38 protein-coding genes and 1 pseudogene are annotated in these 44,155 nt (G+C 58.9%); 12 read left to right on the top strand and 27 right to left on the bottom strand.

Annotated elements, in window-relative coordinates; all coding sequences use genetic code 11:
• The 5 genes from BLR80_RS11405 to BLR80_RS12790 all read left to right on the top strand — a co-directional run.
• The coding region (locus BLR80_RS11405; RefSeq protein ID WP_143012156.1) for a transposase at positions 1–324 on the top strand (324 nt) is incomplete at its 5' end.
• Between the two features lie 249 nt (positions 325–573).
• Positions 574–1,056 (top strand): hypothetical protein, encoded by a 483-nt coding sequence (locus tag BLR80_RS11400; protein WP_092080251.1) that lies wholly within the window; start codon positions 574–576, stop codon positions 1,054–1,056.
• 219 nt (positions 1,057–1,275) lie between these two features.
• The gene (locus BLR80_RS12795) at positions 1,276–2,103 is read left to right on the top strand and encodes a hypothetical protein (protein ID WP_143012155.1); all 828 of its coding nucleotides are present in this window, start codon (positions 1,276–1,278) and stop codon (positions 2,101–2,103) included.
• Positions 2,093–2,383, top strand: a complete 291-nt coding sequence (locus tag BLR80_RS11395; RefSeq protein WP_143012154.1) for a hypothetical protein — start codon at positions 2,093–2,095, stop codon at positions 2,381–2,383. The genes BLR80_RS12795 and BLR80_RS11395 overlap by 11 nt, the downstream gene beginning before the upstream one ends.
• Before the next feature lie 9 nt (positions 2,384–2,392).
• Positions 2,393–2,986: a hypothetical protein gene (locus tag BLR80_RS12790; RefSeq protein WP_143012153.1), complete on the top strand. Its 594-nt coding sequence runs from the start codon at positions 2,393–2,395 to the stop codon at positions 2,984–2,986.
• Here the strand turns inward: BLR80_RS12790 and BLR80_RS13470 are convergent.
• Positions 2,983–3,144: pseudogene (locus tag BLR80_RS13470) on the bottom strand (helix-turn-helix domain-containing protein); the annotation flags it as partial. The gene BLR80_RS12790 and the pseudogene BLR80_RS13470 sit on opposite strands and share 4 nt — an antisense overlap.
• A gap of 420 nt (positions 3,145–3,564) precedes the next feature.
• Here BLR80_RS13470 and BLR80_RS13465 point away from each other — a divergent pair.
• Positions 3,565–3,708 carry a transposase gene (locus BLR80_RS13465; protein ID WP_143012152.1) on the top strand — a complete coding sequence of 48 codons (144 nt, stop codon included), beginning with the start codon at positions 3,565–3,567 and terminating at the stop codon, positions 3,706–3,708.
• A 608-nt stretch (positions 3,709–4,316) separates the two neighbouring features.
• Here the strand turns inward: BLR80_RS13465 and BLR80_RS11380 are convergent.
• The 12 genes from BLR80_RS11380 to pyrR form a co-directional block, all read right to left on the bottom strand.
• Complete coding sequence (locus tag BLR80_RS11380) at positions 4,317–4,583, bottom strand: hypothetical protein (protein ID WP_092080240.1); 267 nt, start codon at positions 4,581–4,583, stop codon at positions 4,317–4,319.
• A gap of 618 nt (positions 4,584–5,201) precedes the next feature.
• Positions 5,202–6,275 carry a replication initiation factor domain-containing protein gene (locus BLR80_RS11375; RefSeq protein ID WP_092080237.1) on the bottom strand — a complete coding sequence of 358 codons (1,074 nt, stop codon included), beginning with the start codon at positions 6,273–6,275 and terminating at the stop codon, positions 5,202–5,204.
• Positions 6,272–6,697, bottom strand: a complete 426-nt coding sequence (locus BLR80_RS11370) for a hypothetical protein (protein WP_092080234.1) — start codon at positions 6,695–6,697, stop codon at positions 6,272–6,274. The genes BLR80_RS11375 and BLR80_RS11370 overlap by 4 nt, the downstream gene beginning before the upstream one ends.
• Before the next feature lie 111 nt (positions 6,698–6,808).
• On the bottom strand, positions 6,809–8,044 hold the full coding sequence (locus BLR80_RS11365) for a Zn-dependent hydrolase (RefSeq protein ID WP_092080231.1): 1,236 nt from the start codon (positions 8,042–8,044) through the stop codon (positions 6,809–6,811).
• A 37-nt stretch (positions 8,045–8,081) separates the two neighbouring features.
• Positions 8,082–10,151, bottom strand: a complete 2,070-nt coding sequence (gene recG / locus BLR80_RS11360) for an ATP-dependent DNA helicase RecG (RefSeq protein WP_245691505.1) — start codon at positions 10,149–10,151, stop codon at positions 8,082–8,084.
• A 52-nt stretch (positions 10,152–10,203) separates the two neighbouring features.
• Positions 10,204–10,413, bottom strand: coding sequence for a DUF1858 domain-containing protein (locus BLR80_RS11355; RefSeq protein WP_092080225.1), 210 nt, complete (start codon positions 10,411–10,413; stop codon positions 10,204–10,206).
• A gap of 25 nt (positions 10,414–10,438) precedes the next feature.
• Positions 10,439–10,915: a transcription elongation factor GreA gene (gene greA, locus BLR80_RS11350; RefSeq protein WP_092080222.1), complete on the bottom strand. Its 477-nt coding sequence runs from the start codon at positions 10,913–10,915 to the stop codon at positions 10,439–10,441.
• Positions 10,916–11,026: 111 nt separating this feature from the next.
• Positions 11,027–14,278 (bottom strand): carbamoyl-phosphate synthase large subunit, encoded by a 3,252-nt coding sequence (gene carB / locus BLR80_RS11345; protein WP_092080219.1) that lies wholly within the window; start codon positions 14,276–14,278, stop codon positions 11,027–11,029.
• Positions 14,271–15,419, bottom strand: coding sequence for a glutamine-hydrolyzing carbamoyl-phosphate synthase small subunit (gene carA / locus BLR80_RS11340; RefSeq protein ID WP_092080216.1), 1,149 nt, complete (start codon positions 15,417–15,419; stop codon positions 14,271–14,273). The genes carB and carA overlap by 8 nt, the downstream gene beginning before the upstream one ends.
• 75 nt (positions 15,420–15,494) lie before the next feature.
• Complete coding sequence (locus tag BLR80_RS11335; RefSeq protein ID WP_092080213.1) at positions 15,495–16,775, bottom strand: dihydroorotase; 1,281 nt, start codon at positions 16,773–16,775, stop codon at positions 15,495–15,497.
• A gap of 53 nt (positions 16,776–16,828) precedes the next feature.
• On the bottom strand, positions 16,829–17,767 hold the full coding sequence (locus tag BLR80_RS11330; protein WP_092080210.1) for an aspartate carbamoyltransferase catalytic subunit: 939 nt from the start codon (positions 17,765–17,767) through the stop codon (positions 16,829–16,831).
• A 25-nt stretch (positions 17,768–17,792) separates the two neighbouring features.
• On the bottom strand, positions 17,793–18,329 hold the full coding sequence (pyrR, locus tag BLR80_RS11325) for a bifunctional pyr operon transcriptional regulator/uracil phosphoribosyltransferase PyrR (protein ID WP_092080207.1): 537 nt from the start codon (positions 18,327–18,329) through the stop codon (positions 17,793–17,795).
• Between the two features lie 325 nt (positions 18,330–18,654).
• Here pyrR and BLR80_RS11320 point away from each other — a divergent pair, with 325 nt between their 5' ends.
• Both BLR80_RS11320 and BLR80_RS13345 read left to right on the top strand, forming a co-directional pair.
• The gene (locus tag BLR80_RS11320) at positions 18,655–19,233 is read left to right on the top strand and encodes a hypothetical protein (protein WP_092080204.1); all 579 of its coding nucleotides are present in this window, start codon (positions 18,655–18,657) and stop codon (positions 19,231–19,233) included.
• Positions 19,230–19,703 (top strand): type IV pilin protein, encoded by a 474-nt coding sequence (locus BLR80_RS13345; protein ID WP_092080201.1) that lies wholly within the window; start codon positions 19,230–19,232, stop codon positions 19,701–19,703. The genes BLR80_RS11320 and BLR80_RS13345 overlap by 4 nt, the downstream gene beginning before the upstream one ends.
• Here the strand turns inward: BLR80_RS13345 and BLR80_RS11310 are convergent.
• The 11 genes from BLR80_RS11310 to lepA all read right to left on the bottom strand — a co-directional run bounded on the left by BLR80_RS11310 (position 19,657) and on the right by lepA (position 34,045).
• The gene (locus tag BLR80_RS11310; RefSeq protein WP_092080199.1) at positions 19,657–20,094 is read right to left on the bottom strand and encodes an acyl-CoA thioesterase; all 438 of its coding nucleotides are present in this window, start codon (positions 20,092–20,094) and stop codon (positions 19,657–19,659) included. The two genes, BLR80_RS13345 and BLR80_RS11310, sit on opposite strands and share 47 nt — an antisense overlap.
• Positions 20,095–20,105: 11 nt before the next feature.
• Complete coding sequence (mutM, locus tag BLR80_RS11305; protein WP_092080196.1) at positions 20,106–20,936, bottom strand: bifunctional DNA-formamidopyrimidine glycosylase/DNA-(apurinic or apyrimidinic site) lyase; 831 nt, start codon at positions 20,934–20,936, stop codon at positions 20,106–20,108.
• 24 nt (positions 20,937–20,960) lie between these two features.
• A complete protein-coding gene (locus BLR80_RS11300) occupies positions 20,961–21,386 on the bottom strand; it encodes a hypothetical protein (protein ID WP_092080193.1) in 426 nt (141 codons plus the stop codon).
• Between the two features lie 117 nt (positions 21,387–21,503).
• Positions 21,504–22,349, bottom strand: coding sequence for an ABC transporter permease (locus BLR80_RS11295; RefSeq protein WP_092080190.1), 846 nt, complete (start codon positions 22,347–22,349; stop codon positions 21,504–21,506).
• A 20-nt stretch (positions 22,350–22,369) separates the two neighbouring features.
• The gene (locus BLR80_RS11290; protein WP_092080187.1) at positions 22,370–23,563 is read right to left on the bottom strand and encodes a cofactor-independent phosphoglycerate mutase; all 1,194 of its coding nucleotides are present in this window, start codon (positions 23,561–23,563) and stop codon (positions 22,370–22,372) included.
• A gap of 22 nt (positions 23,564–23,585) precedes the next feature.
• The gene (gene xerD / locus BLR80_RS11285) at positions 23,586–24,488 is read right to left on the bottom strand and encodes a site-specific tyrosine recombinase XerD (RefSeq protein ID WP_092080185.1); all 903 of its coding nucleotides are present in this window, start codon (positions 24,486–24,488) and stop codon (positions 23,586–23,588) included.
• The gene (glnD, locus tag BLR80_RS11280) at positions 24,485–27,172 is read right to left on the bottom strand and encodes a [protein-PII] uridylyltransferase (RefSeq protein ID WP_092080182.1); all 2,688 of its coding nucleotides are present in this window, start codon (positions 27,170–27,172) and stop codon (positions 24,485–24,487) included. Before glnD ends, xerD begins: the two co-directional genes overlap by 4 nt.
• 9 nt (positions 27,173–27,181) lie before the next feature.
• Entirely contained in the window at positions 27,182–28,939 is a 1,758-nt protein-coding gene (locus tag BLR80_RS11275) for an N-acetylmuramoyl-L-alanine amidase (protein ID WP_092080179.1), read from the bottom strand.
• Positions 28,911–31,511 (bottom strand): DNA mismatch repair protein MutS, encoded by a 2,601-nt coding sequence (mutS, locus tag BLR80_RS11270; protein WP_092080176.1) that lies wholly within the window; start codon positions 31,509–31,511, stop codon positions 28,911–28,913. The genes BLR80_RS11275 and mutS overlap by 29 nt, the downstream gene beginning before the upstream one ends.
• 58 nt (positions 31,512–31,569) lie before the next feature.
• Positions 31,570–32,241 (bottom strand): signal peptidase I, encoded by a 672-nt coding sequence (lepB, locus tag BLR80_RS11265; RefSeq protein ID WP_092080171.1) that lies wholly within the window; start codon positions 32,239–32,241, stop codon positions 31,570–31,572.
• Positions 32,242–32,245: 4 nt separating this feature from the next.
• Entirely contained in the window at positions 32,246–34,045 is a 1,800-nt protein-coding gene (gene lepA, locus BLR80_RS11260) for a translation elongation factor 4 (protein ID WP_092080169.1), read from the bottom strand.
• Positions 34,046–34,372: 327 nt separating this feature from the next.
• Between lepA and BLR80_RS11255 the strand changes: the two genes are divergently transcribed.
• Together BLR80_RS11255 and BLR80_RS11250 are read left to right on the top strand one after the other, a co-directional pair.
• Positions 34,373–34,615 (top strand): hypothetical protein, encoded by a 243-nt coding sequence (locus BLR80_RS11255; RefSeq protein ID WP_092080166.1) that lies wholly within the window; start codon positions 34,373–34,375, stop codon positions 34,613–34,615.
• A gap of 213 nt (positions 34,616–34,828) precedes the next feature.
• On the top strand, positions 34,829–35,254 hold the full coding sequence (locus BLR80_RS11250; protein ID WP_171906437.1) for a protein-export chaperone SecB: 426 nt from the start codon (positions 34,829–34,831) through the stop codon (positions 35,252–35,254).
• A 242-nt stretch (positions 35,255–35,496) separates the two neighbouring features.
• Here BLR80_RS11250 and BLR80_RS11245 read toward each other — a convergent pair whose 3' ends face one another.
• From BLR80_RS11245 to BLR80_RS11235, 3 genes are all read right to left on the bottom strand, one after another.
• Entirely contained in the window at positions 35,497–36,501 is a 1,005-nt protein-coding gene (locus BLR80_RS11245) for a DUF262 domain-containing protein (protein WP_092080161.1), read from the bottom strand.
• Complete coding sequence (locus BLR80_RS11240) at positions 36,501–37,055, bottom strand: hypothetical protein (protein WP_092080254.1); 555 nt, start codon at positions 37,053–37,055, stop codon at positions 36,501–36,503. The genes BLR80_RS11245 and BLR80_RS11240 overlap by 1 nt, the downstream gene beginning before the upstream one ends.
• Before the next feature lie 79 nt (positions 37,056–37,134).
• Positions 37,135–38,427: a hypothetical protein gene (locus BLR80_RS11235; RefSeq protein ID WP_092080158.1), complete on the bottom strand. Its 1,293-nt coding sequence runs from the start codon at positions 38,425–38,427 to the stop codon at positions 37,135–37,137.
• A 573-nt stretch (positions 38,428–39,000) separates the two neighbouring features.
• Here BLR80_RS11235 and BLR80_RS11230 point away from each other — a divergent pair.
• Both BLR80_RS11230 and BLR80_RS11225 read left to right on the top strand, forming a co-directional pair.
• Complete coding sequence (locus BLR80_RS11230) at positions 39,001–40,647, top strand: PfaD family polyunsaturated fatty acid/polyketide biosynthesis protein (RefSeq protein ID WP_092080156.1); 1,647 nt, start codon at positions 39,001–39,003, stop codon at positions 40,645–40,647.
• Positions 40,644–44,155 (top strand): type I polyketide synthase (locus BLR80_RS11225; RefSeq protein WP_171906436.1); only part of this gene is annotated, 3,512 nt, incomplete at its 3' end. The genes BLR80_RS11230 and BLR80_RS11225, both read left to right, overlap by 4 nt.

Here is a 44,155-nt window from a genome sequence, read left to right as displayed (position 1 = left end):
GAGGATTTCCAGCGGTTCTGGGACTATCAACGCCCCGACTTCGCGGGAAAGTTCCTCGACAACTGGGTGACCCGGGCACTTCAAACCGACTTGGAGCCGATGAAGAAAGTAGCCCGGATGCTGCGCAGCCACAAGCCGCTGATCCTCAACTGGTTCAAGGCCAAAGGGCGGCTTTCCAGTGGCGCGGTGGAGGGTATGAACCTCAAGGCGAAACTCACCATGAGAAAAGCCTTCGGTTTTAAAACCCTGAAATGCCTGCAAATCGCCTTATATCATGAACTTGGCAAGTTGCCGGAACCTGAATATCTCCACAGATTCTGCTGACGAGCCTGAAGAAATCGCTAAAACTGTACTATTAAAAAAGGCCGGTAGGCCTATTGAGACAAGGCGTTGTCCAGATCGATACTAGTACTTGATTCCCCGCCTATAGGTGGGGACCGGATTCCCGTACAGGGGACTTGCACCCCATAAGATCACGCCCATGCCGGGCGTACACAAAACGATTCAGGCGGACGCATAAAACCGCGCGGCTGATTGAGGCGTTAGGCGAGTAATAGTAAGGAATTTTCCACAATGACAGTAAACGAGATCTCATGCTGGATTGATTCCCATCAGCTACTGGTGGTTTCAATAATCATCCCGCTAGTTAGTGCTGCTGTTGCGTTTTTGTCCTCATGGTATTCGACACGCCGAGCGCTTAAGACTGAGAGAGAAAAGCTCGATTTCCAGGCAAAAATCAAAGTGGCAGAATTTCGTCAAAATTGGATTAATCAGCTAAGAGATTCCATGTCTGAGTTTCAAAGCTACGGAGTTCTTCCAAACGCCGATCCAAGCCAAGAGAGAGATTTTTATCGCTTGGGGACAAAAATAGAACTACTTATGAATCCTAATGATCCTGATTACGGAAAGATCCAACAGTGTTTATATGCATTTCTTCATGCAGCAAATGGAAATATGGTAGAAAAATACGGAGTGAATTCGGAGTTCATTTCCACATGTCAAGGCATTCTCAAGAGAGAATGGGAAAGATTAAAGGCAGATCTGAAGCAACAGTGAAAATTCGCCTAATCGGGTAGCCGGGGGTTAAAAACCCCCGGCTACCACACCACCCGGCATGCGGGTCCGCTACCCACGCGGTACGGCAGGTCCGCAGCCGTTCCAGCTCTTACGAGCTATTGAGAGCTGATTTCAAGATATATTTAGGCGTCTGATTGCTTGTTTTGCCACTAGGTGATACCCTCTGAAGAAAGTCGCATCGTATACTGAATACCGTTTATGCCTGAGCGATACCCTGCTGCCAGGGAAAATGCACTTCGCGAGACTATTCACACAGGACCAATAATGAAGTTTTCAGATCCCCAATTTGTAAGCAGTAAGATTTTTTTGATTTATGAGCGCCATGTCATGGTTAGGAAGTCATTGTTTACCTTGGAAGAAAAGTTTGAGGGCGCGTTCCTCGCGCCGGAAATATTGCCTATTCCAGATGAGGCACCAGCAGAGATACCTCGTGGAATCTTCAGGTCTAAGCATGGATATTCTAATTTAAGCATATCCCAGATAAGGTCAGAGCTCACAACGAACTATGATTCATCATTCAATAAGGATTTTAATAAATGCTTTGATTATATGATTAAAAAATCTAATCTTTTTGATCGTTTTTTAAGCGTTGTCGCCGTTAGCCAGGTTGGACTGGGTTGTTCTATCAACTTTCGATTGCCTAGTCTTGATGACGATGAAAAAGTTTTAGCAGAGAAGTTAGAGAGAAAATTACTATCAGGCTTAATGTGTGAAGGTGGGTTGTATGACCTGAGGCTAAGCCTAGCAAGGGTTGTTAGGGACAAGTTGTTCTTAAATACGAACTTAAATAATTATAGAAAATATAGTTCTTCTAAGCCGATAATTTCACAAAACCCTAGACTTTGTGATCTAACACTTGATGAGTTCGGCTTAGAGTTCTCTATTGAATTAAATGATAAGTATGGATATAATAAAGGCGATAAAAGTTGTAGTATTTCTGATCTCGAAGATTTTATAAATACAATAAAATCTGAGATAGAAAAGGTAAAAGGAAAAATACTTGGAGGGATAAGTGGTGATAAATAATAAAACTATCATTGTATCAGCAGCTATAGCGCTTGCTTCACTATCTCCACCATCAAATGATCATATTGATGGTGGAGATAGTTCTAGTTCTTCCTTGGTTTATGAGCATCTTTCTACACCATTTTTTGGTGGACTTTCGACTCTTGGAGAGACTTTCGACTATATTGAAGATAAAACATCACTTAGGGAATTGGCTCTTATATTGTCAGAAGATAGCCGTAGATTTACTGATGATGAAGCAAAATCATATAGTAATTTTATCGATGATTTTTTTGTCTAATAAGAAGAAATGGAAGATCTAACTTTTTTTAAAGACCTTTTTGAGGAATCATTTCCTGTAGCTAGACCTGAGCTTAGATCCAAATTCCGCTCTTTTTTGGCTAGTGATAGACTTGATTATAAGTGGCTTTTTTCTTCAGCCACAAGATCAGTTATCACTCAGGGAGACATAGTAAGCAGTTGGCCATCCTTCTTTTTCGATGGTGAAAAAATCAGGGCAACTCGTGTGCCAGTTCCAGTAATCATGCTTGAACATACATGCGATATGTCTATAGATAATGGTGTAGTTCGAAATCAACATTATAGCTTCGCCCCACTGTTTCCTTTTTCAGTTGTGGGTAATCACTTTAGCGATTCGACCTCGTTAAAACGGAATCAAATTACAAATAAAATTTATGTTGGCCATATCGCTGATCTGGATGATGAATATGTAGCTGATTTAGATATGGTTGGTTGTGTCAAAGCTAGCTGGCTCCACTCTGCAATGGAATCCGGTAAAATCATTAGGATTTGCTCTTTGAGTGATGCTGGTTATTTTTTTATTTTGGCGAAGCTAACGGCGCATTTTCTTAGGGCCGATACCTCTTTTTTCCCTCCTGTTTAAGGCGTTATGCCCCAGCATCCACCATGCACCCATCGCTCCAGCTCTTGCCGTGGTATGCGTAGCGCTTTCAGCTGGCCAAAGCGGTAGGCGCTGATTCCTCCATCTCCCGGTTCCTGGTCAATCAAATTGTAGACATGTTGGCGACTGACACCCAGCCCCTTGGAAAACTCTTGCCCACCTTCCTGCCCGCCCGGTTACCTTCTCTCTTTGTCTTTTTTTGTCTTTCTCAATTCAGCAACCAAACCCCGCTGGAGGACGGCGGGATTTTTGTTTATCGATTCCCATAAACGCCGCAGGGGACTCCGCGAAACACTTTATTTGTTGATCTGCCGCTGTCCGTGCAACTCACGTGCAGCCTTTTTCCAAGTATTTGATTTTACTGCACAAAATACCATAGGACGCGGGTTCGATTCCCGCCACCTCCACCATTTAGAAAAGACAAACCCGTCTACTAACCGCGTCCGGTTGTTGGATGGATTTTGTTTTTCTGTGTATTGTCAGCTACTTACATCGCTTTCTGAGCTATCTTCACTTTAACGGACACACCAATTACCCTAACGGGAACAGGAGGTGTGTTTATGAGCAATCGGCGTTACGATCCAGATTTCAAACGCGAAGCCGTTCGCATGGTTGTTGAAGAAGGTCTGGGAGTCCGAGAGGTTGAACGGAGTCTCGGGATCACCTTCGGGGCAGCGTTGCGATTCAGTCCTTTGGCGCTGTAGAGGTCAAACGCCTTGACGATGCGCTGAAAATAACGCTGGCGGTTTTCTTCACAGCGTTTGCGCAACTCATCCTTGGCGGCATTGTGCAGGGAACTGACAAGTTTGCCGTGACGTTGTGCCAGGCGGAAAAAACCGGTCAGAGCGTCCAGCAGGTGGATGTATTCGAGAATGGAATCAGACGGGAGAACAACAGAGATTTGAACCCGGCCATCATCCGCCGGGGTGACGGTCAGATCGTCCTCAAGAAAGTGAAGATGCGGGATCATGAAGTGACCCCGCCAGAGAGCGACAAGAAATCAATGTCGCATAATAGATAGATGTTAATGTGTATATTGAAAGGTGGATCTGCGGCAGGCGGGCGAGTGTTGACGGCCGCTGAATATGGTAATACAATCAGACGCATAAAAAGGCCTCACCTTTTTTACCGAAACATCGGAGTTGGCGCTCTGGTGTTTCACTGTTCGAAGCCTTCAGGAGTTGCAGCTCTTGGAGGCTTTTTCTTTTTAATGTTCAGTCACCTTCTCGCACACTATGTGGTAATTGCAGTTACCATATATGATATGAAAAAGGCGTTCGTTTCTAATGTTTCGATGGTAATACCAAAGGGGTTATTTAGTCAACTGCTCGCCCTTATCTGCTATTGAAGCAGGGTCAATTTCCTTGTGCCTGATCTTGTATGCAAGGTCTCGAATTCCCACTCCGATTGCCAGAATTCCCGATTTTTCGAGAATCGCTAAGTCATCAAGGCCATTGCTAAGAATATTTTCCAAAAGTTTTTGCTTAGAAATTCCTATTTTGTCCGCATATTTGCTGATTTTTTCGTGCTGTTCATCAGTGACGTATAGAGCAATCTGTTTTTTCTTTGCGTGTGCCATAGCTGCATCCTTTCGCCTATACTAAGTAAAGTAATATCACTTTGCATTAAGTTGTCAATCTTTATTTTGCCTTGTTTGGGGGAGGGCAACGGTTACTCTGGAGCGTCAGCCGATACCCGCCGACCCTCACGGGCTTCGAGGTTTCGGCCACGGCCGAAGCCCTCGAAACCCGCAGAACTCGCCCGGCGGAGGCCGTCGGTCAGTAGGCAGAGGCAGTGAACGAGCATCGCGGAAGCGTAGTTGTTGAAGGTGAACAAACCAAGGTCAAGGGCATTGGCCCGTCCACAGGCAAAACGCAGGGCAAAGGCCAACCTGCGCAGGTGGCGACGTGCTCGCCTGTTGGCGGCTCGCCCCCTGCTTTGGTTTGCCCTGCTACTCGCTCGCGCTCGCTTTGCCTATGGACGGCCGGCGCGCGCTTCGAGCTCTGCGGCGATTGCCAAGCGTACCGCTGCAAGTCCCGAATCTATGTTGTCGGTCGAATCATCACGGCTGACACGACGGAGCCAATCAAGCGTTTCAATCAGGACTGCATCAGTCTGAAAAGCAATGTAATCGATCTTGTCAGTTATCACATTGGCCCCCTGTTGTTGCCGTTGTATGGGTGCGGTGCGCAAGCCATCAAAACGGGATGGCGCATAGCTGCCTTTGCTCTGGGGTCATTCTTGCCTTGCCGTGAAGGTAAATTTCCATCATGGCATCAGACCCGAAACCATCCAGAATCATTGCGATTGTCGGAGCAACCTGCTTTTTCAGCCAGCGTCTTGAGCGTTCAAGGGTAGGGGGCTTCTTCGGCACAGCGAGCTTGAGTTTTTCAGCGCCTGCGAGCAGGTCAAGCCACCACTGGGCCGTTTTCCATCGGCTCTTGTTGGTGTCGGTGCGTGAAGGGCTCAGAACGTTCAAATAGCCGCACAGAAGGCCACAATAGACGGAACCGACATCAAAACGGGCATCGTGTATCAGCTGGGCGACTCGTTGCGCGTTTTCGTGGCGGTATTGGCCTTCACAGCGTACCCAATGCCCTTGGAGGCCCTGCTCGGCGGCCTTGTCATAGATGCGATACTGCGTGTCACTCTTGGCCGAGCCGAAATAGAGCGTCTCGCCGGTGACGTGACCGGTGGAAATCAGGCCGCTTTCCATTCTCCGATAGGTTTTTGCCCGACAGGTGACGGCACCAGAACGGACGGCGCGGTTTATCCGTGCAAGGGTCAGTTCGCCAGTGACGTTATCAAGGGCAAGATCGATTCGGCCCACCTTGCCGCCATGATGCAGCACCCAATGCAGCACGTCCAAGGGGTTGTTTTTCATCTCCCGCAGGGCTTCACCCGACAAAATGACATGTACGCCCATACCCTCCGAGCCATCCATCAGGATTCGGGCCTTGCCGTAGATGATCTGCTTTTTATAGCCGTGCATGCCACGGGGAGCGTCACGGAAGGAAGCACCGGGGGTCTTGAGGTAATGCTCCAGTGAACGGAACCGTTCACGGATGCGGAAATCATCCGGCAGGGTAAATTCAAGCCAATCGATAACTATTTGATTATTCTCTGGAATACTCCCTTTGTCGGTAGGGGTCTGTGTATTTAGCGGGTGCGTGTTACAAGACGCACCCTTGGGCGCCGCAGCGTCTCCACGCCCGTTCCCGCGCTCGCTTCCTACAAACGGCGCGGAAGGGCGTTGCGCTGCGGGAATCACGGATTCCTCCGGGGACGACCGATGCGACCAGGACGGCCGGCTTCAATCAGGGCGGGACGAACCAGATCAACAGAGGCCCACGGATGCTTCTCGGCGTAGAGATCAACCGAGATTTGCTTGATAGCAGCGTTGCGATCCAGTCCTTTGGCGCTGTAGAGGTCAAACGCCTTGACGATGCGCTGAAAATAACGCTGGCGGTTTTCTTCACAGCGTTTGCGCAACTCATCCTTGGCGGCATTGTGCAGGGAACTGACAAGTTTGCCGTGACGTTGTGCCAGGCGGAAAAAACCGGTCAGAGCGTCCAGCAGGTGGATGTATTCGAGAATGGAATCAGACGGGAGAACAACAGAGATTTGAACCCGGCCATCATCCGCCGGGGTGACGGTCAGATCGTCCTCAAGAAAGTGAAGATGCGGGATCATGAAGTGACCCCGCCAGAGAGCGACAAGAAATCAATGTCGCATAATAGATATTATGTCAACTCGTAGAGCATGGCTGATATTATCCATACTGCTTATGCAATCTGGTCCGTTTCAGATCGTACCGGTATCCTGGGCCAGTTCAACAACACTGGCGTACAGTAAATCGACGCCCTGGGCAATATCTGCCAGAGCTGTCTGCTCGGTGCTGTTATGACTGATGCCGTGACAACTGGGAACAAACAGCAAGGCGGTCGGCACCACATCGGCCAGTTGCATGGCGTCGTGGCCGGCACCACTGACAAGGCTGAGGGTTTCCTGACCATGGCGCCGGGCAATGGCAGCAATCCGTTGGCGCAGCTGTGAATCAAGCACTACCGGCTGTTCGTTGCTGAGCAGATCGATATGAAGAGCAATTTCACGGCGGCGGGCAATGGCTTGCAATTGGCTTTGCAATTGCCCGGTCAGTCGTTCTTTACGGGAGGCATCACTGTCACGCAGGTCGATACAGAAATCGGCGCTGCCTGGCACCACATTCATGACACCGGGAGAACAGCTCAGTCGGCCAACCGTTGCAACGGTTTCAGCCTGGATATCTCGCGCCAGCTGTTCGACTGCCAGCACCATTTCAGCGGCGGCGGCAAGGGCGTCGCGCCGCAGCGGCATTGGTGTCGTACCGGAATGGTCATTGCGACCTGTCAGCCGAACACGAAAACGGCTGGCGGCGGCTATGGCGCTCACCAGGCCAAGGGCGCAACCCTGCTGCTCCAGCACCGGTCCCTGCTCAATATGCAGTTCGATAAAGGCGGCCAACTGACGCCGGTTGAGTCGCTGGTGCTGCAGTTGTTCCGGCTGACCACCAGCCTGGCGCAAAAGGCTGGCATAGCTGTTGCCTTGCTCATCGTGAATCTGTTCCAACTCGCTGGCGGTCAACTTGCCAGTGATGGCCTTGCTGCCAAGGGTGGCAATGCCGAAACGGCTCGATTCTTCGGCCGCGAAATTAATCACTTCGACAGGGCGCGCCAGGTGCTGGCCGTTCCGACGCAAACGGCGCACCACTTCCAAACCTGCCAAAACGCCAATGACACCATCGTAATGGCCGCCATTGGGCACACTGTCGAGATGAGAACCGGTTGCTATGGCTGGCAAATGAGGCTGATCTCCCACCAGGCGGCCCCGCAGATTGCCCGCCGCATCGAGTTGAACCTGAAGGCCCAGCTGGTGCATCCGCTGAATCAGCCAAGACCGCGCCTGCTGATCGGCTTTACTGAAGGCCAGTCGGCTGACACCACCATCGGCCTGCAAACCAAACTGCGCCAGGGTGCGGAAATCGTCCTGAAATGCTTGCATCCCCCTGCCCTCCTCAACTTTAAGATAAATTCATGCGTCAGCCAACATTGGCCAGTTCCAGCCGCTGACCCCACAGCTGCTGCAATCGCTGGCGCAAAGGCAGAAATTGCGGCTGTAGAATGTCATGTTCAGCCAGAAAATCGAAGGCATCCTGACGCGCCAGCTCCAGCAACGGTTGATCGCGCAACAGGTTGGCCACTCGCAGATGGTCCAGGCCAGCTTGACGGGTACCGAGAAACTCACCCGGTCCACGCAACTGCAGATCCGCCTCGGCGATCCTGAAGCCATCGCTGTGCGTTTCGATAACCTGCAGGCGCTGGCGCGCTTCGGCACCGCAGCCGGGCGACGGCAACAGAAAACAGTAACTTTGATGCTGCCCCCGCCCTACCCGGCCGCGCAGCTGATGCAGCTGGGCCAGGCCGAAACGCTCGGCGTGTTCGATCATCATCAACGAGGCATTGGGGACGTCGATGCCAACCTCGATCACCGTAGTCGCTACCAGCAAGTCGATGTCTCCAGCCTGAAAGCGGCACATGACCTGGTCTTTATCGGCGGAGGGGAGCTGACCATGCAGCAGGGCCAGCCGGAAGGGACTGAAGCGGCGCTGTAACAGCTCGCAGGCGTCGGTCGCGGCGGTCAGATCAAGTTTCTGGCTTTCTTCCACCAGCGGATAAACGCAATAAACCTGTCGCCCCTGCCGCAGTTTTTCCTCAATAAAACTGTAGAGCTGTTCGCGTTTATTTTCGAAGACGATACGGGTTCGGATTGGCTGGCGGCCAGCCGGCAGTTCATCAATAACCGAAAGGGCCAGATCGCCATAGAGGGTCATGGACAGGGTGCGCGGTATCGGTGTCGCCGTCATGACCAGCACATCCGGCTGACGCCCCTTCTTGCGCAGCAGATTGCGCTGCTGCACACCAAAGCGGTGCTGTTCGTCAATGACAACCAGACCCAGATCGGCAAACTGCACCTCTGGCTGAAACAGGGCATGGGTGCCGACCAGCAGGTGGATCTGCCCGTCTTGCAGCTGCTGCAACAGCGTGCGGCGTTCCTTGGCCCGGGTCGATCCGGTCAGCAGGGCGCAGCGCAAACCCAGCTGCTGCAGATAGAAGACGAATTGGCGATAATGCTGCTCGGCAAGGATCTCTGTGGGTGCCACCACCGCCGCCTGACAGGCATTTTCGATAACTACCAACGCAGCCATCAACGCGACCAGGGTTTTACCGCTGCCAACATCTCCCTGCAGCAGGCGCTGCATCGGTGCCGGCGCCATCAGATCGCGCTTGATCTCCCCCAGCACCCGCCGCTGGGCAGTCGTCATCTTGAAGGGCAACAGCGCAACCAGAGCTCGGGTATAGCGATGGGAAACCTGAAAGGCACGGCCCGGCAGGGCGCACTGGCCCCGGCGACGCAATCCCAGGCCCAGTTGCAGATAGAAAAACTCCTCGTAAATCAGGGTGCGGTGAGCCGGGCTACACTGATGCTGCAAAGCATCCAGATCGCTGGCGGGATCGGGTTGGTGCAACTGGCGGATGGCGCTGGCCAGCGGCAACAACTGGCGTGTCTGGCGAAGGGTGGCGGGCAGATGGGATTGCAGTCGGTCGGCCTGCAATGCAACAGCCTGCTGGCACAGCCGCCGCATCTGGGTTTGGGAGATGCCTTCTGTCAGCGGATAAACGGGCAGGATATGGGGGACAAAGGGGCGATCAGCGGCTTCGATCTGCGGATGCAGCAACTCGACCTGGCCGGCAAACCGTCGGGTCACGCCATGTACCAGCAGTTCACGACCCGGCTGCACAAGCTTTGGCAGCCAAGCGGAGCGATAGTGAAACCAGACCAGCCGGGCCTGGCCGCTGGCATCCTGCACCAGAGCCTCGAAGCGTTTGCGCCCGCGGCCGCCACTCACCTCACCGCAATGAACCACCCGCACCTGCAGGCTCCGCTCCTCACCGGCCTGCAGGCGGGCAATCGAAGACAGGGTGCGATGGTCCTCGTAGCGCAGTGGCAGCAGAAACAGCAGGTCATCGATGCCATGCACCTCCAGCCGGGCCAGTTTTTCCACCAGAGCGGGACCAACCCCCTTGAGGTTGAGCAACGAATCCGCCACACCGCCTCGCTGAACACCGGCGCTGGCAGATCTGACCGTGCCGGCCGCTGGTTCAGCTGTCCGACGCATCCAGCACGGCGTTGAGTCGCGCAATCAGCTCATCGACATCCAGACCATGGTTGGTAGCCCCCTGCCGCAGACTTTCATGCCGCGCGCCACCGCAGCCCTGACAGTGCAGGCCGTAAGACGCCAGCACGGCGGCCATCTGCGGATGCATGGCCAGGATATCGGCCATTTTGGTCATCTTATCGATTCGGGCCATGAATTTTATCCTGTCCTGGCAGAAACTAGCGGTATTGAATATCGGTCACTTCGTAGACCTTGATGCCGGAAGGCACCTGAATACGGACCTCATCGTCCAGCCGGTGGCCAATCAGCGCCTTGCCGACAGGCGAGGTCACGGAAATCTTGCCGGCCTTGATATCGGCCTCGTCCTCGCCAACAATCTGGTAGACCACTTCCTGTTCATTGTCGACATCGAACAGGGTCACGGTGGCGCCAAAGACAATCTTGTCAGAACTGATGGTCTTGGGGTCAATCACCTGGGCGCGGGCGATCTTGTCATTGAGCTCGGCGATGCGGCCTTCAATATGCCCCTGGCGATCCTTGGCGGCATCGTATTCGGCATTTTCCGACAGATCACCATGCGAGCGGGCTTCCGCGATGTCCTGAACAACCTTGGGACGAGCGACCCGGACCAGGTGTTTGAGCTCTTCCTGCAGCTTCTGATAACTTTCAGGGGTCATGGGAACAGACTGAGACATAGCGTGCTATTTCCTTGTAAGCCTTTGAAAATAAAAGTTACGGGCAGGAAATTCCTGCCCGTAACGGGAAAACGGAAACAAAAATGCGAATGAAAAGGATCTTAGTCAGACTCAGAAACTATACTCTTGCAGCGCCCGCACGTCAAGGCTTTCGCGCGCCAGCGCAATGATGCCGTCGGTTACCGCTGCCATGCCGGCAACCGTGGTGTAGTAGGCGATGCCATACATCAGGGTGGTGCGACGGATTGAAAAGGAATCCGCGATGGACTCAGCACCAAAGGTGGTATTGAAGACCAGAGTGATCTCGCCATTTTTCAGAGCGTCGACGCAGTGTGGCCGCCCTTCCTTGACCTTGTTGACCCGCTCCACCGCCAGACCCTGCTGACGCAGATAATCGGCGGTACCGCCGGTTGCCACCAGACCGAAACCGGCCTCTAGCAAACGACGGGCGATGGGCGTCACCTCAACCTTGTCGCTGTCCTTGACGCTGATGAACACCTTGCCACCCCGCGGCAGCTTGACCCCGGCGGCAATCTGGGCCTTGGCAAAGGCATGACCGAAATCGATGTCAATGCCCATGACCTCGCCCGTTGATTTCATCTCCGGCCCCAGCAGGGTATCGACACCGGGAAATTTGGCGAAGGGGAACACAGATTCCTTCACCGCCACATGCTGTGGCATCGGATCGCCGCTGATCCCCAATTGGCGCAGACTTTTCCCTGCCATCAGGCGCGCGGCGATCTTTGCCAGCGGCCGGCCGGTAGCCTTGGAAACAAACGGCGAGGTCCGACTGGCGCGGGGATTGACCTCGATCAGATACACCGCGTTGTCCTTGACGGCGAACTGGATGTTCATCAGACCGACCACCCCCAGTTCCAGCGCCAAAGCACGGGTCTGGCGGCGCACCTCCTCCACCAGGACTTCAGACAGTGAATAGGGCGGCAAGGAACAGGCCGAATCGCCCGAATGGATACCGGCTTCTTCAATGTGCTGCATGATGCCGCCGATGACCACTTCCTGGCCGTCGCAGAGGGCATCGACATCAATTTCGATGGCGTTATCAAGAAATTTATCGATCAGTATCGGATGCTCCGGCGAAGCCTTTACCGCCACCTGCATGTAGTTGCGCAACTGCTCTACCGTGTAAACAATTTCCATGGCCCGACCGCCGAGCACATAGGAAGGCCGCACCACCACCGGATAACAGATCCGGTCCGCCACGGTCTCGGCTTCCTCAAAGGATCGGGCCAGGCCATTGGCCGGTTGCTTCAGCTCCAGTTTGTGCAACAACGCCTGGAACCGCTCGCGATCCTCCGCCCGGTCGATGGCATCGGGGCTGGTGCCGATAATGGGTACTCCCGCCTGCTCCAGCGCTACCGCCAGTTTCAGCGGTGTTTGGCCGCCAAACTGCACAATAACCCCTTCCGGCTGCTCGACAGCAATGATTTCGAGCACATCCTCCAGGGTCAACGGCTCAAAGTAGAGCCGGTCCGAGGTGTCGTAATCGGTCGACACGGTTTCCGGGTTGCAGTTGACCATGATGGTTTCAAAACCATCCTCTTTCAGAGCGAAGGCGCCGTGCACACAGCAGTAGTCAAACTCGATGCCCTGACCGATGCGATTGGGGCCGCCCCCCAGAATCATGATCTTGCGCCGGTCGGACGGCTGCGCCTCGCATTCCTGGTCGTAACAGGAATACAGATAGGGCGTGTGCGCCTCGAATTCGGCACCGCAGGTATCCACCCGCTTGTACACCGGCCGGATATCCCAGCTGTGACGCAACTGGCGGACCGCCGCTTCGCTGCTGCCAAGCAGACAGGCCAGCCGTCGATCACTGAAGCCAAACTGCTTGGCCTGGCGCAGCAACGCCAGTCCGGCCGGCGTCGCCTGCAGCAGAGCCTCGGCCTGCTGCTGCAGATCGGTTTCCAGCGCGATAATCTGGCCGATATTGTGCAGAAACCAGGGATCAATGCCACTGAGCTGGTGAATCTCCTCCAGGTCGAAACCACTGCGCAGGGCATCGCCCAGATACCAGACCCGATCAGCGTTGGGGATGCGCAACTTGTCGCGCAGCAGTTCCTGTTCGCGCTCGGACAGGCTGCGACCGTATTCCTGCGGGCTGGCAAACAGCTTGCTATCGAAGCCATCGCAGCCGATTTCCAGCGAACGCAACGCCTTGTGAAAACTCTCCTTGAAGGTGCGGCCAATGGCCATGGCCTCGCCAACCGACTTCATCTGGGTGGTCAGCACCGGATCGGTACTGGGAAACTTCTCAAAGGTAAAACGCGGCACCTTGGTAACCACATAGTCAATGGTCGGCTCGAAGGACGCCAGGGTTTCGCGGGTGATATCGTTGGGAATCTCGTCAAGGGTATAGCCCACCGACAGTTTGGCGGCAATCTTGGCGATGGGGAAACCGGTTGCCTTGGAGGCCAGCGCCGAAGAGCGTGACACCCGCGGATTCATCTCGATGACCACCAGTCGGCCATCGGCCGGATTGATACCGAACTGGATATTGGAACCGCCGGTTTCGACGCCGATTTCGCGGATAATCCTGAGGGAGGCATCGCGCAGAATCTGGTATTCCTTGTCGGTCAGGGTCTGGGCCGGCGCCACGGTGATGGAATCGCCGGTATGCACCCCCATGGCATCGAAGTTTTCAATCGAACAGATGATGACGACATTGTCGGCCAGATCGCGCATCACCTCCAGTTCGTACTCCTTCCAGCCAATGACCGATTCCTCCACCAGAATTTCATTGGTGGGCGAGGCATCGATACCGGCCACGGCCATGGTCTCGTACTCTTCGCGGTTGTAGGCAATGCCGCCGCCGGTGCCGCCAAGGGTGAAGGAAGGCCGGATGATGGCCGGAAAACCCACCTCCTCGATCACCGCCATGGCTTCATCGAAGTTGTGCGCCAGTCCGGAACGGGGAACAGCCACCCCAATACGGGCCATGGCCTGCTTGAACAGGGTACGATCTTCCGCCATCTCAATCGCTTCGAGTTTGGCGCCGATCAGCTCGACGCCGAAGCGGTCAAGGGTGCCGTCCTTGGCCAGCGCCACCGCCGTGTTGAGCGCCGTCTGGCCGCCCAAGGTCGGCAGAACAGCATCCGGCCGTTCCTTCTCGATGATTTTGGCCAGCACCTCCGGCGTAACCGGTTCGATGTAGGTGCGGTCGGCAAAATCCGGGTCGGTCATGATGGTGGCCGGATTGGAGTTGAGCAGTACCACCTGATAGCCTTCGTCCTTGAGGGCTTTGCAGGCCTGGGTGCCGGAATAGTCAAACTCGCAGGCCTGACCGATAACAATGGGGCCGGCGCCGATAATCAGAATCTTGTTAATATCTGTTCTTTTAGGCATTTAGCTTTCCTTGGTTCAGATTATTTCTGAAGTTTTCCATCAGCGCGGTGAAGCGGCCAAACAGGTAGCGGGCATCATGCGGCCCCGGCGACGCCTCGGGGTGATACTGTACCGAGAAAGCCGCCAGACGGGGGTGTTCCAGCCCTTCAACGGTATTGTCGTTGAGATTGATGTGGGTGATGCGGACCTCTTCGGGCAGGCTGTCGGCCGCCACGGCAAAACCGTGATTCTGCGAGGTGATCTCGACCCGGCCACTGTCTTGTTGCCGCACCGGCTGGTTGCCGCCCCGATGACCGAACTTGAGCTTGTAGGTGCTGCCGCCGAGGGCGATGGCCAGCAGCTGGTGGCCCAGACAGATGCCAAACAGCGGCACCTTGCCCAGCAGCTCGGCAATGGCCTGCTGGGCATAGGTCAGGGGAGCCGGGTCGCCCGGCCCATTGCTGAGAAACACCCCGTCAGGCCGCAGGGCCAGCACCTCGGCGGCACGGGTGGTGGCCGGCACCACCGTCAGATCACAGCCGGCCGCCGCCAAAAGCCGTAAAATGTTGCGCTTGATGCCGAAATCATAGGCCACCACGCGAAACCGCGCCGGTTCCTGCTGCTGCCCATAACCCGACTCCAGCAGCCAGGGAGTTTCACGCCAGCGGTACGGCGCCGCCGTGGTCACTTCGCGGATCAGGTCGCGACCGATCAGACCGGGGGCCTGGCGGGCCTTTTCGATCAGACGCGCCGGGTCGAGATCAACGCTGGAGATGATGCCGGTCTGGGCACCGCGACTGCGGATATGGCGTACCAAGGCACGGGTATCAATGCCTTCGATGCCAACAATGCCCTTTTCCTTGAGATAGGCATCCAGCGTCTGGCAGCTGCGCCAGTTGCTCGGCTGCTGGCAGCATTCCTTGACAACAAAGCCGGCCAGATGGGGGTGGCTTGATTCGACATCTTCGAGGTTGATGCCGGTATTGCCGATTTGCGGGTAGGTCATGGTAACGATTTCACCATGATAGGACGGATCGGTCAGGATTTCCTGATAACCGGTCATGCTGGTATTGAAGACCACCTCACCGGTGGCTTCGCCAACGGCGCCGATACTGCTGCCAGCGAATACAGTGCCATCGGCCAGCGCCAGGAGTGCTTTCATGCGGGGGATTCTCCTTTGAGACAGGCGTTACGGAGGCCAGGGGATGCGTCGACCGTGACGCACCCCCCTGCCCTGTCAAACCTTGCGTTTATAGCTGGCACAGCCCGCCAGCAGGGTCAGGACAGCCGCGCCCTTGAGCTGCCAGCCGTCGAACGGGGTATTCTTGCCACGCGACTGCAGTTGCGCCGCCCGAACCGTCCACTCCAGATCCGGATCAATCAGGGTGACATCGGCAACAGCGCCGACCTGCAGGCTGCCACGCGGAATCCGGAAGATGCGGGCCGGCCGGCAGCTGAGACAATCAATCAGCTGCGACAGACTCAGCACCTGCTCCTCCACCAGCCGCAGGGCCAGCGGCAGTGCCGTTTCCAGCCCCACCAGACCATAGGCCGCGACATTGAACTCGACGTTCTTGTCATCAATGTGATGCGGCGCGTGATCGGTGGCAATGGCATCGATGGTGCCATCCTTCAAGCCTTCCTTCATGGCCGCGACATCATCCGCCGTCCGCAAAGGCGGACCAACCTTGGCGTTGACATCGTAACCGCGCACGGCCTCCTCGGTCAGGGTGAAATGATGCGGCGTCACCTCACAGGTCACCCGCACCCCGCGTTTTTTGGCATCGCGGATCAGTTCGACACTGCGGCGGGTGGAGATGTGACAGACGTGCAGATGGGCCCCGGTCAATTCGGCCAGCAGCAGATCGCGGGCAACGCTGGCCGCTTCGGCCACCCAGGGGTTGCCAACCAGCCCCAACTCCGTCGCCACCCGCCCCTCGTTCATCACACCACCAGCCTTGAGCGCGTCATCCTCGGAATGAGCGATGATGGGCATATCGAAGCCGCGGGCGTATTCCATCGCGTGGCGTAGCACCTCACCATCCTGCACATTGAGACCATCGTCGGAAAAGCCGACGCAGCCGGCATTCTTCAGATCGCCCATCTCCACCAGCGACTCGCCTTTCTGACCCTTGCTGATGGTGCCAATAGGATAGACATTGGCAAAACCTTCCTCCTTGGCTTTCTGGATCATGTAACGGGTGATGGCCTTGCAGTCATTGACCGGCCTGGTGTTGGGCATGCAGGCCACCGAGGTGAAGCCACCGGCGGCGGCAGCACGGGTGCCGCTGACAATATCCTCCTTGTACTCGTAGCCCGGATCGCGCAGATGCACATGCAGATCCACCAGCCCCGGCACCACCAGCAGGCCGCTGGCGTCAATCACCTCGTCCACCCCTTCGGCGGCAATACCGCTGGCAACCTGGCTGACCTGGCCCTGTTCGATAAGCAGATCGAACTGGCCGTCAAGCTGTTGCGATGGATCGATCAGCCGGCCGTTGCGAATCAGTGTTTTCATGGCGTTTACCTCGTCGTTATGGCGTAAGAAAATACATTCTAAAAAGGTTTGAATTACTGTGCCGCTTCCGATCCGCCGGCCAGCAGATAGAGCAGGGCCATGCGCACGGCCACGCCGTTCTCCACCTGCTGCAGAATCACGTTCTGGTTGCCGTCGGCAACGTAGGAGGAGATCTCCACCCCGCGATTCAGCGGCCCCGGATGCATGACAATGGCATCGGGTTTGGCCAGCTTGAGGTTTTGCGGGTTGAGGGCGAAAAACTGGGCGTATTCGCGCAACGTCGGAATCAGCTTGTTGCCGCCCTCACGTTCCAGCTGAATGCGCAGCATCATGATCACGTCGGCATCGCGGATGGCCTCGTTGATGTCGGTATAAACCTCGGCCCCCAACTGCTCCAAGCCCAGCGGCAACAGGGTCGCCGGCCCGGCCAGGCGCACGGTGGCTCCCATGGTTTTGAGGGCATAGAGATTGGAACGGGCCACACGGCTGCGGGCGATGTCACCGATAATGGCCACCGTCAGGCCATCAAGCCGGCCCTTGTGCTCGCGAATGGTCATCAGGTCAAGCAGAGCCTGGCTGGGATGCTCGTGGGCTCCGTCACCGGCGTTGATGACACTGGCATGGCTGAGACGTTTGGCCAGATAGTCCGGCGCGCCTGAAGCCGCGTGGCGGATGACGATGATATCGGCGTTCATCGCTTCGATGTTCTTGGCCGTGTCCTCCAGGGTTTCGCCCTTGGTGACCGATGAACCTGAAGCCGAAATATTAATGGTATCGGCCGACATGCGCTTACCGGCAATCTCGAAGGAGGTACGGGTACGGGTACTGTTCTCATAGAACAGGTTGATGATGGTCTTGCCGCGCAGGGTCGGCACCTTCTTGATGTCGCGCTGGTTTACCTGCTTGAAGCTTTCCGCCGTCGACAGGATCAGCTCGATGTCTTCCCGCGACAGCGGCTGGGTGCTGAGAATGTGTTTGTGTGCGAAGGCCATGGATCGTTCTCCCACAGGTTGGAGGTCAGGGTTTGATAAGGCGCACATCAATGGGCTGCTGCGCGGCATCGAAGTTCACCAGAATCTGTTCATCACGGGCGGTCGGCACATTGCGACCGATATAGTCCGGCCGGATCGGCAGTTCGCGGTGGCCGCGATCGATCAGTACCGCCAGTTGCACCGAGCCGGGGCGACCAATATCCATCAGGGCGTCCATGGCGGCGCGGATGGTGCGGCCGGTGTAGATCACCTCATCCACCAGGATCACATGACGGCCATCCAGGGCACAGGGGATATCGGTCTTGCCCACCGGCCGGGGCTGGCCCGTCGCCACATCGTCGCGGTAGAGGGTCACATCGATAGCGCCCTGAGGCACCTCGGCCCCTTCGATATCGGCGATACGTTGCCGGATCAGGCTGGCCAGATGGTCACCACCGCTGCGGATTCCCATGAGCACCAGCCCCTGGCAGCCCTTGTTTTTTTCCAGAATTTCATGCGTGATCCGCGTGATGACCCGGCGGATGGCTTCCCGGTCAAGAAGAACGGTTTCAGTCTGCGCCATTGAAGACCTCCTTGTTCACAAGCCGCGCCGGACCTGTCGCCAGGCGACCGGCAACAAAAAAGCCCATCCGCACAAGCGGACAGGCTGAAAAACTCTGAAAGCACAATTTTGGGGCGCACATGTGGGCTCCTTTACCGACCTCACGGGATCGGTTTAAAAGGAATCGCGGGTGAAGATTTCCGCGAACTCTAGCAGGCCAAAGAAAAAGCCGTCAAGAGGAAAACTTGCCGCTTGACGATTCGGTGCCATCGCGTATATGTGTAGACTCTTACGGAATAAACCATAAGACAGTAGCAGACCGCGTTCAGGGTCTGCAGGAGTCGGCATGAACCCGTCGGAACAACATTTTGTCAGCTGTCAGCGCTGCGGTCGACAGATCGAGGAACAGTGTGCCATTGAAGAGGATGGCCTGCTGCTCTGTGGCGACTGCGTGGTCGCTCAGACCAAACGCGAAGTCGACCAGGCCGAAGCCGCCAGCACCAAACTTCGGCAACAGCAACGCGAACAGCAACTGCGTGAAATCCGACGGCAACAGGGGCAGCGCGCTGTGCTGCTGTTGCTGCTGGCCCTGGCAGGGTTGCTGCTGGCGCAATGGGTGACTCACAGCAACCGGCCCGAACCCGTCGCCAGCCAGAAATTCGTGCCGACAGAGAATCTCACCACCACCCAGGCCTTCCTTGTGCTGGCCCTGCACCAGTACCGCCAGGATCATGCCGAGCACCTGCCCGAACGGCTTGATCAGCTGGTGCCCCGCTACCTGACGGAAGACTATCGCCCGATCCTGCCGCGATTCCGTTATCAGCCGCTGGCCACAGGTGGCTACCACCTGGAACTCGCGGCGATCCCGGCCGATGACCGTGAGGAACCGGTTGCCGACGAGCCCGCCAGGGGAGAAGCCCAATGAGGAGATTTCGCTGTCAGAAGGGCTACACCCTGATCGAACTGCTGACCGTCGTCACCATCATCGGCATTCTGGCCACTATCGCCATTCCGCAGTATCGCGGCTACCGCGACAAGGCCCAGATGGTAACGGTCTACACCTGCCTGCGGCAGATTCGCCTGACCCAAGAGGTATATTTTACCGACTTCCAGACCTACTACGGCTTCACCGATCCTCTGGTTGGCCCCGCCAGCTTCAAAATTGGCAACACCGAGCAAATAATCGGCATTCCCAACGGCCAGACCTGGACCATCGTTGCCGTTGGCGACGCGGAAGCTGCCATAAAATCCTTCAGTGTCGTGATCCAGACCAACTTCGACCGCAACCAGAACGGTCAACCGGATCGGTACCTGTACCAGAAAACCGCCGATGGGGGCGGCAGCACCCTCACGGAAACGGAGATCCTTCCTCTGCTGCCGCTTGCAGGCACCTGATGCGCTCGACAAAGGCCGCCGGCAGCCGCCGCGGCTTGCGCGCCCCGTAGTCAAAGGCCACCAGCACGGTGCTGCCTTCGGCGGTCAGGGTTCCCTGCCGTTCAATGCGGTACTCCAGCACCACGGCCGAGCGTTGGCTCTCCCGTAGCCGGACTCCTATCTCCAGCAAATCGCCATGAAACATCTCGGCACGGTAGAACAGTTGCGCCTCGGGCAGAATCAGACCGCAACCATCGCCGATGGCCAGCTCGGTAAAACCACCCAGCTGCCGCAGAAAGGCAATGCGCGCCTCCTGAAAAAAATCCAGTACCGCCGAATTGGCCACATGGCCACCATAATTGATGTCGCTGATACGGACCTGATAGGGCAGCACAAAGGGGTAACCATCCATGGTGTCGTTCCTCAGGGTGATGCCAGCGGCGGCTGACAGTGGGGACAGAAATAGGTCGAGCGCTGGGCCAGGCGACACTGGACAATGGGCCGCTGGCAGCGACGACAGGGTTCATCCTCACGACCGTAGACACGCAATTGCTGGCTGAAATAGCCGGGTTGACCGCTGCCATCGACGAAATCGCGCAAGGTGGTGCCACCAGCGGCAATGGCCAGCCGCAGCACCTGTTTGACGGCACGCACCAGCTGGCGCAGTTCCGCGCGCGTGAGGCTGGCGGCCGGCCGGCGCGGATCGATACCGGCGACGAACAGGGCCTCGTTGGCGTAGATGTTACCAACGCCGACCACCACGCGGCTGTCCATCAGCCGGACCTTGATGGCCTGGCGGCTGGTGTTGCAGGCCCGCGCCAGAACCTCTGTGGTAAAGGCCGACGACAGGGGCTCCGGCCCCAGACCCACCAGCAGCGGATGCTCTCCTTGCCCGGCCGGCTGCCACAGCAGCAGACCAAAACGGCGGGGGTCATGAAACCGCAGACAGGTGCCATCGTCGAGCAGCAGATCAACCTGATCGTGACGGCCGGCCGGCTCCAGCTTGCGCAGCAAGCGCAGGCTACCGGACATGCCCAGATGAATGAGCAGCGTGCCGCTCGCGCAGTGCAGCAGCAGATACTTGCCGCGGCGACTCAACTGGTGGATGGTCTGCTGGTACAGACGGACGGCCAGATCGGCCGGCACCGGATAGCGCAGCCGAGGCTGATAAACCTGACAGGCCACCAGACGGCGGTGCAGCAGGTGCGGTTCGAGCCCGGCCCGCACGGTTTCCACTTCGGGCAATTCAGGCATCGTGCCTCCAGGATACTGAGCAGATCAGAAACACAGACCTTCAAGACGCAGACGCTCGGGATCAACGGTATCCGGCGCCGGCGGTTCCGGCCAGCTCAGCCGATAGCCGCAACGGTAACGCCAGCCATGAGCCGTCCGGTCCAGCTCGGCCAGCTCCAACCAGGCATCGACCGGTCGCGGCGGCGCCTGCAGCCGCAGCCAGAACAGCACCTCGGCATGATCAGCCCGGTGCCACTGCTGAACCAGCTGGTAGTCGAGCAGACGGCACTGCCGCAGGGCCGCTGCGGCGGCAAAGCGCAGATAATCCTTACGCAATGGAAACTGCTGGCGAAACGCGGATTGTGGGTGATAGCTGTCATAGATCAGGCCAAAACGGCCGGCGGTCACCGCCTGCAGCCGTGCCTCGATCAATCCGGCCGGAGTCAGGTGTAACAACTGCTTCAGCGACATCGCAACGGCTTCTCCCTCCTGCGCCCTGTCACGTTGGCCCTGGGCCAGCAGTTTGAGACGGCCCCGGCCGTTCAGCCATGCAGCTGGCGCAAAAACGGGTGCGTTTTTGCGGCGCCATCAGGCATCACCACTACGGGGATCAAACAGATCGCGCAACCCCTCCCCCAGCAGATTGTAACCCAGCACCGTCAGCAGAATGGCCAGACCGGGAAACAGCGACAGCCACCAGGCCGTCCCCAGGGTCTGCTTGCCGGTAATCAGCATGTTGCCCCAGGAGGGCGTGGGCGGCTGCACCCCGATGCCCAGAAACGACAGGGAGCTTTCGGTCAGTATGGCGCCGGCCACTCCCAGGGTGGCCGATACCAGCACCGGCGACAGGGCATTGGGCAGAATATGGCGGAAGATGATGCGGCTGTCGGAAGCCCCCAAGGAACGTACCGCCAGAACAAAATCGCGCTGGCGCAGGGACAGAAATTCGGCCCGCACCAGCCGCGCCACACCCATCCAGCCGGTCAGGCCGATGATGGCCATGATGTTCCAGATCGACGGCTCCAGAAAGGCAATGACCGCCAGAATCAGAAAAAATGACGGGAAACACAGCATGATATCGACAAAACGCATGATTAGGATGTCGACCCAGCCGCCATAGTAACCCGCCAGCGCCCCCAGCAGAATCCCGATCAGCGTGGCGATGCCGACCGCCACCAATCCGACCAACAGCGAAATGCGCGCGCCATAGGCGATACGTGTCAGCACATCACGCCCCAGATCGTCGGTACCAAGCCAGGCGTCGGGACCGGGAGGCAACAGCTGGCGGCCGATGTCCACCGCGCCGGGATCGCCCGGCAGCAAGGGGGCCAGCAATGCCAGCAGACACATGAGCCCCACCAGCAACAGACCAGCCAGGGTCATGCGATTGCGTGGCAGGCGGCACAGGGCGGCGGGCAGCAGGGAAGACAGCATGGCGTCGACCTGGTCCGCAGTCAGGCGCGCTGCAGCAGCTGCGGCAGCAGCAGGTGTCCCTGCTCACAGAAGCGGCCGGTGCTGTGCGCCGCCTGCTCGCAGTAGGTCAGGCCGCTGGCCCTGTCCTGTCGCGAATCGTACAGCACATAGGGAACCGGATCACGCGAATGGGTGCGCAGATGCAGGGGCGTGGGATGATCGGGCAACAGCAGCAGACGATAGGGCTCTGACAGCTGTTGCAGCACGGCGCCGACGATCTCGGCGTCAAACCGCTCGATAGCGCGGATCTTTTCCTCCAGGTTGCCGGCATGGCCGGCCTCGTCCGGGGCCTCGACATGCAGGTAGACGAAATCATGCCGGCTGAGCGCATCGATCGCCGCCGCGGCCTTGCCGGCATAGTTGGTATCGACATAACCCGTCGCGCCAGGCACCTCAATCACCTCAAGACCGGCATAGACACCAATTCCCTTAATCAGGTCAACGGCGGAAATCACCGCTCCGCTGATGCCGAATTTTTCGGCATAGGTCGGCATCTGCGGCGCCCGACCATGACCCCACAGCCAGATGGAACTGGCCGGCACCTGATTGTCGCGGATGCGTCGCAGGTTGACCGGATGGTTCTTGAGCAGCATCTGAGCCGATGTCATCAGGTTGATCAGAACCTCGGCACCCTGCCCCTGCGGCATCTTGTCTTCAATGCTCTGGTTGATGATGTCGTGAGGCGGCACGAACCGCAACCGGTCCTCACCGTTGCGCCAGACCAGCAGATGACGGTAGGACACTCCGGGGTGGAACTCGAAATCCGCATCGCCCAATTCGTCCTGCAGGCTCAGAATCAGCTCGCGCGCTTCGCCACTGCTGATATGGCCGGCGGCGAAATCGGCCATATACAGCTTGCCCTGATGATGCACGATATCGACCAGATTCAGGCGAAAGGCCACATCCTCGGGCGCCAGCCGCACTCCCATGCTGGCCGCTTCCAAAGGTGAGCGACCCGTGTAGCAGCTGGCCGGATCGTAACCGAACACGCTGAGGTTGGCGACATCGCTGCCGGGATGGTAGGCGGCCGGCACCGTCTGGGCCATGCCCAACTCGCCGGCACTGGCCAATCGGTCCATAAAAGGGGTCCGGGCGGCCTGCAGCACGGTCTTGCCGCCAAGTTCGTCCATGGGCTCGTCGGCCATGCCGTCGCCCAGCAATACCAGGTATTTCATGCACTCCTCGATGGTGCGCGCCCTAGGGGCGCGGGTGGAAACGCTCATGCACCCGTTGCAGGTGCTCGCGACTGACATGGGTATAGATCTGCGTGGTGGTGATGTCGGCGTGTCCCAGCAGCATCTGCACGACCCGCAGGTCCGCGCCGTTTTCAAGCAGATGGGTCGCGAAGGAATGGCGCAGGGTGTGGGGGGTGATGGTCTGTGTCAGGCCGGCCTGGCGGGCACGGCGCTTTATCATCAGCCAGAAGCCCTGGCGTGTCAAGCCCCTGCCCCGGCGGCTGAGAAACAGCGCCGGGCTGTCGGCATCGCTCAGCAGCTGCGGCCGGACCTGGGCCAGGTAATGTCTGAGACAGTCCTGGGCCGGCTCACCGACAGGCACCAGCCGCTGCCTGGAGCCCTTGCCCATGACCCGCACCATGCCGGTGGTGGCCTGATAATCGCTGCAGCGCAGCCCGACCAGTTCAGACACACGCAGCCCGCTGGCATAGAGCAGTTCCAGCATGGTCTGGTCACGCTGGTCGAGCAGGCAATCCTGACCACGCACCTGCAGCAGGCGATCCACCTCGGCCGGGCTCAGGCAACCGGGCAGGGTTTGCAGTAGGCGCGGGCTGTCGAGCAGCAACAGGGGGTTTTCCGTCAGCTGCCGCTGGTCGACGGCAAAACGATAAAACCCGCGCAGGGCCGCCAGCAGCCGCACCCGGCTGCGCACCCCCAGCCCCTCATGGCGCAGGGCGGCGAAGAACGTCACCAGCAGCGCCGGATCGACGGACTGCAGGCCGGTCAGCCCCTGCTGGCGCAAAAAGGCGCCATGGCGCTGCAGATCGCGGCTGTAGGCTTCCAGCGTGGCCGGGCTCAGTCCCTTTTCAACCCGCAGAAAATACAGAAAATCATCAATCAGCCGATCAAGGACCGTCGCCGTCACTGCAGACACTCCAGCAGGGCGCGGCGTAGTTCATCGAGCTTCTCCTGCTGGGTGATCTTGCTGCCGAAGATGTCCTGGACATAGAAGGTGTCACCGGCCCGCTCGCCCTTGGTGGTGATCTTGGCCACGCCGACATACAACCCCAGTTGGTTGAGGCAGTGGTTGATGCTGTAGAGCAGGCCCACCTCGTCACGGGTACTGATATCGATGACCGTATGCTCGGCGGAAATGCTGTTGTCGATATCCACCCGCGGCGGCACCCGCGGCACCATTTTCTTGCAGCTCAGTTGCACCGAACTGCGCCGTTTCTGCACCGCCTCCTCCACCCGGCCACGACCCTGCAGAAACCAGAGCAGATCGGCCTCCACCTTCTGCCATTTACGCGGGTCATCGTAGATCAGGCCGTCGGAACTGCCCACCTGCAGAACGTCCACAGCCGTGCCGTTCTTCTGCGTATAGATCTGGGCGCCAAGGATGTTGATGCCGTTGGCCGACATGACCCCGGCGATGATGGTGAACAGCCCCGGCACATCCAGGGTAACGATGATGACCTCGGTATAGCTGCGTTCGGGCCGGAAGGCGACCTGCATGGCCAACGGACTGTCGCCGCGTTGCAGCACCACGCGCAGGTGCTGGGCGATCTTGGCCGAACGATGGGCCATCAGGTAGCGGGTCGAACAGTTGCGCAGACAGTCGCGCACCAGACGCGGGTCGAATTCCTCGGCCAACAGCTCAAACACCTTGCGCTTGCGGTTGCGAATCTTCTCCGAGCGCTCCTCGCGCACAAAATTGCCCTTCTCCAGCACCGTATAGGTTTTTTCATACAGTTCCTGCAGCAAAAAGCCCTTCCATTCCGTCCACACATCGGGGCCAACGGCCTTGATGTCGGCAAAGGTCAGCAGATAGAGCATGTTGAGGTTTTCACTCATCTGCATGGTGGCGGCGAACTGGGCGATCAGGTTGTCGTCGTGCAGGTCGCGCCGCTGCGAGATATAGGCCATCTGCAGATGATGGCGCACCAGAAACTCCAGCCGCAGGCTGTCCTCGCGCCCCAATCCCAAACGACGGGCGATGGTCGGGATCATGCGGGCACCCTTTTCGCTATGCTGACTGCCCTGGCCCTTGCCGATATCATGCAACAGCACCGCCAGAATCAACAGCTGCGGTTTCTCGGTTTCCTGCGCCAGGCGGGTGAGCAGGGGCTTCTTCTCGCGGTAGACCCCCTGCCACAGCCGGGTGATCTCACGCACGGCGAACAGGGTATGGGTATCGACGGTGTAGATATGGTAGGCATCGTGCTGCACACGGCAGTAGATACGCCTGAATTCCGGGATGAAATGGTTGAGAAACAGCAGATGATGCATCTGCGCCAGAATCTCGTAGACCTGTTTTTTGCCCCGCAGGATTTCGAGAAAGGTGCCGGCCATGGCGCGCGACCGGCGCAAACGGTCGTTGATACGGAACTGATTCTCGCGGATCAGGGTTTTCAGCTTCAGACTCAGGGCCAGTTCGTGGCGCTGGGCCAGAAAAAAAGCCTGCATCATCAGAGCCGGCTCGCGGGCAAACAGATCGTCGTGACAGGGATAGATCTCGCCGCGCAAGGCGAAGAAGTTCTCATCGATGTTGCGGCGTTTCAGGTAGCCCAGCAGGCGGTGTTCACTCTGGGTGGTGCTCTGTGCCCGGGCGATCAGGCTGGAGGCCAGATGTTCCACCCGGCTGGCGGTTTCGTAGTAGTGCTGCATGAACTGCTCGACCGCCAGGGCCGTTCTGCAATCCTGATAGCCAAAAAAAGCGGCCAGCTGTTCCTGCTTGTCAAAGTGCAGCTGGTCGTTCTTGCGTGGTGAAAGATAATGCAGCTCATTGCGGATGCGCCAGAGGGCCTCGAGCAGGCTGAAGAACTGCTGATGTTCCTCCTCGCTGATTACGCCCTTGATGACCAGACCGCGCAGACTGTCGAGCTTGTACTTGACCTGACAGACCCACCAGGCCGTGTGCAGATCGCGCAGACCGCCCTCGCCTTCCTTGATGTTGGGCTCCAGCAGATAGACCGACGAACCGAAACGGCGGCGGCGCTGCTCGCTCTCCGCCAGCTTGGCGCGGATGAATTCCTGGCTGTTGCGGTTGAGCAGCACCGCATGCACCTGTTTGCGGTACAGGTCGTGAACGGCGGCATTGCCGGCCAGAAAACGCGAATCGAGCATGGCCGTGGCCACCGTCAGATCCTGCTCGGCCAGTTGCAGGCAATCCTGCCGGCTGCGCACACAGGGCGAGACATCGTATCCCAGATCCCACAGCAGATAGAGCATGCGCTGTGACAGCTCCTGCAGACTGGCGCTGGCCGGTCCGGGGCTGAAGAACATCAGGTCGATGTCGGAATAGGGATTCATCTCGCCGCGGCCGTACCCCCCCAGGGCAATCAGCGCACTGTCCTCGTCGGGCGGCAGATCGCGCCGGCAGAACCCGGCGAGAAAGCCGGTCAGGCTATCGGTCATGGCTGTCAGAGCCACCACGGTCTGACGGCCACTGGCACCCTGGCGATGGGCCGTGCGGATCAGCTGCGCGCAATGATCGCGCCAGCCACGCAGCTGCTCAAGCACGGCCGGCCGGGCGGTGGCGAAATCGCCGGCGAAGCTGGCCGGCGGATTCAGATCGGGACAGACAACGACGGGACGCTGATGCGGCATGGCGACGGTCTACCTTTCGGCCAGCAGATTCTGCGAACGCAGGTAATTGGCCACGCCCTGACTGATGCCGAGAACGGCCTGAGCCTGGTAATGGCTGTTCTTGAGATAACTGGCCTCCTTGGCATGGCTGATAAAAGCCACCTCGACCAGCACCGAAGGCATGGTGGCGCCGAGCAGCACATGGAACGGCCCCTGCTTCACCCCCAGGTCACGAACCGGATATTTCTGGCGCAGCCGCTTCACCATCGCCTGCTGAATCTCCGTGGCCAGCCGGCTCGATTCGTTGATCTTGGCGTTGGCCATCAGATCAAACAGAATCAGCTCCAGGTCGCTGACCTCCTTCAAGCTCATGCCGTTTTCCCGCGCCGCCACCTCAATGGCCTTGTCGTTCTTGGAGAAATTGAGAAAAAAGGTCTCCGTGCCATGGGCCGCCTTGTTGAGGCTGGCATTGGCATGGATCGACACGAACAGGTCGGCATCCACCTCATTGGCAAAAGCGGTGCGCTGCTGCAGGGTAAGATAGACATCGCGCTCACGGGTCAGCAGCACCTCGCAGGACACCTGCTGCCGCAGCTGCTCGGCCAGCTTTTTGGCCATTGCCAGCGTGATATCCTTCTCGTACAGGCCGCCGGCGCCCACCGCACCGGGGTCTTTACCGCCATGACCGGCATCGACCACAATGCGCAGACGCTGTTTCTTTTTCAGCGGCGGCAGCTGCAGCCGCTGCACCGGCTCGGCGCTTTTGGCCGGCAGCAGGGCAGTCACGGCATCGCCGGCCGGCTGGCGCGGCGCACTGGCCGGAGCCTCGCGCAACTGCGGCGGGTTGGCCGTCAGGCTGGCGTGCTGATCATGACTGAAATCGACCACGATACGGAACGGCTGCGTGAGGGTGAACACCTGATAGCCCGGCAGGCGGTCAAAATCGCACACCAGGCGCACACCATGGGTTCCCTTGCCCTGGCGGATGGCGCGCAGAGCCGGCGCGCCCCGCACGCTGAACGTCTCCGGCAGACCGGCCCGGCTGCGGGCACCGGCCAGATCCAGATAAAACCGTGGCGGGCCGCTGAGGTTGCCAAGCTGGTAGGGCGTCTCGCCGCTGAGTTCAATGACCAAACGGGTATGGTCGGCGCCGACGGAATAACGGATATCCTCGATCTGACTGCCGCCGGCCTGGGCGGCCGGGGTAGCAACCGGTGCCGGCGAGGCGGGTGGCGCTTCGCCCAGCTGCGCCAGCAGAGTGCGGGCCGGCGCGGCCATGTCAGCGCGCGGATATTGGCGCAGCAGGCGCTGCAGCAGCTGGCGGGACTGTACGTTGTCAGCCAGCCGCTGCTGCTGGATGCGGGCACTGTGCAACAGGGCATCGTCGGCCAGCGAGCTGGCCGGGTAGCGCTCGAACAGCCGCTGGTAATGACTCAGGGCCTGCTGCAGATCATCCCGCTGATGCGAGATGGCGGAAAGTTTCTCATAGCCCTGGCCCAGCAGATAGCAGGCATCGGCGGCACGGGCATGCTGGGGATAGCGCCGCACAAAGGTCGCCAAGGGATCAAGTACCCGCTCCCAGTGGTGGCGGTACTGCTGGCGGCTGTTCGACCTGAGCAGGGCATGGTAGGCCTCGCGGGCGGCGGTGTAGTCGCTCTGGGGCGAGGCGCAGGCCGGTTGGGGCCACAGCAGTGCCAGCAGCAATACAAGCGGCAGCAGGGCCGGCAGCAGAACGGTAACGATGCCGCACGGGCGGCGCTCAGTCATCAAGCAGTTGGCAGAGTTCATGGATACAGCTCAGCGCTTCCAAGGGTGTCATGCGGTTGATATCGAGCTGGCGCAGCCGCTGGCGCAGCGGATCGACCGGCGCGGCTGACGTCTTCCTGTCAGATTTTTGGCTCTGTGCCAGCAGCGGCAGGCCTTCGTCCGAATACTCTCCCCGTTCCAGATTGGCCAGAATCTCCTTGGCCCGGCGGATAACCGGCTGCGGCAAGCCGGCCAACTGCGCCACCTGAATGCCATAGGAATGACTGGCCGGCCCCGGCACAATGGTGCGCAGAAAGACAATCTGGTCCTGCCACTGGCGCACGGCAATGTTGAAATTCTCAATGCCCTTGCGGGTGCGGCTCAGATCGGTCAGTTCATGGTAATGGGTGGCGAACAGGGTCTTGGCCGCCAGCTGGGGATTGTCATGCAAATATTCGGCCACCGCCCAGGCGATGCTGATGCCGTCGAAGGTAGAGGTGCCCCGGCCGATTTCATCAAGCAGAATCAGGCTGCGCGGCGTGGCGTGATTGAGAATGTAGGCCGTCTCGCTCATCTCGACCATGAAGGTCGACTGGCCGCGCGCCAGGTTGTCACTGGCCCCGACACGGGTGAAGATGCGGTCCACCAGACCAATTTCGGCCTGCTGCGCCGGCACGAAACTGCCCATCTGCGCCATCAGGGTGATCAGCGCCACCTGGCGCATGAAGGTCGATTTACCGGCCATGTTGGGACCGGTGACCATCAGCAGCTGGTGACTGTCGGTGTCGAGCAGCACATCGTTGCTGACAAAGGGATCGCTGCCGGTCAGCAGTTCCACCACCGGATGCCGGCCAGCAATAATCTCAAGCCGCGCACCCTCGTGCAAACGCGGCCGGCAGTAGTTGCGCTCATGCGCCACATCGGCCAGGGCCAGCAGCACATCCAGCGCCGCCAGGCCCTCGGCGGTGGCCTGGATACGCTGGCGCGCGGCGCCAATCTGCTGGCGCAGCTCCTCGAACAGCTGGTATTCGCGCTCGGCGATGGCCTCCTCGGCGCCCAGCACCCGGTCCTCGTAATCCTTCAGCTCCGGCGTGAAGTAGCGTTCGGAATTGGCCAGGGTCTGCTTGCGCTGGTAGTCGACCGGCACCTTGGCCAGCTGGGTCTTGGGGACATCGATATAATAGCCGAACACCCGGTTGTAGCGCACCTTCAGGCTGGCAATGCCGCTGCGCTCGCGCTCCTGCCGTTCCAGCCGGGCAATGAAACCCTTGCCGTCACGGCTGATCTGGCGCAGTTCATCAAGCGGTTGATCATAGCCGTCACGGATCAGGCCACCGTCACGCAGGCCAGCCGGCGGTTCGTCGGCCAGGGCGCGGGCCAGCAGCCCGGCCATATCCTCCAGCGGATCGATCTGCTGATGCAAGCGCGCCGCCAGCACGCCGGCCAGTTCGCCACACAGCTGGCGCAGGGGCGGCAGCGGCTGGCACGAGTTCCGCAGCGCCACCAGATCACGGGCACTGGCACTGCCCATACTGATGCGCGACAGCAGCCGCTCCAGATCGTTGATGGTGCGCAACAGCTCGCGTAGCTGCTGGCGCTGGCGCGGCTGATCAATGGCCTGGGCGATAAAATCAAGCCGGGCATCGATGGCCTGACAATCCAGCAGCGGCCGCAGCAGCCACTGGCGCAGCAAGCGGCCGCCCATGGCGGTGAGTGTGCGGTCGAGTGCCCCGAGCAGCGACCCCTTGCGCTGAGCGCCACTGAGGGTCTGGGTCAGTTCCAGATTGCGGCGGGTAGCCTCATCGAGCACCATGCTGTCCTGAATCTGATAACAGGTCAGGGGCCGCAGATGGGCCGCCTGGCCCTTCTGGGTCTGCTCGACATAGTAGAGCACCGCGCCGGCCGCCGCGATGGCGGCCTCATCGTCGGCACAGCCAAAAACGGTCAGATCGCTGGTGCCGTAGCAGGCGTTGAGGCGCGCCGCGCCCTCCTCGGCGGTGAACACTCCGTCGGGCAGGGTCGCCAACGAGGCAACCTGCTCTGGCGCCAGCGCCAGGCGGGTCACCAGCGTGGCACGCTCGCCCTCGGCCACCAGCAGCTCACGGGCCTCAATGGCCAGCAGCTCGCGACGCACCTCCTCGGGATGCTGGGCGCTGGTGACACGGAACTGGCCGGTCGACAGATCGAGACTGGCCAGGCCATAGCGCTGGCGCGCGCTGCAGCTGATAGCCAGCAGATAGCTGTTGCGATCGGCACTGAGCAGTTCCGGCTCCAGCACGGTGCCGGGCGTCACCAGCCGCACCACCTCGCGCCGGACAATGCCCTTGGCCATGCGCGGGTCTTCCACCTGCTCGCAGATGGCCACCTTGTGACCGGCGGCCACCAGGCGACTGAGATAGGGCTGGGCGCTGTGATAGGGAATGCCGCACAGGGGAATCTGTTCCTCGGCGCCCTTGTTGCGGCTGGTCAGGGCGATGTCGAGCACCTTCGCGGCGATCACGGCATCGTCAAGGAACATTTCGTAGAAGTCGCCGAGCCGGAAAAACAGGATGGCGTCGGGATACTGACTCTTGATTTCGAGATACTGCCGCATCATCGGCGTCTGTTTCGCCATGCTGCGTCCGCCTTTCGCTGCCAGAAGAAAAAGCCGCCGGAACCGCCGCTCCGGCCCGTTACTCGATCAGCCGACCAATCCGCGACCAGCGCGGCAGCATTCGCTCGGCATCCCACGACCAGTACTTAATGAAGGCCTTGCCCTTGATCTGCTCACGCTGGACAAAACCCCAGAAGCGGCTGTCATAAGAGCGGTCGCGGTTATCGCCCATCACGAAATAATGCCCCGCCGGTACCCGTACCGGCGCCATGAAGTCACGCCGATCCTGCGGATGGGGCCGGCTGCCGGGCTGGATGATCTCGTGTTCCTTGTGAATCTCCTGGGGAATGTGATAGAGGCTGCCGTTGACATAGACCTGCTTGTCGCGCACCTCCACCAGATCACCGGGCAGGCCGATGATGCGCTTGATGAAATCACGCCGCTGCCACCAGCTCTTGTCGGCATCCTCGGGAAATTCAAACACGATGATATCGCCCCGCTCCGGCGTCGTCAGCGGCAGCACGAACTGGTCGGTAAAGGGAATCCGGCTGCCGTAAACAAACTTGCTCACCAGCAGATGGTCACCAATCAGCAACGTGTCCTCCATCGAGCCCGACGGAATCTTGAACGCCTGCACCACAAAGGTGCGGATGATCAGGGCCAGAACGGCGGCCACCAGCAGGGCTTCGCCGTATTCACGATACCAGGGTTTCTTGACGGTTTTTTCTTTCATTTCAATCAGTTCGCTCATCTTTTTAGTCTTTTACCTTAAGAATGGCCAAAAAGGCCTCCTGCGGCAATTCAACACTGCCGATCTGCTTCATGCGCTTCTTGCCTTCCTTCTGTTTTTCCAGCAACTTGCGCTTGCGACTGATGTCGCCGCCGTAGCATTTGGCGGTCACGTCCTTGCGCAGGGCCTTGACCGTTTCACGGGCGATGATCTTGCCGCCAATAGCCGCCTGAATGGCCACCACATACTGCTGGCGCGGAATGAACTCCTTCATCTTCGCCACCAGCTCGCGGCCCCGCGCCTGGGCCTTGTCGCGATGCACAATCAGCGACAGGGCATCGACACTGTCGCCGTTGATCAGCACGTTCATGCGCAGCAGCGGGCTGGGCCGGTAATCCAGATGCTCGTAATCCAGCGAGGCATAACCGCGCGTGATGGATTTGAGCCGGTCATAGAAATCGAGCACGATCTCGTTGAGGGGCAGTTCGTAGACAATCATCACCCGGCTGGCGGTCAGATAGCGGATCTCGCGCTGCACCCCGCGTTTTTCCTCGCACAGCGCCAGCACCGTGCCGACAAATTCGTTGGGCACATGGATCGACGCCAGAATGAACGGCTCCTCGATGCAGTCAATATACTGGATATCCGGCAGCTTGTTGGCGCTGTCGACGCGCAGCTCTTCGCCCTTGATGGTGGTCACCCGGTAAACAACGGTCGGCGCCGTGGTGATCAGATCAATGCCGAACTCGCGCTCCAGCCGTTCCTGCACAATCTCCATGTGCAACAGGCCGAGAAAACCGCAGCGAAAACCGAATCCCAGCGCCACCGAGTTTTCCGGCTCGAAGCTGATCGACGAATCGTTGAGCTGCAGTTTTTCCAGCGCGTCACGCAGCAGATCGTATTCGCTTGAATCGATGGGATACAGGCCGGAAAACACCATCGGCTTCACTTCCTTGAAGCCCGGCAGCGCCTGCTGCGCCGGCTGGTGCAGATGGGTAATGGTGTCACCCACCTTGGCGTCCTTGACCACCTTGATGCCGGCGATGAGAAAGCCGACCTCGCCGGCCTGCAATTCCGCGCGCTCCAGCGGATGGGGCGCGAACACCCCCAGCTTAAGAACTTCGTAGCTGCGCCGGCTGGCCATGAACAGGAACTTGTCGCCCTTTTTCAGGGTGCCGGCCACAATGCGCACCAGCACGATAACGCCCTGATAGGAATCGTACCAGGAATCGAACACCAGCGCCTGCAGCGGCGCCTGGGGATCACCCTTGGGGGCCGGCACCTTGCGCACGATGGATTCGAGAATCTCGTGAATACCGATGCCTTCCTTGGCGCTGGCGGCAATGGTGTCCGAGGTGTCAAGGCCGATGATCTCCTCGATCTCCTCCTTCACCCGCTCGGGCTCGGCGCCCGGCAGATCGACCTTGTTGAGCACCGGCACAATCTCCAGGTCGGCATCAATCGCCAGATAGACATTGGCCAGGGTCTGCGCCTCAACCCCCTGGGAGGCATCCACCACCAGCAGCGCGCCCTCGCAGGCCATCAGCGACCGGCTCACCTCATAGGTGAAATCGACATGCCCCGGTGTGTCGATCAGGTTGAGAATATAGTTCTGGCCATTGTCGGCCCGGTAGTTCAGGCATACCGCCTGCGCCTTGATGGTGATGCCGCGCTCGCGTTCCAACTCCATCTTGTCGAGAAACTGGTCGGTTTTTTCCCGATCGGTCAGGGCGCCGGTTTCCTCCAGCAGGCGGTCGGCCAGAGTCGATTTGCCGTGGTCGATATGGGCGATGATGGAAAAGTTTCGAATATTCTGCTGCTTCATGGGGCTGCGCTCGTGCCTCCGTCGGTCCTGGGTCAAGTTTCGTGCAAGCCCGCTAGCCTAGCCAGATTCCCGCCATTTGTAAAGGTGAACATCCGGCTAACAGGCTGTTAAAAAACAGCCTGCTGGAGCCCATGGACGGGCGACCAAAATCAATCCATTACGAAGTAATGATTGATTTTGTGAGCAAGATAGAAATCGCATTTTCGGCTTGCGTCGTTGAAAAGGCCCCGGATGGGACTTTTTCAACATCATGCTAATGCTCCGCCCACTATCGGCCGAAGAGACACACATCATCCGCCAACCCCCAGCCGGACAGCCACCCACACCATGCCGACAGCCCCCACCCGCCAGGCCGCCCAACCGATCATCAGCCCCCTGCCGCCACTGCCACCCCTGTGGCGCTGTCCACTGCAACTGAGCTTCGGCCTGGTGGCACTGGCCGCCCTCGCCGTCAGCCTGTGGAGCCTGAGCCATCTGGCCCGCCCCGCCCACGGCGACCAGAACAGCCGCCAAACACCGGTACCGGCCATCTACGAAACCCCGCTGACGCCGCGCCAGCTGCAACTGTAACCCGTCCGCCCGGCTTCCCTCTTGCGCGCCGGCCCCCGCCACTGGTATAAGTGGCGACATTGCAACACCCGCCAACAGCTGCGGTGCAGTCATCGTCCCGCTGCTTCAACGCACAGCCAATACGCCTCATCGCTCAACCGTTGCGCGCCCAGCCTGCGGCGCTTTTTTCTTCGCCAGCCAGATGCTTTTTGCGCAAGCATCATGAGGGTCGCCATGATCACCACAACCCCGCCCTGCCTTAACGACTTCAAGTTGCTGCGCCTCGATTTCGCGCTCAACCCGCGCTTTGCCAGCGCCACGGGCCAGGCCCAGATACAGACCGAATTCAAGATTCGCCACGAGCTGCAGCCGCCCCACCTGCGCGTTTACCTGACCATCGCCTTCAACGATGCCGACGGCCCGTTCCGCCTCCAGGCCGAAGGGCTGGGGCTGTTCGACCTGCCAGCCCAGCGGCGCGATGCCGAACTGGAACAGCTGGTCAACGAACACTGCGCCCTGGTGCTGTTCCCCTACCTGCGCGAACTGGTGGCCGATATCACCCGCCGCGCCGGCTTCCCGCCACTGCACATCCCCCACGTCGATTTCGCCCGCGTATTCGCCCACCGCAGCCGCGAAGCCGCCAGCCAGCTGCTGCACTGAAAACAAGGCACCGCTTCTGCCGCGCCATATGCACCCCCGACAGCAGTAAAAAAGCCCTCTCCCGTGAAGGGAAAGGGCTGGAACAAGGCAGCTTAAGAGCACCAGGGGAGTGGCAAAATTGTGGTCTGGTCCCATTAACCTTGGGGGTTCAGGGGTTATGCAACGGCTTTGTTTCGGCTGCTTCTAACGTCAAGTTTCAGCCACGCGCGCCTTTGGCGCGTCGGCTGGAAGCGCATGTTAGCTTAAATCTCGGAAATTACTCCTCTAATTAGACTGCCTCTTGTAATTCTACTGCTTCTATCGTTGCTTGCTTGAAGTGCTGCCTTGTAGTACTTCATATGCTCACTGTCCTCAGGTACTCCACCAACGGATGCAAGCTCAACCTTATTGTAAAAGGCGTCTAAGTTCGCACGAACTTTTGATGCGTCAAGGTCAACTTTCTCTTTATATATTGCGCGGTGAATTTCAACAAACAAACTATAAAAATCAGCTTTTTTAAAAACTCTAGATGTGTTATCGAAATTGAGTTTATCTATGAATTGTAGAGTAGCAGTAAACTCCGATAGTATTTTTTCTTTTATTGTGAATTCCTCGTTGTATTTTTCCAAGTACTCTTCTAGCTCTTTATCTCTGTTTGTATAAGTACTCATGGCGGCAATCATCATGGTTAAACAGTACTTAACGTCATTCATTCTCTTTATGTCGCCAGCAGTAAATATTTTATGGTCTTCAAAAAACGGAATTTCGCTGATTTCTTCTCCTGCTTTTTTAAATTCCCCGTTGAATCTTGAATTATGCAACTCCATTGCGTTCAAACCATAGCTGGTTGAATTGATTCTTTTAAACACCTCGCGAATTTCATCCACAGGCATATTGCCCATATCTCGCACTACAACCCTGTACTCTAGGAATTCTATTTGTTTATCTTCTTCCAATTCAGAGTATTTTGGTATCTTATTCGTGACTTTAATATCAGGAGAGTCCTTGAAATACTGGTACAAAGTTGTTAGTCGTTGCTGCCCATCAACAATAACTTCTGAACCTTCACCTGTTTTAGGATCTACTTTGCCAGCAGCTATATACACTTCAGGAAATGGGTAACCTTCTAATACAGTTCTTATAAATTCAATTTTATCTTTATTGGTCCACACCAGGCGCCTTTGAAAATCAGGCTGGGGGATCAATGATCCATTGCCTATTGCAGTAAGTAATGTTCTAAGACGCCTGTTGGAAGCTGATGTATCCATTAATGTATCTCCTGCATACACTGCTCGATGCAAATGGTTTGGTATTCTTTTAGAAAGAAGTGTGAGTGATACAATCCTGCTCTGATTTTATACGGGCCATACTTTTCTGTTGCCGTTAGAATATTGAAAAAACCCCACCATTGCTTAGAAAAATCAAAATAATCGCTTGATGGCAGCTTGTCCGGTCTTATCCAGCCTTCAGATAAGTATTTAAAAAAAGCGTTAGCTTTTGGCCAGTCAGCTGCGCTTTTCTTGAACAAATAAGCTTCTTCCCAGACACGTTGAAACAAAATTGGTGAAACTATAGCAATATCAATATCAGAGTCATCTGAAAACTCCACGAACCGCTTACTAGGCTTTAGACTAAAACCCAGCTTCCCAGAGCCAACCATAACTACATCATTGAATTCTACGGAAAAATTTTCACATACGTCTTCTCTAATATGAAAATGTTGATCATTATTCAAAAGATAGCACTCGCCATTCAGAATGTATTTTCTGAACACTTGAAGGCTTGTAAGCGATTTTAAATCACTCTTGAATTCTTCGATCATGCCCATTGGTTTATTAAGCTAACGTGGAGGTCACCGGCGCTGCGCGGCTTTATCGCGCAGCGTCCGGTGGACCGCCGGGTTATGCCTGTGGTTCAAAACCGAGGTACTCCAGAAGCTCATCATTCGTGTGGGTCTGTGCAAACACCAAGAAATTTGCATCGACTACAACAAGCTCGCCGTTGCTGAAGTCAAAAATTAGCGGCTGCAATTTGTGCTTGAACTGAACCTTACCCACTCGTTCGAGCGCTTGAATTACGTTGTTATGTTGAAGGGAGTCGCCGGCTGGATGATTCGGACGGATACGGTGAAAAATAACGTTCGGTCGAAGGCCACGCCGCAATTCCTCTGGAGTCGCGGTGATTACCGCGTAGCCGATCCACTTGTACATCTCAAGTTGCGTTTCGCCGAGGCCCTCTGAGAACCGAGCAAGAAAGTTCCTGTAACGCGCTGCCTGTTCGTCAGCGACAGCACGAAGCATCTCAGTTACGTCCGCCTCGCTACCAACGTCGACCATGTCCTCTTGTGTGTTCCAGATTTTGTACTTCTCGCAGAGGCGATAACAAACCTCTTGAAGCAAGCCGACGTTTCCCTGACAGCCATCAACGATTAGCTTCTGAACCGCCTCACCAATGGAAATGTTTAGCAGGGCGGTGCCTGAGTTGATGACCTCTTGAAGGTGAACGGGCTCCCAATGATCTGCATTTATCGTTGCGATACGGCCGGATAGATCGCCGTTGTAAAGAGTGAGCTTGTTTGCTTCTAGCCAAACCCCAACAACGATAAATACGAACTCCGACATTTCGTGAAACACCTTAAGATCAAACGCCAAGGCTTGTTGGACGTCCTCATCAAGATAGTGAAAATCCTCAATCACGACGTACTTTTTGAAGGCAGCAGCTTTCAGCACACGAACCACGTCGTTCGCGTCCTCGGGGTCAATTTCGAAGTCCTTAGATTCAGTAACGTTCTCGTGACCATTCTCGCTCTCAAGCCCGCCATCCACCGATCCTTCCGCTATCAGAGGAATTTTTCCTTCGGCACTTATGGTTGCGTGCAACTTTCTTGAACCGCTAAGAGTTCTACTTTCGCTAACCTCGCACTTGACCCCCGCGTGCTTCAGTAGCATTTCATAAAGCGATGCCTTTGAAGAATCGCGCGTGCATTGAATTACTACATAGTCATTCTCGGCAAGGTGATACTTACGGAGGCATGTCTTTCCTTGCTTGGATGCTCCATGAATGACAATGTGCTTGTCTCGCGTAATATCGTTCAGGAAGCGATCATCTACTCCGGGGCGCTCAATGTACGTTTGAGGAACCTCTCGGGAAGTCCCAAATACTTCCGCAAGCTTATGGGTTTGTTCGGCGGCCACTATTACCTCCCTTGAAGAATCGCAAAGTGCTGCATACAGGCATAACAATAAATAGACAGTTTCTGTATAAAACGTAAAATAAAGAAGATATCAGCTGTATAAAACTTTTTGCAAATTTACCAGATATCTAATTTACCTATTTAAAATCAGCATGTTACAAAAAAATAACGATTTCATATCCGTTTTATACAGATCTGTATAAACCCTCTTCAAAGGCCGTCCATCAGGCTCTTCCCCCTTGCCTCTTTCAATATTTTCCACCTGATTACGATAACGGGGCCATGCAGAAGTTAAATTAATTTCGTGAAACAACAGGAACCAAACTATCTGCTTATCGCACCGTGAGCGAGCAACTGTCAACGGTTCATTCGACCTTATTGATTTTTTCTTTATCTGCCTGTTTGGATGGCGTTTCCGAAGGGCTAACACTTCGATTTGTCAGGGATATGGCAGCGGATGCGGCGCAGGCGGTACTTTGTTTTTGCCTTGCTCCGCCGTTGGTGGCATAATTCCGCTTTTTTCATGTCACGGCAACCTGCGTGGTTGCACCGCTTTCACGGACAACCTCTGATCATGACCTTGACTCACACCTCTGCCTGTCTGACGCCGCTGGGCCTTTTTGAACCGGCGGCGGCGCCGCTTACCGATCTGCCGCACGCCCTTTATCAGTTGGGCCGGCCCCTATTTCTGACCCGCAACCCTGCCGGGGGACTGGAACTGCACCAGCAGGGCAGCGCCCGTCTGCCGGCCTCTGCAGCGGCCGAGGGTCTGCCGCTTTTGGGTTATGCCGCGCCGTTGCCGCTGGCGCAGTGCGGCCAACCGCGGTTTCTGACCCGCTTCGGCCTGCGTTATCCCCTGCTGGGCGGCTCGATGGCCAAGGGCATCAGTTCGACGGCTCTGGTGATTGCCCTGGGGCAGGCCGGCATGCTGGGCTTTTTTGGTGCCGCCGGTCTGAGCCTGCCACAGGTGGAACAGGCCATCGACCAGATTCAACAGGCGCTGCCGACCCAGCCCTACGGTTTCAACCTGATTCACAGCCCCAATGAGCCCGAGCTGGAACAGGCGCTGGTCGATCTGTACCAGCAGCGCGGTGTGCGCCTGATCGAGGCTTCGGCCTTTCTGGCCCTGACGCCGGCCCTGGTGGCCTACCGTCTGCGGGGGCTGCGCCGCGCCGCCGATGGCCGGGTCGAGGCGACCCACCGTATTATCGCCAAGGTGTCGCGCGAGGAGGTGGCCCTGCCCTTCCTGTCGCCGGCGCCGGCCCGACTGGTGCAGCAGCTGCTGGAGCAGGGCCGCATCAGTGCCGAACAGGCCGAGCTGGCCGCGACGCTGCCCATGGCCGATGCCCTGACGGCCGAGGCCGATTCCGGTGGTCATACCGATAACCGGCCGGCGCTGGCCCTGCTGCCGACCCTGCTGGCCCTGCGCGACCGGCTGCAACAGCAGTACCGTTATGCCGAGCCGGTCAGTATCGGGCTGGGGGGCGGGATCGCCACGCCCCAGTCGGTGGCGGCCGCCTTCAGTCTGGGGGCCGATTATCTGGTGACCGGCAGTGTCAATCAGGCCTGCCGCGAGGCTGGCACCTCGGCACTGGTGCGGCAGATGCTGGCCGAGGCACGCCAGGCCGATATCGCCATGGCGCCGGCGGCGGACATGTTCGAGATGGGCGTGACCGTGCAGGTGCTCAAGCGCGGCACCCTCTTCGCCCAGCGCGGCGCCAAGCTGTATGACCTGTACCGTCGCCATGCCAGTCTGGAAGAGATTCCGGCGGCCGAGCGCGCCAAACTGGAAAAGACCGTCTTTCAGGCGCCGCTGGAGCAGGTATGGCAGCAGACCCGCGCCTTTTTCGCCGAGCGCGACCCGCGTCAGGTGGAACGCGCCGAGCGCGATCCGCGTCACCGCATGGCGCTGGTGTTCCGTTCCTACCTGGGGCAGGCCACCCATTGGGCCATTGCCGGCAGTGCCGAGCGCAAGGTCGATTTTCAGATCTGGTGCGGCCCGGCCATGGCGGCGTTCAACAGCTGGACCGAAGGCAGCCCGCTGGCGCTGCCGGAAAACCGTACCCTGGTGGACGTCAACCTCAACCTGCTGCTCGGCGGCGCGGCCTGGCTACGCGCCCGTCAGCTCAGCCCGGCCCTGGGCCTGTGGCTGCGGCAGCAGGGTCAGGCGCTGCAGCTGGCGCCCCTTTCATCCGCACAGCTCAAGGAGTATCTGGCGTGAACCATTCCGCTGACATCCCTGCCCCGCACAACGGCCCGGCCTGCCCGCTGGCCATCATCGGCATTGGCTGCCTGTTTCCCAAGGCGGCCGATAAAACCGCCTACTGGGCCAACATCAAACAGCGGGTCGACGCCATCAGCGAGGTGCCGGAAACCCACTGGCGGCTGGCCGACTACTACGACGCCGACCCCAAGGCGCCGGACAAAACCTACGGCCGGCGCGGCGGTTTTCTCGACGCCATCGATTTCAATCCGCTGGAGTTCAGCATTCAGCCCAACATTCTCGAAGCCATCGACAGCTCGCAGCTACTCGGTCTGGTGGCGGCGCGCGAGGCCCTGCGCGATGCCGGCTACGATCCGGCCAGCGATTTCGCCCGCGAGCGCGTCAGCGTGCTGCTCGGCGTTACCGGCGCGCTGGAGATGGTGATTCCGCTGGGGGCCCGCCTCGGCCATCCGCAGTGGCGCCGCGCCCTGCTGGATTCCGGCGTACCGGCGGCGGTGGCCGACGAGGTCATCGAGCGCATTGCCGCTTCCTATGTGCCCTGGCAGGAGAACTCCTTCCCCGGCCTGCTCGGCAACGTGGTGGCCGGCCGCATCAGCAAGCAGTTCGATCTGGGCGGCAGCAACAGCGTGGTCGACGCCGCCTGCGGCAGCTCCCTCAGCGCCGTGCACATGGCGGCCATGGAACTGGCCTGCCACCGGGCCGACATGGTCATCACCGGCGGTATCGACACCTTCAACGACATCTTCATGTACAGCTGTTTCAGCAAGACGCCGGCGCTATCGCCCAGCAACCGGGTCTGCCCGTTCGACGCCTCGTCCGACGGCACCCTCATTGGCGAGGGCCTCGGGCTGGTGGTGCTCAAGCGTCTGGCCGACGCCGAACGCGACGGCGACGCCATCTACGCCGTCATCCGCGGGGTCGGCAGCGCCAGCGACGGCAAGGGCGGCGCCATCTACGAACCCAGTGCCAAGGGCCAGGTGCGCACCCTGCGCGACGCCCACGCCCAGGCCGGCGTCACACCGCGTAGCATTGGCCTGATCGAGGCCCACGGCACCGGTACCCGGGTCGGCGACGCCACCGAAATCCGCGCCCTGCGCGAGGTGTTCGGCGACAGTGACGGTCGCCCTTGGTGCGCCCTCGGCTCGGTCAAGTCGCAGATCGGCCACACCAAGGCGGCCGCCGGCGCCGCCGGCCTGATCAAGGCCGCCCTGGCGCTGCGCTGGCGCGTGCTGCCGCCAACCCTTAACGTGCAGGAGCCCCAGGCGGTCATCGGCGAGGGCAACAGCCCCTTCTATGTCAATACCGAACTGCGCCCCTGGCTGCACAGCGGCCCGACGCCGCGCCGCGCCGGCGTGAGTGCCTTTGGCTTCGGCGGCAGCAATTTCCATTGCGTGCTGGAGGAATATGGCCAGAACCCTCCGGCCTGCGACTGGGCCGGCGCGCCGCAGATTCTTGCCTTCAGCGCCGCCGATGATAACGCCCTGCGCCAGCAGCTGAGCGCCTGCCGCGCCCAGCTGGCCAACAGCGATGCCGGCGCCCTGCGCCGCTTTGCCGCCCGCAGCCGGGCCGCCTATGCGGCCGATGCCGCTGCGCGTCTGCTCTGCGTGGTGGAACAAGCAGATCAGCTGACCAGCCAGCTCGATGCCGCCGAACGGCTGATCGCGGCACCGGCAGAGGTTGCCGGCACGCCTACCGGCGTCTGGTACAGCCGTGGCACGCGGCCGGCACCACAACTGGCGGTTCTGTTTCCCGGCCAGGGCGCCCAGTATCCCTTCATGCTGCGCGATCTGGCCTGCCATGCGCCGGAATTGCTCGACCAGCTGCAATTGGCCGATGCCACCCTGGGCGAAACGGAGGCCGAACCCCTGAGCGCGCGCCTCTATCCCCATTCGCGCTACAGCACCGCCGACCAGGCCGCGGCGGCACAGCGGCTGCAGGCCACCGCCGTGGCCCAGCCGGCCATCGGCTGCGTCAGTCTGGGCGCCTGGCACTATCTGCAGCGTTTCGGCCTGCAAGCGCAGGGTTTTGCCGGTCACAGCTACGGTGAACTGACCGCTTTGTGCGCCGCCGGCAGCTACAGCGCCGCCGAACTCTACCGTCTGTCGCAATTGCGCGGCCAGCTGATGGCCGGCACGGCCGGCGACGACAGAGGCACCATGCTGGCCGTGACCGCGCCGTTGGAACAGATTGACGCCCTGTTGCGCGAGGAAGCGCTCGATCTGGTGCTGGCCAACCGCAACACGCCCAACCAGGGCGTGCTGTCCGGCCGGCGCAGCGAAATCGAGCGGGCCGCCAAGCTGTGCCAGCAACGCGGTCTGCGCGCCACGCCGCTGGAGGTGGCTGCCGCCTTTCACAGCCCGCTGGTGGCGGAGGCCTCCGTGCCCTTTCGCGCGGCGCTGGATGAAACCGTGCTGCTGCCGCCGACCCTGCCGGTTTACGCCAACAGCACGGCGACGCTCTACCCGGCCGGCCCCACGGCCGAGGGCGACGAGGTCCGCGACCTGCTGGCGCAGCAGATCGCCCGCCCGGTCGAGTTCGTCCGCCAGATCCAGCGCATGGCCGACGATGGTTTCAACCTGTTTGTCGAGATCGGTCCGGGCGCGCGTCTGACCGGCATGGTCGGCAAGATTCTGGCCGATCGGCCGGTGCAGGCCATCGCCCTCGACAGCTCGGCCGGCAAGCGGCTCGGCCTGGTCGATGTCGCCCGTCTGCTGGCGCAGCTGTGCGCCCTGGGCGTGCCGCTGCAGTTGCAGCCGTGGGATGCGGAATTTGCCGCCACCGCCGTGGCGACAGCGGAACCGGCACCGCCGCGCCTGACGGTGCGCCTGTGCGGCGCCAACTACCACCGCGAGCAGACCCCGCGCCCGCCGAGTGACCGTCAGCTGGTGGATGCCCGCAACCTGCCGCAGGTGCAAGTCGCGCCCGCGCCGGTTGCGTCCGCCACCCCGGCCAGCCTTCCCCTTGCCGCCACGCCTGCCGCCCAACCAGCGCCCCAGCACGACAATCTGTTGCTGCTGCAACGCATGCAGGAGGATACCGCCCGCCTGCACGAACAGTTCCTGGCCGGTCAGGCCAGTGCCCTGCAGGCCTTGCAGGCCCTGCTGGGGCTGCAGGCTCCGGCTGCCACTCCGCCTGCCACTTCGCCTGCCACTTCGCCTGCTATCCCGGCCACCGTCGCTCAGCCTGCGATCAGCGCGGCGCCTTGCTGTGCCCCGGCAGCGCCGGTCCCAGCCGCGCCGGTCGCCACTGTGCCGTCACCAGCAGCGGCCAGCGCACCACCGAGCCCGCCGGCCGCGCCGGTCAGCACGGCAGTCGCCGCTGGCGCGCTGGAACAGGCCCTGCTGGCGGTGGTGGCCGACAAGACCGGCTACCCTGTCGACATGCTGGAACTGGATATGCGCCTGGATGCCGATCTGGGCATCGATTCCATCAAACGGGTCGAAATCCTCTCGGCCCTGCAGGAGCAGCTGCCCCAGCTGCCAGCCGTGGCGCCGGACGAGCTCGG

The sequence above is a fragment of the Desulfuromonas thiophila genome, from assembly GCF_900101955.1.
GTDB classification, from domain to species: domain Bacteria; phylum Desulfobacterota; class Desulfuromonadia; order Desulfuromonadales; family Desulfuromonadaceae; genus Pseudodesulfuromonas; species Pseudodesulfuromonas thiophila.
Note: the sequence above shows the minus strand (reverse complement) of the source record. Positions and strands in the feature narration are given on the sequence as shown.

Coding starts and splice junctions, on each gene's coding strand:
- BLR80_RS11400 (WP_092080251.1), top strand. CDS start 574: ATGACAGTAAACGAGATCTCATGCTGGATTGATTCCCATCAGCTACTG.
- BLR80_RS12795 (WP_143012155.1), top strand. CDS start 1,276: ATGCCTGAGCGATACCCTGCTGCCAGGGAAAATGCACTTCGCGAGACT.
- BLR80_RS12790 (WP_143012153.1), top strand. CDS start 2,393: ATGGAAGATCTAACTTTTTTTAAAGACCTTTTTGAGGAATCATTTCCT.
- BLR80_RS13465 (WP_143012152.1), top strand. CDS start 3,565: ATGAGCAATCGGCGTTACGATCCAGATTTCAAACGCGAAGCCGTTCGC.
- BLR80_RS11380 (WP_092080240.1), bottom strand. CDS start 4,583: ATGGCACACGCAAAGAAAAAACAGATTGCTCTATACGTCACTGATGAA.
- BLR80_RS11370 (WP_092080234.1), bottom strand. CDS start 6,697: ATGATCCCGCATCTTCACTTTCTTGAGGACGATCTGACCGTCACCCCG.
- BLR80_RS11365 (WP_092080231.1), bottom strand. CDS start 8,044: ATGCAAGCATTTCAGGACGATTTCCGCACCCTGGCGCAGTTTGGTTTG.
- BLR80_RS11355 (WP_092080225.1), bottom strand. CDS start 10,413: ATGGCCCGAATCGATAAGATGACCAAAATGGCCGATATCCTGGCCATG.
- greA (WP_092080222.1), bottom strand. CDS start 10,915: ATGTCTCAGTCTGTTCCCATGACCCCTGAAAGTTATCAGAAGCTGCAG.
- carB (WP_092080219.1), bottom strand. CDS start 14,278: ATGCCTAAAAGAACAGATATTAACAAGATTCTGATTATCGGCGCCGGC.
- carA (WP_092080216.1), bottom strand. CDS start 15,419: ATGAAAGCACTCCTGGCGCTGGCCGATGGCACTGTATTCGCTGGCAGC.
- BLR80_RS11335 (WP_092080213.1), bottom strand. CDS start 16,775: ATGAAAACACTGATTCGCAACGGCCGGCTGATCGATCCATCGCAACAG.
- BLR80_RS11330 (WP_092080210.1), bottom strand. CDS start 17,767: ATGGCCTTCGCACACAAACACATTCTCAGCACCCAGCCGCTGTCGCGG.
- pyrR (WP_092080207.1), bottom strand. CDS start 18,329: ATGGCGCAGACTGAAACCGTTCTTCTTGACCGGGAAGCCATCCGCCGG.
- BLR80_RS11320 (WP_092080204.1), top strand. CDS start 18,655: ATGAACCCGTCGGAACAACATTTTGTCAGCTGTCAGCGCTGCGGTCGA.
- BLR80_RS13345 (WP_092080201.1), top strand. CDS start 19,230: ATGAGGAGATTTCGCTGTCAGAAGGGCTACACCCTGATCGAACTGCTG.
- BLR80_RS11310 (WP_092080199.1), bottom strand. CDS start 20,094: ATGGATGGTTACCCCTTTGTGCTGCCCTATCAGGTCCGTATCAGCGAC.
- mutM (WP_092080196.1), bottom strand. CDS start 20,936: ATGCCTGAATTGCCCGAAGTGGAAACCGTGCGGGCCGGGCTCGAACCG.
- BLR80_RS11300 (WP_092080193.1), bottom strand. CDS start 21,386: ATGTCGCTGAAGCAGTTGTTACACCTGACTCCGGCCGGATTGATCGAG.
- BLR80_RS11295 (WP_092080190.1), bottom strand. CDS start 22,349: ATGCTGTCTTCCCTGCTGCCCGCCGCCCTGTGCCGCCTGCCACGCAAT.
- BLR80_RS11290 (WP_092080187.1), bottom strand. CDS start 23,563: ATGAAATACCTGGTATTGCTGGGCGACGGCATGGCCGACGAGCCCATG.
- glnD (WP_092080182.1), bottom strand. CDS start 27,172: ATGCCGCATCAGCGTCCCGTCGTTGTCTGTCCCGATCTGAATCCGCCG.
- BLR80_RS11275 (WP_092080179.1), bottom strand. CDS start 28,939: ATGAACTCTGCCAACTGCTTGATGACTGAGCGCCGCCCGTGCGGCATC.
- mutS (WP_092080176.1), bottom strand. CDS start 31,511: ATGGCGAAACAGACGCCGATGATGCGGCAGTATCTCGAAATCAAGAGT.
- lepB (WP_092080171.1), bottom strand. CDS start 32,241: ATGAGCGAACTGATTGAAATGAAAGAAAAAACCGTCAAGAAACCCTGG.
- lepA (WP_092080169.1), bottom strand. CDS start 34,045: ATGAAGCAGCAGAATATTCGAAACTTTTCCATCATCGCCCATATCGAC.
- BLR80_RS11255 (WP_092080166.1), top strand. CDS start 34,373: ATGCCGACAGCCCCCACCCGCCAGGCCGCCCAACCGATCATCAGCCCC.
- BLR80_RS11250 (WP_171906437.1), top strand. CDS start 34,829: ATGATCACCACAACCCCGCCCTGCCTTAACGACTTCAAGTTGCTGCGC.
- BLR80_RS11245 (WP_092080161.1), bottom strand. CDS start 36,501: ATGGATACATCAGCTTCCAACAGGCGTCTTAGAACATTACTTACTGCA.
- BLR80_RS11240 (WP_092080254.1), bottom strand. CDS start 37,055: ATGATCGAAGAATTCAAGAGTGATTTAAAATCGCTTACAAGCCTTCAA.
- BLR80_RS11230 (WP_092080156.1), top strand. CDS start 39,001: ATGACCTTGACTCACACCTCTGCCTGTCTGACGCCGCTGGGCCTTTTT.